Genomic DNA, 54,065 nt, shown 5'->3' with positions numbered 1-54,065 from the left:
GCGCTGGCCGACAGCCGCGTCCTCGCTCTGAAGGCAGGAGCGGCCCGATCACCGCCCATTCTTCATCCGTCAGTCCTATCCGTTCGCCCAAGGCTGCCTCCAAATGGAAGCCTTGAATCAAAATTCGATTCCTCAGTCAATCTTTGTCCACGAGCGCTAGATGGGCGAGAGCCGAGCCGTATTGGAATCCATCGCCTGAATGGATTCGAACCTGGAACCCGGTCAAAAAACGGGGCGAAAGACGGTTATGAGCGCTGCCGCCATGGGTCTCGTCATCGTCGTTAAGTGCCGAAAGAAGTTTGCGGGGTCTCACTCTTCGCCGTTGTTCACGCCACTGTCCGAAAAAGTCTGAACCAAGCGGTTGCAGTCAGCATTCTGACCAGCCAGCAGGCTTACCGGGTCAACGACCCCTACTCCTACACCGATAGCATTTGCCGCCGCCCATGCCCAGTCTTCCTGAGCTCGCGCAAGAAGCCTGGGAGCCTCCGTAGAAATGCATGCGCTTCCGGCCTGAACAATCTCATCTGATGGCACGCCTTGAAGGCGCTTTGCTACTTCGGCCTGCAGGGGGGTTACGACAAGCAGAGCAAACAGATAACTTATAAATTCGGACACTACATTCTCCCTATTTAGCGCCGCATATGGTTATCACTGCAGATCTGCACCAGAGTGACGCGATGAATTTGTTAGGGAACGGTGGTGGACTGTAGCCTCTGACCCACCTCAAGTGGGTGACACAGAGATATTGCCTTCTGAACCCGTCGCCGATTCAACTCACAATCTCTTATCAAGCCATAACCTGTCGCGGAAAGCGGCTCAGTGTTACGCCTGCTTACCCGGGGCATTCAGAAGCCGAGCGAGACGGCTTGAGCGCCGTTCAACTGACGACCCTTACCAGGCAATGCACAAATATCCGGCCACCCGAAAGCGAACGCCAGATTGCGTCTGCCTGACAGGCTTCTAAGGCAGCCATCTACCGTCTCCATATGCGCCTTTGACCGGTGCTGATAGTTGCCTGTCCGCCGCCGCGATCTCACAAGCGACGCTGCCGAAGGCGGGCCTTTCCAGCAACCTTCGATACCAGTCGGCCAATGCCGGATGATCATCGAGCGAGGCACCGCCCAGTCGCAGAGCGAACAATATTGCCATGAACACGGCGATATCGGCCGCGCTGAATGATCCGCAGAGGAAATCCCGGCCCTCAAGTTTTCCGGAGAGATCGGCGAAATGCCGATCCAGCGCCGTCTCCGCCGGACGCGCCTTACGCTCAAGAGCCGACCAGTATTCTGAATCACGCTGGCCGGGTGTAGTGCGGTGCATCAGCGGCTTGAGCGAGACAAGCAGAATCTCGTCTGCGAAAAGATCGTAGAGACGGCAATGCACCCGCTCTACGGGAGTGCCGGGAAGAAGCCGCACTTGCGGAAAGGCATCCTCGAGATATTCGATGATCACCGTCGAATCGTAGATCGCGATGTCGCCATCGAGCAAAACCGGAACCTGCCTCATGGGGTTGGTCGCAAGGACGTCCGGATGCTTGGGATTGTAGCCCTCCGTTTGGCTAAAGGGCACCATGACGCGCTCAAAGGTTAGGCCCTTTTCGTGGAGGGAGATCTCGACCTTGCGCGAGAAAAGGCTGAGCGGTCCGGAAAGCAGCTTCATCTGTCCCCTCCGTTTCTGGGCGTATTCGTCGCAAGAGACGAAAGGCCTTCACCATGGATCAGCGAGCGCGCTGTCGGCGTCAGCCGTGATATTTCATTCGGCCGCCACACGCGGCCATCCATTTCCGGAAGGATGCGGTCTGTCCAATCCCGCAATGCCGCAAGAGCATCGATATGAGCGTCATAGGCCACCTCATCGCGAAAGAGCGAAAACCAGACGAAGACGGTTTCTCCCTCCCTCACGGGCAGTCGTGGAAAGGTGTTTTCCGATCGCTCCGCGACGAAGGTTCCTAATACGAGCGCGCCGGCTTGGCTCAAAACCGGCGACACGTCCCGAATGAAGAAATCCGCAAACGCGCTGTCGGTCCGGGGAGCAAGGTGCGCAACCGTTGCGACGACGAGCCCGGGCCGCCTGCCTTTCGCATCGCGAGAAGGCCGCCGGGCATCTGTATCCCAAAACGCGTTCTCCAGCGAGAGCGGCCGGAGCAACAGCACATTGTCAGAGTTCACCATCGTCCCGTTGGCGGCATCGCGATGCTCGGCCCAGACCGGCCCTGAATAGAACGCCTGCAGCGCATTCTCGCGTGAAGCCATGTCGCTGAAGCCGCGCAGCCAGACAAAGCTGTCGGGTACGTCAAGATCGCGAAATTGTCCAATGAGATGCATGCCGGCGTCCTCCTGCGTCTCGACAAACTCCCGATCGAAAAGATCGATCAGATCCTCGCGCCTTCCGGCGCGCAGTCTGTATCGCCGCAGTTCCACCACTAAGATCGGAGCGAGGCATGCTGGTGCGGGCATACTCTCCTCGGCAGTGGTCTTTAATTCATTCATCGTGTAGCTTCCCACTGACAGGACAGGTGTCCTGTTTTGGTTATACAGGACACCTGTCCTGTTTTGTCAAGTTGCTCTCTTGCGACCAGCCAGCCAAAGACGATGGAGAGGCAGATGAAGACGGACACGGTTCGGTCCGGCGGGCGGCGGAACGACCCTAAAGGGACCAGGGACAGACTCATCGACACCGCCTATGCCGCCTTTGTCGGCAATGGCTACCACACGACCTCGATGCACGATCTCAAGCGGAAAGCCGCCGTTTCCGGCGGTGCGCTCGCCCATCATTTCCCGACCAAGAAGGACATTGGCATGTCGGTCTTGCGTGACAGGGTAGCCAGAGCGGTCGAGGAGACGTGGATCGCGCCATTGCAGGCGGCATCCGGCGCGCGCGAAGGAATTCTCTCCATCTTTGGGGAGATCGTTCACGACCTTGAAGGCCGTGGATTCGTAATGGGTTGCCCGCTGAACAATCTGTCCTATGACATGGCGCGGCAGGACCCGGATTTCCGCGTGGAGATTGAGTTGATCTTCCGGCGCTGGTGCGACGCAATCGCGAACAAGATCCGTGCCGGCCAGGAGCCGCTCGATAGGGTCGACCCCGATGCCTTCGCAACGCTCGTCGTTGCGGCCTATTCAGGCGCCATGACGATGGCCAGAGCCAGCCAGAGCGCCGCGCCGCTCAGAGCCTGTGCCGACCAACTCGATCACATCATGGAGGACTGGGGCGTCGCTTGACACCTTGGTATTGAAACAAGAAATTTCCCAGCGTCGGGGCGGCTGGTGGACGGGCAGATCGCCTATTGAACCGAGTTTTGCCAAGATGTTCGTCCGCATCATGGAGCAGTCACATCCGCGTGGACTTATCCGAATTTAGCGCCGTTCCTCATCGGACCGGCTCGACACCGTATAGGAGGCTGACCACACTCATTGTCACGGACCTGAGATCGTGAGGCGTGTCGGCGTCGAAGGAAACCTCCTTAAAAGATGTCCCCCAACCGCCGCCTTTAGCCGCCGCAACCATCTCAGCCTCAGGCAGCTAGATCGCCGCACCCTCTCCCATTTTCCGCACAATCCGTTCGACCGCGTCGGCCAACGCAACGGAGCCGCGGCGCTGTTCAGTGCCCTCTTCGTGCTCGACCCTGCCGCTGGCAATGCCATCATACATTCCGAGCAGCGCATCGATGACTTCCGGAGAGACCCCTTCCAGCGTGAGCACCGCAGCACGCGCCTCGGGCGGAACGAACACCGTCTCCACTGGGCGACCGAGCGCCCTGCCGAATGCGGCCGCGACATCGTTGGCGCTCCAGTCCTGCGGACCCCGCAGTTCAACGATCCGGTTGCCGCTGAAGTGGTCACTGAGCAGACGGGCGACGGTGCGCCCCACGTCGATCGTGCTGACCATCGGGATCTTCTGCGAGGGTTCGAGAAAGCTCGGAAGCACTCCGTCGGCCATCACAGTCGGTGCTACCTCGCTCCAGGTCTCGACGAAATAACCCGGCCGCAGGAAGATCGTTGACGGCGCTGCCCCCCCGAGATGCTTTTCCAGGCCATTGAGCGTTGCGATAACGCCTGTGCCCGTTTCGTGCTGGGCACCGACGGAAGACAGGGCAACCACCTTTGACAGCCCGACCTGTCGCACCGCTTCTGCAAGTGCGCTGCCGACCTCGTCAACTCGTCTATAGGGATCGCCGATTACGGGCGGAGGAGAGAGCAGGAAGGCGCCCGACGCGTCCCCTAATGCTGCGGCAAGGCTTGGCACGTCGTCAATACTGCCGATCGCCACGTCGGCCCCCAACTCAATCCACTTTTCGGCCTGCTCCGGTCGTCGCAGCACGACGCGAACAGGTTTGCGCAATTCAATCAAGGCGCGGGCGGTCTCGCCGCCGGTTCGCCCGTTTGCTCCAAGCACTACATACATGTCGATTTCTCCTTGGTTGACGCTCCGGATACTAAGGCGCGAGTTGCCATGCGTCGAATGCATGATGTACATTATGCCTATGCGTGAAGTGGATTTGAAAACCGCCGACCTCAACCTGCTGGTCGTGCTCGAAACATTGCTTGAGGAGCGAAGCGTAACCCGAGCTGCAGTGCGGCTTGGCATGAGCCAACCCGCTGCCAGCCGGGCGCTCGCGAGGCTGCGGAGACTTTTCTCCGACGCGCTTCTGGTAAACGGACCGGGTGGATATCTGCTCACAGCGCGCGCGGAGGAGATGCGTTCTTTGCTGCGCAGCACCTTGGCAGGCGTCAGCCAACTTCTCGCCGGCAGAGCATTCGATCCGATGCAGGCGACCGGGTCCGTGCGCCTGCTGATGCTGGATCTTGAAGCCGCAGTACTCGCTCCGCGCCTGATCGCCAGTCTTGCGGAGCAAGCGCCGGCGGTCGATCTCGAAGTGGTGCCGCCAGGGCTGCGGCCGCTGGAGATGCTTGAAACCGACGCGGTCGAGGCCCTCATCGGTGTCGTCGAGAACGCGCCTGCCGGAATCCGGAAACGCAAGCTCTACCAGGATGACTTCGTAACCCTGATGCGAGCCGACCATCCTGCCGCGGGCAGGATGCTTACGTTGGAACGGTTTCTAGAATTGGACCATGTCGTCGTCAGCATCACCGGGACCGGCCGAGCCTGGGTTGATGAGATCCTCGCTCGCTCGGGCAGGCGACGCCGGGTAAAGGTTCGGGTCCCAAGCTTCTTCGCGGCAGTCGAAATCGCCGCGCGCTCCGACCTGGTCATGACGCTGCCCTCCAGTCTGGCTCGAACGGCCGCTGACATGCGACGCTTCGTGATGGCGCCGCCGCCGCTCGACCTGGAGAGCGTGGTCATGAGCCTCGCCTGGCATGCACGCCATCAGGATGCCCCGAGACATGTCTGGCTGCGCAGAACGATCGTCGCGGCCATTGCCGATATTGACCTGTCGTGATCCCCACCGCCACCGCAGTCTTGACGAAGTAGTTGCCGCACGCAGGGCTGGATTGTAACGAGATTGACGCGGTGCTTCTCACCCCTATGCATCTGGCTCACATTGGCGGCGCCATCGATCCGCATGACAAGGCCGTGTATTCAAACGCAGAGTTGATTGTTTCGGAAGCTGATTTCGCTACTGGCACGACGATACAGTTTTTCGCATAACTGTGGGGCCGCCGCATGCCATTTCAAGCAACGGTGCCCGGACTCTAAGGGAGGTCAGTCGATTGAGATCACGATCTTGCCCCGAACCGTGCCGGCCTCCAGGTACGTGTGGGCTTTTGCCACGGCAGCGACCGGCTGAACGTCGAACACTTGGGGAACGATGCGTCCAGCCCGGAGGTCAGTGGCTATTTTGGAAAGAGTAGCTGACAGCCCTACCGGATCGGCCGTATAATAAGTGTAGATGTCCGATACGCGAATTCCAATGCTCTTGGTGAAATGGGTCATAAGAAGGTCGGCGGCACTGCCTGTCGGAGGACCAGCCAGGTGACCGAAGCTGATCACCTGGCCCATCGGTGACAGTAACATCAAGTCCTCCGCTATCGTCGAGCCCGCGACAGCGTTCAGACAGACTTCGACGCCACGACCTTTTGTGAGTTGCATCACTTGGTCGAACATCGAGCTTTCCTTATAGTCGAAGGCCGCAAAGGCACCGTTGGCCAAGACGAAATCATGCTTTGTTTTATCGGTCAGTGCGATGGCTCTGAAACCTGCGTTTCGCGCAAGTTGCAGGGCCGCGACACCTACCCCACCCGCCGCTGAGCGTACGAGCACCCAGCTTCCCGCCTTCAGTCGCCCGTAATCGAAAAGCATATGATGGGCTGTGACATACGCCACCGGCGTGGCTGCCGCTGCAAAGAATGTGATCTCCTCGCCTATCGGCGCGACATAGCGGGCATCGATGCAAACGAACTGTCCGTAGCCGCCCGCCGCGAAAGGTCCAAACCACATGACTCTCTGCCCAGCCTCGAATTGCGAAACCCCGGCGCCTACAGTTTCGACGACTCCGGCTCCTTCCACCCCGGGGACGAACGGCAATTGTGCAGCCTGTGCGAGCTCGCCTCGCCGGATCATCAGGTCGATGTTGTTGACGCCGGTGGCACAGTTACGAATGAGCAGTTGCCCCTCGGCGGCGACCGGGCGCGGCACTCGGCGCTCCTCAAACGCGTCGTCGCCATACCGCATGATCGCAGTGACCTTCATCATAGATACCATTTTGGACCTGCCGTTCTTGACGTTGCGTGGAAGGATTGTTGTCGCGCTATCGAGTGAATTCAGTCAAATTGATCGCCATGAAACACAAATTCACGACCAATGAACATTCCTCTCCCTCCCAGTGGAACACGTTCAATGAATACGAGCTGCGGCGAATAGATCTAAATCTGCTACTGGTCTTCTCTGCGGTCATGCGCGAAGGAGGTGTCAGGGGCGCGGCGCGACGCCTCTATCTTGGCCCCTCCGGAGTCAGCATGGCATTGACACGGCTTCGCGCGATTCTAGCGACCGATCTTTTCGTTCGCGCAAAGTCGGGGCTTGTGCCCACCCCGTTCGCGCAGCAGCTCTATGAGAGGATCCTCCCAGCTTTGACCGAGATCAACGCGGCGCTTCTGGCCAACGGCGAGTTCGAACCCGCAACCGCCTGTCGGACCATCCGCGTTGCAATGACCGACGATATCGAGATCAACCTCGGTCCGCGGTTGATCCGCCGGCTCCAGGACGACGCGCCCAATATGGACCTCGTCATACGCGCTGGAGACTACAGCACTGCTGCCACGATGCTTGACGAGGATCTGGTCGATCTCGTCATCTGCGCGCGACCGTCCCGGCAAGAAGCGCGTCATCGTGTACAAGCTCTCTATACAGAAAGTTTCGTCGTCCTTTCCGGCAGCGCTGCACCGCGATCAAAGAGTGCTATGACCCTAAGCGCGTACACGGCAACACCGCATGCGCTCGTTTCGGCAAACGGCCTTTCGAGCGGCCTGATAGACGAATCCCTTCGGGAATTGGGCGCATCGCGACGGGTTTCCGTCGTGGTGGAGCGGTTCTCAACTTTGCCCCACCTGCTGAAGTCAGCGAACCTGTTGGCCAATGTGCCAAGCGTCTCAGCCCGCGTGCTGTCGACGACCTTTGGCCTGACCAGCTACGTCCTGCCTTTTGCAAGCCCAAGGTTTGAAGTCGTCGCAATCTGGCACGCCAAGTCCGATGTTGATCCCACCCAATCGTGGGTTCGATCGATCATCATACAAGAAACGGCGGCGATGAGAGCTTAAAGTGCCCACACACACCGATAACGCGCCTCTTTGCGGCCAAATTCCAGTTACTCGACATCGAAAGAATGGTGTCGCTCTCCATTTAACGGGGGTCTTCTTTAATTAGGTACGGTCTGACAGACTGTGACAAAACACACCCCATCCAACGAAAAAGATAGCCCTCAGGCGACCCTGGCCGACCTCGCTCGCCAATCCCAATATGCTCTGGGCAGTCAATCCTGGAATCATGCGCCCAGCTTCACGGCGCGCGCCCGACCGGCGACGCCTATTGCTGGCCTGGTTTCGCAACGGAGGGGCCCCTGGAACGGTTGGCTGATCCGGCCCAACGTTCAAATGAGAACCGGACCTCCCGAGATGGGCCGGCGGACAATACTCCCCGTATATGCTGGTTTCATGGAAACCGCTTCATCAATCACAGGAGTATAGATCAAGGTGGAAAAGGCAGTCTTCTATCACGCCGGCTGCACGGTCTGCATCGATGCGGAAGAACGATTTGTCGATGCGCTCGACCGCAACCGCTATGCGATCGAATCCGTCCATTTCGGCGATGCCAGGGACAGGATTGCAGAAGCGCGCACGGCCGGCGTCAAAGCCGTCTATCACATTAATCATAGTGCAGACCTATCTGAGTTGGGCTGAGATCATGGTCACAACCGCAGCACGCGGCATGCTGAAAACGGCCGCAGTCATTCGCCACCTCTATTTTGAAGATCTCGGCACGTGGGAGGCCGTGCTCACGGCTTCCGGGTATCGTATCCACTATTGCGATATTGGCATGGACGAGCTGTGGACGACCCCGCCGCTCCCGATCTGATGATTGTCCTGGGAGGTCCGGTCGGGGTCTATGAGACGGACGCCTACCCCTTCCTTGAGGAAGAACGCCAACTCCTTGAAAAGCGCCTGGCGTCGGGACGTCCGACACTAGGCATCTGCCTCGGCGCTCAAATGATCGCCGAGGCACTCGGGGCAAAAGTCGCACCAATGGGATACAAGGAAATCGGCTTTTCCTCGCTCTCGCTGACAGAGGCCGGGCGGGTTGGGCCGCTTCGGCACCTGGAAGGCGTTCGCGTGCTTCATTGGCATGGGGACGCCTTCGATATGCCCGAGGGCGCGGCCAGCCTCGCCACGACGGCATTGTGCGCAACCCAAGGCTTCGCGATCGGGCGGAATGTTCTTGGTCTTCAGTTCCATCCGGAAGTGGATGCCTGCGCAGGGATCGAACGCTGGCTGATCGGCCATGCTGCCGAACTTGCCTCGGCTGGCATCGATCCTCGTGCCCTTCGCGCCGACGCGACAAAGCATGGACCGACGCTGCGCGAGGCTGCTCGGAAAACCTTCACCGAATGGCTTCAGGGGACATATTAGCCGCCTCCCCATTAAATTTTACCGCCGGCGCGAGGACATCGCCTGCTGGGCTGGCTGCCCTAACTTGTTTTGTACTGTCGCGCAGCTGCTTTACCGCCCAGCCTTGCCAGAACCGTCTCGCCGACGATCGCGGTCTGGCCCACAACGACGGAAAACGGCGTGTCGAGGGGTCGAATGAAAGATCGATCCGCTTGAAGACCTGCAAAAGCTGGGCCGATTATGACGGTCGCGCCACAAGGAACACGACCAGCGGACTCAGCTGGAGGGCTTCGCCCGCTCGAATATATCGATGGCGCGCGTCAGTTCGTGTTCGTCGAGGCCCGCGAAGCCGAGCCGGAATGCTTCCGCCGGTTTCATCGTCTCAAGATCGAAGTGAATGCCCGGCATGACCGAAAGACCGAGTTTCGCGGCACTGACGGCCCATGTCTCGGCGCTCAGTCCATCGTTCAGGCGCAGCCAGATTGCCAGCCCGCCGGCAGGCAGCGTGAATTGTGCGTCTTCGGACAGCCGCTCTCCAAGCAACCGTGCCATGAGGTCGCGGCGCGCATGATAGACGCGCCGCGCCTTGCGGGCATGGCGCTTGATCGTTCCATCCTCGATGAGATCGGCAAGTGCGTGTTCCAGCGGCAGATCGCCCTGTCGCTCCAGCGCCTCGCGCCTGTCCGCCATCTGAATCAGGATTTGCGGCGGTGCGACCGCATAGCCAAGGCGGATGCCCGGAGCCAAAAGCTTGGACAGTGATCCGATATAGATGATCGCAAGATCGCTCTGCGCCCGCGCAGCAAGCGGCAAGATCGGCCGGCCATCGAAACGATATTCGTTGTCATAGTCATCCTCGATAATGACCAGGCCAAACCGGCGGGCAACGTCGAGCAGCCGCAGCCGCCGCGCGACACCCATCGTCACGGTGGTCGGATATTGATGGTGAGGCGTGACATAGACGCCGCGCAAACGGCCATTGGTTCGGGCGATCTTCTCCAGCGCATCGACATCGATCCCTCCGCCATCGACCGGAACGCCAATGACATCAGCGCCTGCCGCGCGAAATGCGGACCACGCGAGAGGATAGCCGGGCCGCTCGACGGCAATGAGGGCGCCGGGATAGGCCACTGCCTAGGCCGCCAGAAAGAGCGCCATCTGACTGCCGCGCGTCACGAGGATTTCAGATGCAGCAGCCGTCAGGCCACGCGCGTCTCGTAAATAGGATGATAGCGCCTCGCGCAACTTGCTGCTCCCACGTGGATCGCCATAGGTGCCGCCCGTGGCGAAGGCGGCGCTGGTGAGCGCACGGCGAAACGCCTGGGCAAAGGCTGTGGTCGGCATCAGGCGCACGTCGGGGGAGCCGTCAGACAAGCGAAGAAGCACGCGCTCCGCCGTTCGGACAGACGTGGTTGTCTGGCCCGCCGGGCGCACGGGCTGCGGATGCTTGGCCATGTCGGGAAGGTCCGTGGCGACGAAGGTGCCCCGCGATGGCTCCGTCACCAGCCAGCCTTGCATGGCCAGCTCGTGATAGGCCGCGTCCACCGTATTGCGGTTGAGCTCCAGGTTTAGCGAGAGCGCCCGCGTCCCCGGCAGCGGATCGCCAGGTTTCAGGCGCCCGCGCTCGATCTCCTGGACTATCGTTCGCGCCAAAGCGAGAAACATGGGCTCACGCGCTTCCGGTCTGACCTCGATCGCGAGTGTGGTTCCCTTGCCCATCCGGCATGTCTTCTTTTTCTATTTTGATTCATTTTGATGGTCCAGATTACGGTCAAGGAATGGCAGGCGCAATTCGGCAATCGCGCGGCATACGCCCGATCAGGCCAATGGCTAAGCCTCTCCCTGGAGGCGTCGTGACCAATCCTCGACTACCCGCGTCTGCAGACGCCTTCGCGCATAGCCTCGCCAGCTTTCCGGCAGATGGTCGAGCTCAACCATGGCGGCAAGTTCGTCATGGTTCATCGTGTCGACATAAAGCACGCGCCAAAGCCGCTGGATCGTCCATTCCGGTGAAACTCGGTCCAGCGGATAGAGTTCATCGCCCGGCTCGATATATCCGGGTTCAAGCACTCTGTAGTACCATCCGGTCATGCCCGACTTCTGAACCCGCATTGCCATATCGGCGGTATCGAAGCGCGCATTGAGCTTCCAGCAGGGCTGGCGGCCCTGGCTGACCTGAAGTACGGCCTGGCCGAGCCTGAATGTATCGCCGATGGAGACGTCCTGTTCGGTCAGGCCGCGTGTCGACAGGTTCTCCCCGAAGGCCCCCGGCCTGGTGAGCACGCTGCAGCTTCCGAGAGTGGCGATCCAGTGCGCATAATGCTCATAGGCATAATGATGGACGGCTTTTTCGACGCCGCCATGATGCTTGCGGTCGCCTTGGGTATCACCGACAAACCCTTCCGGTCCAAGAAGGGATCGGCCCTGCACCGGATGCTTGTCGATGCCGCTTGGAACTGCACGGGAGCCAAGTGGCGCAATTGCCCCGATCAGGATTTCATCGACAATCGCCATTTCCAACCCTCTCGCACGCACCGCGGTGCTCACATTTTACATGTTGGAGGACCTGGAATTGACCAGACCAAACGGATTTGCAGTCCGCTGCGTCACCATTCCGCCACCCGGCCGCATGGGCATCGTACTTAGCAGTGCAGCCGGCTCCCGTTAGCAGCCGGTTTGATGAAACCTGGGGGGCCGGGTTTGGCGCTTTCCGGGCCATATCGCTTGTCGCATCTGGCATGGCCGCCCTAAAATGCAGGCAAATACCTGCTCTTGACATGCAGTTGTTTACCTGCATATTGTGATTTCACATTCGAGAGAGACCGATGCACGCTGACAAGGTTTTCAAGGCGCTGGCCGACCCGACACGACGGAAGCTGCTTGACCTTCTTTTTGAGAAGAACGGGCAGACGCTCGGCCAGCTTTGCGAAAATCTGGACATGGCCCGGCAATCCGCCACCCAGCACCTCGGCCTACTGGAGGAAGCCAATCTGGTAACCACGGTTAAGCGTGGTCGGGAAAAGCTTCATTTCATCAACCCCGTGCCGCTCCATGAGGTTTACGAACGGTGGGTGCGGAAATTCGAACAACAGCGGCTCAGCCTGCTGCACGATCTGAAGAATGAACTTGAAGGAAAGTAACAATGACCAAAGAGACAACGAGCTTTGTTTACGTGACCTATATTCTCTCCACCCCTGAAAAGGTGTTCGAGGCAATCACGAAACCGGACGTCGCGAGGCGTTACTGGGGGCACGAGAACGTCTCCGACTGGAATGTCGGATCGAAATGGGAACATATCCGTGCCAATGATGAGCGGACCGTCGAACTCGTCGGCAAGGTCGTCGAGGTCTCGCCGCCGACGCGTCTCGTCATCACCTGGGCGAACGCTTCGCAGGCCTCCGATCCGGCGAGCTACAGCCGGGTAACCTTCGAGATCGAGGAATATGACAACATGGTTCGGCTGACCGTCGCCCATGACGAACTCGAAGCCGGCAGCGGGATGGCGAACGGCGTCAAGCAAGGATGGCCGGCCGTTCTATCCAGCCTGAAATCCTTCATGGAAACCGGTCATGGGCTCGACGTCTTCGCCAAGCCAAAAGCGGCTCGATCCAGTGCGGCGTAGGGATATAGCCGACTGAATTGCGCTATACGGACGGACATGCGGTGAACCACCACAAGGGCCGGAGGCAGATATGCATGTCTCCACGCCTCCGACATCTTCAAGGGAGAAGCACATGGCTGACGATAAGAATTACACCACCTCATTCACGGTTGATCAGACCCCGGAGGCAGCCTTCGCGGCCATCAGCGATCCGCGCGCCTGGTGGAGCGGTGAGTTCGACGGCGACACCAGCAAGCTCGGCGACGTCTTCACCTATCGCTACAAGGACATCCATTATTCGAAGCAGCAGGTGACTGAGCTGGTCCCCGGCAAGCGTGTTGCCTGGCACGTGGTCGAAGGCACGCTCAACTTCGTCGAGGACAAGACGGAGTGGGCCGGTACGACTCTGGTGTTTGACATCATGCGAAAGGGCCACAAGACCAAGGTCGTGTTCACCCATGTCGGCCTCAAGCCCAGGGTCGAATGCTACAACATTTGTTCTGACGTCTGGAGCTCCTTGATCCAGGAAAGCCTCAGGCAGCTGATTGAAATCGGCAAGACCGATCTGCTCGAACTCGACGCGTCGTCTGCCTGAGGTGCCTCCACCCTCCTCTGCCCGCGATGTCGCTCCAGGCGAGCAGAAGACCGCGCAGATCACCAGCATCGCGCCGACGAACACAGCGCCGGCCGGCTGCTTGCGCTAGACAGCCAGCCGGGCACGAAGCTACAGATCAGCGCCGCGTATTCGACCGGGCCGCCATGCGGCACTCCCCTCCAAGCGACAAACTAAGCGGACCGAACTGGTGGGAAGCTGGCGATAGCGGGGTTGAAATCCAGACTGCACGTCATGCACGCGGTCTATCAGCGCGTCTCCAGGCGAATATGGGCGCTCATCGATCATCTGGGTCGATACGGTAGGCGTCGCGCAGACCGCGGAAGCAATCACGCAGCTCTTGCGTGAAAAGCACAGGCTGCTCGAAGGCTGCGAAGTGACCGCCCTTATCAAGCTCGTTCCAGTGAATGATGTTCGGGTAAAACTTGTCTGCCCAGCTGCGCGGCGTCCGGAAGATTTCCCCGGGGAAGATGCTGATTCCTACGGGAAAATCGACTACGCCCTGATTCATGCCGATCCTGGCGTTTTCGCGATAGAGTCGCGCCGATGAGACTGCGGTGTTGGTAAGCCAATAGAGCGTGATGTCGTCGAGCATCTCATCGCGTGTGAGGGCGCTCGCGGGGTCGCCGCTATTGTCGGTCCACGCCTGGAACTTCTCGTAAATCCAAGCGGCAAGGCCAGCGGGCGAATCCGCCAGAGCATAGCCAAGGGTCTGCGGCCGCGTTGATTGAATCTGGTAGTAGCCCCGGCCGTCCGTGACAAACATCTGCAGTGCGGCAATGGCTTCGCGTTCTGCCGCTGTGGCCTCTTCCATCTGCAGGTTCGTCGGGGTCGCAAGCGGCAGGTTGAGGTGGATGGCGGCGAGGCCCGGGGGCTTCTGCAACGCCAGCATGTTTGTAACGACGGCGCCCCAGTCTCCGCCCTGCGCCACCCAATGCGTGTATCCCAGCACGCGCATGAGCTCGGCCCATGCGCGCGCGATGCGGCCGGCGTCCCAGCCGGGAGCGGAAGGCTTGTCGGAAAAGCCGTAGCCGGGCAGAGACGGGATAACGACATGGAAGGCATCTTCCGCGCGACCGCCATGCGCGGTAGGGTCCGTGAGCGGCCCAATCACCTTCAGAAACTCGATGACCGAGCCCGGCCAGCCATGCGTAAGAATAATGGGCAACGCGCCTTCATGCCTCGATCTTACATGCAGGAAATGGAACCCAAGCCCGTCGATGTCAGTGCGAAATTGCGGAAAAGCGTTGATTTGGGCTTCAAAGCGGCGCCAGTCGTAAGCTGTGCGCCAATACTCGACGAGGCGTTGCAAGCGATCGAGCGGCACGCCCTGCGACCAGCCCTGCTCTGTTTCGGGCTCGGGCCACCGGACGGTATCGAGCCGGCGCCTGAGATCGTCAAGAGCAACTTGCGGAACAGAAACTTCAAACGGAGCGATGGCGGCGGCTGCCGCCGGGCTCCCGGCAAAACCAAAGCTGAAGGATGAGGCGACTGCGAGTACGGCGCCCGCCTGGATCACATCCCGCCGTGACACGCTATCGTTCATATGCCGATGTTGGTTTGGCGAAGAGCTCGTTATATGGCGCATAGTCGTCTCCTGGTTCAGGATCGGCAATTGGGAGGCGGCCCATTTCATTTCCGCGTCGCATCATCGGTGCTGGGCGTTGCAGGGACGCACGAATTGGCTCCGCCATCACAACCGGCTTGCCTGCGCTCCAGAGTTCCGGCACGGTGATCGCCCAACAACTTGCATGATGCAAGTTATTCATATATCCTTGCATCACGCAAGTAAAGTGCTATTTTGTCTCCATGCTTGGACGCCTCTATGAGAATCAGAATTGCTCGGCCGCCCGAACACTGGAGTTGGTGGGCGAACGCTGGAGCCTGCTGATCCTGCGCGATGCGATGTTCGGCAACTTCACGCGCTTCTCGCAATTCCAAAAGAGTCTGGGGATCGCGACCAATATTTTGGCAAAACGCCTGGATGATTTCGTAACAGCTGGCTTAATGGAGCGTCGGCAGCCCGGAGCCACCGGCGAGCAGGCCGATTACCTGCTCACTCAAAAGGGACAGGCATTGAAGCCGGTCATTATCGCACTGACCGCGTGGGGCGACAAATGGGTGCAGCCCGGTCCTGTTGTGTTCGAGAGCAACTTTGACGGCCAGCCTGTCGAGCTACAGCTTCGACGCGCCGGAGGCGACGAAGAGGTTGCCATCGCCGACGTCGTGGCCAGACAGCGCTAGACCGTCCTTCCACCGATTCAGACAGGGGCCTACTTTCCCTATTGCGTCTCTCCGCAATAGGAACCCATTCCTTTTCCCTTGACTCCCGCCAGTGATGAGAACATTTTAGGAACATTGAAGGCGTACTCATCATTTTAGGGCTGCATCAACACCTCTACGGTGAACGACGATGCACGCATGGTGACGGGAGAGAGAACATGAATGCACCTGCCTCATTGATCGACGACGAGATCGCCAAAGTGCTGGCCTATCATGGCGGTGATGCACAGGCTGCAATCAAGGCGTTACTGGAGGACCGCGAATTTCTCCTCCGCGAGGTCGAGATCGCCAGCCTGGCTGTCAGCTATGGCTACACACGCGGCTGGAAGCCAGGGCGTCCGCGATGAGCAGGTCACGTGGAGAATGGCCAAAGCCCCTGATCGATTTCAAATACCCGTTTCAGGTTGTCCTCCATTTGACGGATTGGCACCGGAAGAATCTTGTCCTGTTGGTTGAAGACCGTTGCAGGCTGGGCGGCTACCGTTTGGACGGGAGTGCTTACCATGATGGAGCCCACTTCTCTATTGTGAGGCTTCCCACAGAAGAAAGCCGCGCGGAATTCATGCGCCTGTATGGCGGCGTTCCCTACGATCCCAGCGACAGGAAGAGCAGGCCCTGGGAGACATATTTTGCCTTGACGGCACAAGGAGATGAGGTCGGGCGGAACTCTGACGCGTAGCCGGGGTTACTATGACCCGTATCCACTAAGAAGGCAGTCAGGGTGACGACATCGATTTCGACATATCTATTGATGAAGCTGGAGCTTCGGCCATCTCGACGCGGAGGATGATTTTTGGCCTGCGCGCGCGGCTGCACTATGTGAAGAACCTGCCCGGCTCCCATGCCGGCGCGCTGGACGATCTGCGTGGATGGCGAATGCAATCAACGAGGCGGAACCTGCCAACTGATTTTCTTGAACTGGACTGCGGTGCCCAGGAACGGGCAGTCAGTTTCGCCTCGAATGAACTCAATCAGGCCCCGCACATCCTGGAGAAGGACGTCATGGTCGTCTGGGGCCTCAACGCCGTCTTCACGTCGAACTTCGGTGATGCGCTGTCCTTCAAGCCCCACGTCGAGCAGTCGTTTGGTGGCAGTTGCTACCTCATTCCGGAAATCTACCTGTTCACCAACCCGAATGGCGAGGGATTCATCCTCGCCAGGACAGCAATGGCGAATTTGCTTAAGGAACGGAATCGTGGGTGATGAAAGCATACCGATCCATTTGCCGCACCTAACATTGCCGGGCATTGGTGCATGCCTCCGGGTTGCAAGAAATGGGGTAGCTTTGGCTTTACGGGACGCTACGGCGTCGATTGGTTTTGCGGCAAGCTCGACGGCGAGCAAAACGGTTGAGAATCAGCCCGCAATCGCCAAACGTCATGGCAGTTCGCGTGGTGTATATCCCAGTTCACGGCGCATCCAGCGCGCCATATGCGATTGATGCGAGAAGCCGGACGCGAGCGCCACCTCGCTGGCGCTCAACGTACCCTGCAGCAGCATGATCCGGGCCTTTTCGACGCGCCGCCTTACCACATATCGATGGACAGTCGTGCCCGTGGCTTGCTTGAACCAGTGACGCAAATGAGAACTGCTTGCACCGGCCTCATGGGCCAGCGCACCAATCGTCAAAGGCTGATCGAGATGAGCCTCGATAAATTCGAACAGTCGTCGCAACTGGGCCGCTGAAAGCCCATTTCTGTGACTGGTTCTACCTCGCGACATGTCCACCAATTGTAGAGCAAGCGCGAAACCAACCGTATCAGCATAAAGAGAGCCGCCGGGACCACCCTCCCGTTGCGCGCTCTCGAGCGCCCGCGCGAGATGGACTATGCTCTCGTTTCTTAGAATGTGACGAGCCTCCAGACCCGCCCGACCGCCGCCTCGACCTGCCTCACGCGCCACTCGCTCTAGCACATGGGGTGTTAGTCGGATCTCCAACGCTTCGCACGCCGCCGCGGCTTCGTAGCCGCCCTCCTCGCCCGCGGGGACAAGATCGATATCGCCGATCTGCCGCAGATGCTTCGTGCCTGTCGCCCTGCATCTGGTCCATGTCGCGGCACTGGCATGCACCACAATGCGATGATCGGGGATCGGGAGCATCAGGATCGGCCCCGCCTCGTCGCGGCGGCGCGAAACGCCGGCGCTTGCCGGCTGATGACCGGACCTGAGGTCATACATAATCGATCGCTCCAAACTTAAAGCAGAACATGTCCAAAAGTCGGCGTTTCCTGCGCGACTTTCAAGCTCCGCCGATCAATCTTGGCCAAAGATCAGAATAGGAAGGGTTCGAAATGTCGTTGTTTGTAGTGGTCGGGGCAGGCCCAGTTGGACGCGAGACAGCAAAACTTCTCGCAAGCCAAGGACACGAGGTGAAACTCGTGAGTAGGCGCGCGCGCGCATACCCGGTCGACTCGGGAATCCGCAGCGTTGCCCTCGATGCAACCGACGGACGGGGCCTTGCGCAGGTCAGCGCCGGCGCGGTTGCGATCTTCATGTGCGCCATGGCGCCCTATCACAGGTGGCCGGCGGACTTTCCGCCGATTATGTCGGGCGTCATCGACGCGGCAGAAAGCGTCGGTGCCCGCCTTGTGGTCCTTGGCAATATCTACGGATACGGGGCCGGGGCAAGGTCTCCTCTGACCCCCCACTTCCCTTTGGCTCCGACAAGCGTCAAAGGCCGAGTACGGACCGCGATGTGGCAGCATACGCTCGGTTCGACCGTTCCTGCCATCGAGGTGCGGGCGAGCGACTATCTCGGGGATGGCGCGGCCTCATTGTTTACTCTCATGGCTCTTCCACCTTTGCTTGTGGGAGAACCGTCAAAGATGCTCGGTGACCTCGATGCACTGCACGCCTGGTCCTTCACCAAGGATGTCGCTCGAACGCTTGTTGCGGCCTCCCGATATTCTGGCGATTGGGGCCGCGCCTTTCATGTGCCGTCTCAACATATGTCGATCCGCGATCTTGCTTTCCGCTTCGCCGAACTCGCAGCCGTCGAGCTTCCGAAGCTGCGTACGCTCACAGCCAAAGAACTGGAGGTGCTAGGCCGCGAGAATGAAATCATGCGGGAGGTAATAGAAATGGCCTATCTGTTCCAGCAAGAGTGCATTCTCGATGCCTCGGAAACCGAGCGACTGCTTGGCGTTTCCGCAAGCGACCTTGATACGATGATCAAGGACACGCTGCGCAACAAATCGGCGACGCCAACGAGGTGAACTATCGGCAATATGCACAACAATGAACCGTCAACGCATCATCGTGATCATGCGGCTGCGTGGAACAGCAGGCTCTTAAAGGATACCCGCATTGTGTCGTTCTCTAAAACAGGGGATCTGGAGCCAGCGTACTACACAAACCCGCAAGTGGCAGCCTGCAGCTATTGATAGGCGTTTCTGTGAGCACAGCCTCCGGGTGCGTGTTGCGTCACTCAGGCCAACGCGTGACTTGGTTCAACACGCCACGAGGATCGGTGGTGCCCGTTTGCCGTCGGAGCGAGTGTCCCCATGCTAAATCCGTGGAACGCGTTTGTGAACGCGATCCCATCATCCCCGGATCGGGATGCCTTCCCGATTGGACAAGGAGAGATCCACATTGACCGAAACCCGGCACATCGGATATAAATAGAGGGCCGGATCATTTTTGATGAAGCCGGGGTCGTCCCGATTAAACACCGAAATCCTTGAGCGCCGTAATCCGTGACGCATCGGACAAGATTGCCTATAAATAAGATTGAAGGGATCGGACGCTGCGGATGGCTTCTGACGAACATAAGCGCGAGCCGGTCGAGCAATTGCTGGACGCTCCCGATCTTGCGGGCGCTCTCGAAAGTGAACAGTTCAAGAACTTCCTCGATCAAGTTCCCATCGCTATTGCCGTGTCGAATCTGCGCAGTGTTGAAAAAATAATCTACGCCAACCCCGAATTCGAAAAACTATCCGGGCTTAGCGCCGCTCGTCTTGAGCAGGAAAACTGGAAGGGGCTCTCCGGGGTGGCTGCGAAGGCGTCACCCGATCGGCGGATAGATGAAGCAATTGTCACGGAAACCGACTTCGTAGGTACCTTCCGGCTCGAACGCAAGGGCTTGGGTTCAGCCATCGTCGATGTCTATTCCAATATCGTTACAGACGACCATGACACGCTCTGCTTCCGGCTTGTCGCCATGGTTGATGTATCTGCCCATGGCGATGTGGACAAACTGTCCTTTGAGGAGCGTATTCGGGAGAAGGATACGCTCCTTCGCGAGCTTCAGCACCGGGTCAAGAATAATCTGCAGATGGTTACTGCGCTTATCCGAATGGAAGCACGGAACGTGATCGAGCCTGACGAAAGGCGTTTCGAGCGGCTGGCCGGGCGCGTTGACGCACTGGCGGTCCTGTACACAGCGTTGTCTGCCGAAGATCACGATGATCAGATCGATTTGGGCGTCTATCTGAGCCAGATAGCCTCCGCCGTTATGACATCTCACGCAATACAGGGCATTCGCCTCGACCTTAAGGTCGATGCCTATCCGGTTTCGATCAATGTCGCCATGCCGACAGGGCTGGTTGTGAACGAGCTTCTCACAAATGCGCTGAAGCATGCTTTCACAGGCCGTGACGGAGGGACGATTACGTTGCGAAGCACAGTTGACGGAGATGGCTGCCGCGTCGTGGTCGCCGACGACGGGATCGGCCTTCCCGAGGGGGTCACCTGGCCCGCGCCCGGCAGACTTGGAGCCCTTATCGCTCGGTCGCTTTCCGAAAATGCCAAGGCCCAATTTGATGTCACCTCAGCTGCCGGTCAGGGAACAAAGGTGACCATCATCTTCAAGCGCTCGGCCGCGATCGCCGGCTGATCTATTGTTTGCGGATTCCATACCACCAGCAAAGACATCAAGCGCGGGGCCTATCTGATCCCGGCAACGCGCTGACAATTGCGGCTAGAAGCTGACGTGGGATCACCGAGGCTTGCAGCTTCCTGCCCACGGGATGAGGTTGAATGAACATCTCCGTCGCGGACAAGAACTTGCTATTGGACTTCGACGCATGCCCGTCGCGCCCTACACTCGCCGACCGTCAGGGCGGCCGGATCGGCTATGTCGAGGGCAACGCAAAAGATCGTCCGGGCCTGTGTGCGGCGCTGGTGCGGCCCTATGGTTGCGCGTGGGCCACCGATTTCCCCCCGATGATGAAAAGCTGGTGCAAACTACGAGACAATGGTTTTGAGATGCCGGAAACGGACAGAAGTCGCGGCATCCTTTTCCAGCGCATACAGCAGAATGCTGACCCGACTGAATTTGTCGACGAGTGGCTATAGCGCGGCCAACTGATCGCAACCAGATTTTCGAAGGTCGAAAGCTTCGCGTCCTGCGGGTTGCTCTCGCCGCGCCAGAAGGGGTATCAAGACGGGCGGGGTGCCAATCGCGGCCGGATGAACCTTCAAGCGGGGGAATTCCGGTCGAACAGCGGTTCGCGACCCGACTGCTATGAAGCTCAACCGCGCGCGTCGCCCTGTTTCCAGTGCGATGACGATTGCTAACAGCGTCTGACCGCCTCTACGATAAGTACAGGCGGCTGGGGCCGCACGATAATCAATGTTTCCTTCAACTTGGGATATGAACCTATGATGAAATCGCCGCGCAGACCTTTAAACCCGATGGACGCGGCCGAAGCCCTGTTCAAACCCGTGAAAAAAGCGGCCGCCCCCGCAGTCGAGCGGCCAGTAATCCCGAAGGGCAAGGAAATAGTGTCGATCCGGCTCGATAACGACGTCCTGGCATTTTTCCAGGAAGACGGCCCGGGTTGGCAGGAACGCATTAACGACGCATTGAGAGCAGCCATGAAGACTGGCCATTAGCGGTCGGGCGACTTGGGGTAGTTTGATGATGTCTGGAAGAGATAAGGACTAATGGCCCATTTTCTGCCGAACTACGTCGATTCCGAAAGGGCTTAGATGTGTCGGTGACCGGCAACAACCGTGTTAGGCTTTCCCTTCAGCAACCTCGAATGCGGCCATCGGCGACGCGTATCGCCATCGACCGATCGGCGGCGTGAAAGGGGGCTGTGAGTGGCCGGCGGGTTCTCGCAATCAAAAGACGGTCGCGGTCATTCAATCCAGTGGCACTGAGGACTTCTGACCAGCCCCAAGCTGCCGTTCCGCTGCGGCGATCCATGATCGATATTGAGCTTGTCAGGATATTGACCGAGATCGATCCACAACCCTCAAAGTTTGGGATCCGGCGACCTGCCGAAGCGCGAACTATCCGCGGGCAAAATCCGGGATCTGGAACCGACGGCGGTAGGCGCCGGGGGTCATGCCTGTAGTACGTTTGAACAAGCGGCGGAAGAATGCGGCGTCCTCGTAGCCGACGCGCCAGCTGATCTCGTCGACGGGCGAACCGGTGCGCTCGAGCCGACGCTTGGCGTCCTCGATCCGCAGGCGCTGCACATAGGAGAGCGGCGCATGGCCCGTCGCGTCGGCGAAGCGGCGCTTGAAGGTGCGCTCGGCAAGTTTCGAGCGCTTGATCATCTCCTCGACCGGATTGGCAATCGAGAAGTTGGTCGCCAGCCATTCCTGCGCATTTGTAATCTCGGCATCGCCGTGGTCGTTTCTTCCCTCGAAGATCATGTAGGGCGCCAGCCCATCCTGATGCCATTGCAGCGCGAACATGCGCGCGACTTCCTGCGCGACCGTGGCGCCAACATGGTGGGCGATCAGGTAGAGGACCATGTCGTGCCAGGTGTTCGACGCGCCCGAACTGACCAGATCCTCACGCAGGCCGGAGATCACCAGCACGCGCTCGGGGTGGACCGAGACGGCCGGATAGCAGGCGGCGAACTGTTTCGCATAGCCGAAATGGACGGTCGCGTCTTTGCCGTCGAAGAGGCCCGTCTCCGCCAGCAGAAAAACGCCTGAGCAGGCCGAGCACAGCCGCGCACCGCCATCGTGCATGCGCTTGACCCAGTCTACCAGGCGCGGGTAGCGACCGGTCTCCCATCCGCCGGGTCTCAGCAGGACTGACGGGACGATGAGAATCTCGCATGCGGCGATGTCCTCAATGGAACGCTGCACATCGATGGGCACGCCACTGGCGAGCAGCAACGGTCCTGCCTGTTCGCCGACAATCTCCACCGTGAAGGGGTGTTCGGCGCCTGGACTGGCGATCCCCATCATCGAGACCCCGTTCATTACGTCGTAGATCCCGGCCAGCGTCGAGAGGACCGCATCGGGCAGCGCAACGAGGCAGACCCGCAGGGGCATCGATGCGCTCGGGTTCAGCTGTCTGGACATCGCGACCTCCCCGCCGGCGACGAAAAACGGCCGACATGGCACGAATGGACCGATTGCGGGCGATAGCGGCTCTGTCTCGCAACCTGCCGAAGTTCTACACCACACCCGCTTCAAAGTACAACGCAAACAGGTGAAGGACCAATAGGATGCTGGACATACCAAAGATCGATCAGGCGAGGCTCGAAGCCTTCGCCGCACGCGCCATCGGCGATCTGACGGCCGGTTATACCGGCGTGATGGTGAGCCTGGGCAGCAAGCTCGGCCTCTACAAGGCAATGGCCGGCGCCGGACCGCTGAGCGCCAAGGAAATCGCCACACGGGCTGACTGCTCCGAGCGCTACGTCGCCGAATGGCTGAATGCCCAGGCGGCCGGCGGCTATATCGCCTATCACGGCGTAAGCAACACCTACGAACTGCTTCCCGAGCAGGCAATGGTGCTGGCCGACGAGGACAGCCCCGTCTACGTCCCGCACGCCTGGAACGTGCCAGCGTCTATGTGGTTTGACGAAGCGAAGTCGCTCGAGGCCTTCCGAACCGGGAAAGGCGTTGCCTGGGGCGAGCATGACGGGCGGCTCTCCTGCGGCTCGGCGGCGTTCTACCGCAACGGCTACCGCGCGGCCCTCGTGCCGCAATGGCTGCCGGCGCTCGATGGCGTGGTGGACCAGCTCGAGGCGGGCATCGCGGTTGCCGATGTCGGCTGCGGCTACGGCCACTCGACGCTGCTGATGGCCCAGGCGTTTCCCAACTCGCGCTTTCACGGCTTCGACACGCATCCTGGTTCGCTCGACGAGGCGCGGCGCAATGCCGAGGCCGCGCGCGTGGCAGACCGGATCGACTACGCACTTGCCCGCGCCGACGACTATACGGACGGGCAGTACGGACTGATCTGCTTCTTCGACATCCTTCACGATCTGGGCGATCCGGTCGCGGCCGCCCGCCATGCGGCCAGGACTCTCGCACCCGGCGGCACGGTGCTCCTGGTCGAGCCGTTCGCGCATGACCACGTCAAGGACAACCTCTCGCCGGTAGCGCAGCTCTACTACTCGGCGTCGACCGTGATCTGCACGGCGCACGCCATTTCGGAGGGCGGCCAGATGGTGCTGGGAGCACAGGCAGGACAGGCGCGTCTGGCCGAAGTGTTTCGCAAGGCAGGTTTCACGCATTTCCGCCGCGCTGCTGCACGAACTCTCCGATGCACAGCTCAAGGACATCGGCCTGATACGATCCGACATCGGACACGTCGCGCGCGGCCAGATGACCACCCCCGTTCGCTGACCACTCCGGCGGACCCCACCATTCGAGACGTTGCCCGGCGCAAGACCCGGGCGGCTTCCGCCTTCGCGCGTGAAGGGCGCGCGATGACGCCAGTTTTCCCTTCGACCACCTGAGAAACACAAGGAGAACGACAATGAGAAAGAACGTCGCAATCGCAGCGCTGGCCGCCGCGACCCTGATGAGCACCGTATCGTTTGCCGCCACGCAGGAGCAACGCTCCCGTGCGGAGATCTTCCAGGATATCGAAGTAACGTTTGGCGTCGTGCCGGGCCACTTCAAGTCCTATCCACCATCGGCGGTCGCTGGCGCCTGGGCCATGACCAAAGGTCTGGTGATCGATCCCGCCAACAAGCTCGAGCCGAAGGTGAAGTCGCTCATCGGTCTTGCCGTGGCGGCGCAGATCCCGTGCGAATACTGCATCTGGCTCGAAACCAAGTTCGCCAAGGTTGCAGGTGCAACCGACGAGGAGGTCGCCGAAGCGGTCGCGCAGGCCGCTTATGTGCGGCATTGGAGCACTTACCTGAACGGGATGCAGGTGGATTTCGATACCTTCAAAACCGAGTTCGGTGGCGACTGAGCGAACGCAACGCCCAGCCGGGCGACGCCCTCCGCCGGATCGCACTTAGCGAGTACGCACAATGGAAATCCTCATCAACGCGGCGAACATCCTCTACGTGACCGCCTATTTCACGATGGACATGTTGCGCCTAAGATTTCTCACCACGGCGGCGGCATGCTGCCTTGCCGTCTACTTCTACAGCCAACCGGTTCCGATGCTGAACGCGGTGGCGTGGAACGTGTTCTTCATCCTCCTGAATCTGAGCCAGATCGTCAGGCTGGTACTGGCGAGAAACGGAGACGCTACACCTGAACCGTGACGCAGGCTCGGACGCGAATCCTTGCTGTATCTTATCATCTTGTCCGGCTCACCCCAGAAAATTGAACAGAACCACCGCACGTTTCGACAGCGCCCCGTTGGCGCGAGTGCGTCCTCCAGTGTTGGCACAGACGGGTCTGTTCCGGTCAGTCGCCAGCCTGAGAACCTTCATCCCGATTTCCTGTGATCCTGTTGCCGTCGGCGACGTTCCCGAGGCCCGTATCAAGCGAGACGCCCTTGGCGGAGGGTCGGGGAAACGGTAGGCGTTGTTCAGCGCCTACCGTTTCCCAACTTGTCGGAATGGCCCGCCTCCAAGCGAGGCCATTGAGAGATGGGCCGGCCATAGCGACGAAACGGATGGTTGGCATTGCCCCAGTGCTGTGGCCATCCGGCGGGCGAGTCTTCCCAATCCTCCTGCCGCCCATAGACGGTCAGGTCGAGTAGGCGGTAACTGTTGTCCATCGCCTCGACGCCGCGACGGGTCGTCCAGTAGGTCTCGAAGACGTCCGACCCCTGCCGGAGGTAGGCGATAAGATACATTATGCGTGGCCCACGCCCGGCGAGGAGCGTCTCGAGCGATGCCTCTGGTACTGAATACCATGGCATTTCCCAGCCCATGAAGTCGCGATAGCGGACGCTCTCGTCATATGAGCCCTGGCAGAAGGTGGCGTAAGTAGCGTCGCGCGAATGGATATGGGAAAGCTCGCGAACCTGAGCAGTGAAGAAGGTGCAGCCCTCGCATTGCTCCGGCGCGGGCCGACCGTCGTACCACATGTAGTAATAGGCAATGAGCATCCGGCGGGGGCCGAAGGCATCCAATAGTGTCGTCGCGCCACGTTCGCCAACAAGCGGTGTGGTACCATCCACCTCGACCATGGGGAGCCGCCGACGGAAGGCTGCAATGGCGTCACCTTCTCTTGTGTGGGACTTCTCGCGAACGCGCAATGCGTCCAATGCTGCTTGGAATCTGGCGCGATCGACGACTTCAGGGGCTGCATAATCTCCTTTGTTATAGGGCATGATCCTCTCCTTCTAATTTTGGATGGAAGTGAAAGGGTGCGGAAGTGGATCCGCCGCACCTATGCTCATTCGGCGGGGGCCAATGCCGAAGCAGACGTCTGCGAAATCACATCGGGAGCCCGTTGCGTTGCAATCAGGATTGCCGCAAGAATAGCACAAGTAGCGGTCACATAGAGTGGAGCGCTTGTCCCAAAGATGTCGACAGCGATACCACCGGCGATGGCCCCCAGAGTGACGCCGAACTGGATAACGGCCAGAAAAAGCCCACCCACACCCTCAAGCTGATCAGGCGCAGCGCGACCCATCCACGTCTGGGTCATCACCGGCCCGGCACCTATGGCCATACCCCACGCAGCGGCGAAGGCGAGAACCGCAACATAGCTGTTGCTCAGGGTCAACAGCCCTATCGTGGCGATCCCCAGGACCAAGAATGTGGCACCGAAGCCCTCGCGCAGCACGCGATCGGCGAACACGCCGGCGATTGCGCTTCCTAACAAGCTGGCGAGACCGAGCATTAACAGAACAGGAGCGATGGCGGTTGCATCGAGCCGCCCGTTGGTTTCCAGATAGGGGCGCATAAAGGTGAAGCCACATACTTCTCCTCCGAAGAACAGCAGTCCAACCGCCAATCCGACCCGCACCTGTTGCCGTCTTAGCAAGCCCACCAGGCTCGAAAGGCTTGTTGCACTTGACGCCGGCACGCTCGGCAGACAGATGGCCTGCAAAAGCAGCGCTAGCAAGCCGGACCCGGCAGCGGCTATGAATGCCGCTCGCCAGCCTAAAGCTTCCCCGATCAGGGTGCTAAGCGCTGGAGCGACGACGAGCCCCGCAGAGAGCCCCATGAACACGATCGACATGCCCTTGCCCATGTCCTCCATAGTGACGAGCCGGACGACGGTGGCCCCGGCCAGCGCGAAGAACCCGCCAATGGCGATGCCCAGGAGCATGCGGGCGGCCAGCAGTACGAAATAGTCGGATGTGAAGGCGACTGCGATGTTGGACACGATCACAAGGACGCAGAGGACGAGATTTATCAGCTTGCGGTCCAGGCGGCCGATGATCAGGGCCACTGTCGGCGCTGCGATGCCGGCAAAAAGAGCGGTGAGGGTCACCGCCTGACCGGCGGCGCCTTCCGTAACACCAAAATCCGCGGCCATTGGAGTGAGTACTGCCATGGGTGGCAATTCGCTGCTGATCAGAGCAAAGCTCCCGAAGGTAAGGGAGACGACGGACAGCCAAGTCGATCTCGACCAGGTACTGTTCTGGGATCCGGATTCAGACATGTTATCCTCCTATGATGAGCAATAATGGTCGTGAAATAGATTAGGCCCCAAAAAACGAACGGTGAGAGTTACAACTGTGACGGGATTTTGATGAGCGGCAAAATACTTCCCGGCCCCAAAAGACCGAAATGATCATGGCGGGTTCAGCAGGAAGGCGCGTTTTCCGGCGCGAAATATACCCTGCAGTGCATCGCCGTCGCGGATATCGGCTACTGCAATCCGGGCACCCGCCTCCCTTAGATCAGCGCCGTGATCCGGGACGCGCGGACGATCATAACATCCTGGCCAGCGTCCAGCAGCGCGCGGGCGGTTGCGGAACCAACTTGCCCGTTCCTCCAAGAATAATGTGCATGCAATGTCGGCAGGAAAACCCGGCGCGCCCTAACCGTATGAGGCCGCCTCGGATGGGCAGCGCAGCGCGATGGTGAACCGCTGTGGGTTCAATGACATTTGTAGTGGACATGATGCGGTCGCTCCGCTCACCAGCATCTGAAGCGCAAAAATTCATTCCGGCAGTCAAGATTACCCGCCAAGCCGAAATTTTTAAGGAGGCTGAAAAGGATAGATGATTTGGCGTCAGTTAACAATTCATGGGTCAAATCATAGACGGCGATATAAGCTCTGCTATACTGATCCCGCAGTGAAATTAAGTCATTTGAATGGGTAATAATTATGAGTAAAACAGATTTTCATTGGAATCCAATGCTGATCAAACTTACGAAGCAGACGCAAATCTAACCTTGGTCGGGTCAGGCAAGTCGTTCGATAAGAAAGCAGGCAAGACATTCATCATGAACGCACCTTCGCGGACGCTCGGGCTGCAAATAACCCCTTCGGGTGATAATGAGACCGCTTGGAGCAACGGAACTTCACCCGCGGGATTCGATATCGCTCAGGGAACCTTTGTTTATGATGCGCGGGCCAGCTCGACAGAATTATTCCTCACGCTCCTACCTGATTCTGAATTAAACTTTCACGTGCGGAACGATGCCCGAGCACTGATTATGGGAGGGATGGGATCAGGCAAAGGGCTCGAGGTCAACTCAGCCGGCTATTTGAATATGATCGTCGAAGATGAAGGAATGGTCGCTTTCACAGCTTGCGAATTTTTCGGCCTATCGACTACCCCAAGTAGCTCAACACGAATCATTTTGTCGGATAAGGCCAGCATGTTGGTCAACTCTTCTGTCACCCTTGATGTAAGGAACGCGAACGTTGAGGTGACTTCTTCGAAAAATCTTGCCTTACAATGGTATGTGGGCATTCCAGGTGACCAGGGCGAAATGAGTCTCAATGCGACACAGATAAGCCTTTCCGAGCAGTCATCCGGTATTTTGGCCGGGCCGGTTCTGAAGTTGAGTGATACACAGATTACAATAGGCGACTCGGCGAACTGCACGCTTGGATTCGGTCCCATCGCGATTACGGGAAACTCGCAATTCATCCTCGCCTCGGGCTCCGCCAAAATGCAGTTTTCCGGCCAGGGAAGCAAGGTACCGTTCGATTTTATCGACAATAGCTATCCAAAAGGAATTTTTGAGATCGTAGCGCAAGGCGGAATTAACGGCGGCGAGTTCATGATTGACGATCCAACCGCGTTAGAAGGTGCGAATGCCATGGTGGCCAAGGGGCTTATTGCCATTGACGGGGTTATACAGATGGACATGAGCCGGCTAACTATAACCAATGATGGGCAATTCAACCACATCAGGCAAACGGCCTAAATGTCAGCCCCGCCCTCGGGCATCCGCGCCCGAGGAACAAGGCATGGCATCCACCAATAGGTGGAGGTTCTTCCTGTGCATCAATAGATTTCAATATGAAAAAGAGAAGAGGGCGTTGGACTAACGTCGCAAGCTCGGTTGGCCAAGAGCTACCGAGAAAACCGGCCGTAACGATCGATGAACATGGAATGGTGCGCCGCTGCACCCAGAGGCCGTGACCAGTCGATCCGTTAGGGCAAATGCGCCTTCTTGGTCAGCGCAGATTTGAGACGTGCGGTCTCCATCCCTACCGTTATGAAAGCTCGTGCATGGCGCGCCAGCGCAACATTATCGGTCCACAAATCGCGCCAGATGCCTGTCTTCAGTGAAAGGTCGCGATCGACTATGGCAGAGGAGAACGATTCGAAGGTGACGTAATCTTGCCAACCGATCTCCACCAACGCGTCGAAGATTGCGGCGAAATCGATGTTACCGGTTCCGAGATAGCCGCGGTGGCTTTCGCCGAGATGAATATATCCGATTTTATCGGAAGCATGGCGGATTGCCATGCCTATATCGGCTTCCTCGATATTCATATGGAATGTGTCGAGGTGCAGGAAGACGTTCGAGACACCGACATCGGCGATATAGGCCATCCCCTGCGCCGCCGTGTTCAGCATGTTGCTTTCAAAGCGGTTGACGATCTCAAGATTGAGCGTCACTCCCGCCGATTTCGCTGTCTCGGCCACCTTGGCAAACGCCGAAACGCTGGTGTCCCACGCGTGTCTCGACGGCAGCGTCTCCTGCTTGCCGTGAGCAGAACTCAGAATTCCGGCAAGCTTGGTCCCACCGAGGTCCCGGGTCAACGCGACCGCGTTCCTGAGGATCTCCACGCCATGGGCAACGACTGCCGGATCCCTGCTGGAAATATCACCTTCCAGCGGAAGGCCCATGCTGATCGCCACGTCGAGGTTCAGGGTCTTAAGCCGCGCAGCCAGCCAATCTACGTCCACCTGAGCCGGGTCGAGATAGGAAAACTCGATCAGATCGAAACCCAGATCATGCGTATTGGCCAGCGCCTTTTCGATCTCGTCCTTCGACGAGCCGGCACTCCAGACATAGGAATGAACACCAATTTTGGACATTGCAGTTACCAATTCACAGATTGCGGGAATGCCGGCCCCGCGGCCAGGACCTGACCAGGGCCGGCATCGGGGAGATCAGCGGGCGGCTGTCCAGCCCTTGTAGTCCTTGAGGTTGTCGGCCGTAATGAGCTGCGGGTCGAGCAGCACGACCGGCTGGGCCGGCTTCTCGCCGTTCAGCACCTCGACGCCGAGCTGCAGAGCCTGGCCCGCCATGGTATAGGGATCCTGCGAGGCCGACGCCTTGATCAGCGAGTTGCCTCCGGCCAGGGACTTCTCGATGTCAGGCGCGCCATCGACCGCGGTGATGATGAACTCGCTGCGGTTCAGCTGCTTTGCCGCCAGATCGGCACCGATGGCAGTCGGATCGTTGATCGCAAAGACTCCGTCGATCTTCGAGAAGCGGGTGAGCAGACCCTGCATGACCGCGAGACCGCCTTCGCGCGAGCCCTGGCCGTTCTGGTCGTCGGACAGAATCTTGATGTCCGGCGACTTGGCAAACACGTCCTTGCAGCCCTTGACGCGATCGAGGATCGAGGACGACGCAGGGCCGTTGATAATCACCACGTCACCCTTGCCGCCGAGCTTGTCGACCAGGTATTTGCAGGCCTCTTCGCCGGCCTTGACATTGTTGGTCATGACCGTCACGTCGGCGCCAGGCGCCGAAACGTCGAAGGCCGCAACGACCACGCCTGCGGCGGTCGCCTTCTTCACGGCGGGGGCGAGCGCCTTGGCGTCGACCGCGTTGAGCATGATGATGTCGACGCCTGCGGCGATGAAGCTGTCGATCTGCGAGACCTGCTTATTCAGGTCGTAGTCGGCCGAAACGGACGTGACCTGGACGTTCGGATTGATCTTCTTGGCGGCGTCCTCGATGCCCTTGATGGTGGCGACGAAGAACGGGTTGCCGAGCAGTCCGACCGAAATGCCGATCTTGTTGAGATCCTTGGCCGCGGCAGGCATGGCGAGCACGGCGGCGAGTGCCGTTCCTACCAGAAACTTAGTAACGATACGCATGTCTTCCTCCTTGTGAGGCGCTCCCCGCGCCTTGTTGCCGGAAATCCCGGATCTTCTTCAAACTCAGGTGCGGCTCAGTCCCTTGAGCCGGTAGCGGTCGAGACCGACAGCGACGATGATGACAAGGCCCTTGATGATGTACTGCCAGATGTCCGAGACGCCGACGAGGATCAGTCCGTTCGAGAGCACGGCGATGATCAGCGCCCCGATCAGCGTTCCCCAGATCGAGCCGACGCCGCCGACGAAGCTGGTGCCGCCGAGAATGACGGCCGCGATGGCATCGAGTTCATAGGCCTGGCCGAGCTGCAGGCCGTTGGCGGCATAGAGACGGGCGGCCGACATGGCGCCGCCGAGGCCCGAAAGCAGTCCGGACATGGCATAGACGAACAGTAGCACCAGCGGCACCTTGATGCCGGTCAGCCGCGCCGCCTCTAGATTGCCGCCGACCGCATAGATCCAGGTGCCAAGGACGGTGCGCTTGAGGATGAACCATGACACGAGGATGGTCACGAGGGCGATGATCGCCAGCCATGGAATACCGAAAAGAGTGCCGTTGCCGATAAAATCGAACGGCAGGTCGGGGTTGAAGACTGTGGTATCGCCGCCGAGCAGGCGGGCAATGCCGCGAATGGCGGTCAGCGACCCCAGGGTGACGATGAACGGCGGCAGTTTCAGGTAGGCGATGATGACGCCGTTGGCCATGCCGCACAGCAGCCCGACACCAATCGCCGCCGGAACGCCGAGCATGCCAATTTCGGGATAGAGCGAAACGATGACGCCGACCATGGCGGAGGCCGCGAGGATGGACCCTACCGACAGGTCGATGCCCCCCGTGAGGATGACGAAGGTCATGCCGGCTGCCAGAACCGTGTTGATCGATGCTTGCTGCATGACGATGGACAGGTTGTTGACGGACAAGAACCGACCGCTGAGGAAATGAAAGCCGAGCGCCAGGATCACCAGCACAGGCAGCATTCCGAGCGCCGTCAGCGTCGAACGCAGTTTTACCTTGTCCATGGCTTTGTTTTCAGTCTGGATCGCTGTCATGGTCCCGCCCTCATGCCTCTTGTGCGCTGCATCCGACGGCGCCGGTAGACAGCGTCATGATCGCCTCCTGGGCGATCGGTGTGCCGGGCGCAGCCTTTACCTCGCCGGCGATCCGTCCCTCCCGCATCACCAGCGCCCGGTCGGCGATGCCGATGATCTCCGGCAGGTCGCTGGAAATGACGATGATGGCGATACCTTCGCGCGCCAGTTCGTCGATGATCCGGTAGATTTCCGATTTCGCGCCTACATCGACGCCGCGCGTCGGTTCATCGAGGATGATGACCCTTGGCCGCGTTTCGAGAAGCCGGGCAATCAGCGCCTTCTGCTGATTGCCTCCCGACAGGGCTCCGACATTGATGCCGGTGCTCCTGGTGCGGATAGACAGGTCCAGGACCGCCTTGTCGGCGCGCCTGCGGGCCTTGCCGAAATCCAGAATGCCGCCGGACCGGGCGTCGGAACCGATGACGGCGACATTGATGTTCTCGCTAATCGACATGTCGAGGAACAGGCCGAGCGCCTTGCGGTCCTCGGTCAGATAGACGATGCCGGCATCCATGGCCTGGCGCGGGCTGGTGATCGAAAGCTCGCGGCCGTCCAGCACCACGCTGCCCGTCGTCTTGGCGTCGGCGCCGAAGATCAGCCGTGCGAGTTCGGTCCGCCCGGACCCGACCAGGCCTGCAATCCCGAGCACCTCGCCGGCATGAACGTCGAAGGAGCAGTCATGCACCCGCTGGCCATCACCGATGCCGCGAACCGAAAGAACCGTCCTTTGCGCACCGGCAGGCGCGTGATGCTCTTTTTTGTAGAAGGATGAGAGATCGCGTCCGACCATCATGGAGACGAGTTTCGGCGCCGAGACCTCGGAACGCTCCAGCGTGCCGACATAGCCGCTGTCGCGCAACACGCTCACGCGGTCGGCGAGCTGGTAGACCTCTTCCATCCGATGGCTGATATAGATGATTGCAATGCCCTGGCCCTTGAGGCTGGCGATCACCTCGAACAGGCGATCGGTCTCGCGGGTGGTCAGCGAGGTGGTGGGCTCGTCCATGACGATGATGCGGGCTTTGGTGGTGAGCGCGCGGGCGATCTCCACCATCTGCCGCTCGCCGAGCGACAGGTTCGAGACCATCTGGTCGGCGTCGAAATTCAGACCGAGGCGCTTGAGAATCGGTTCGGCCTGCTTGCGGGTGGCGGAGCGATCGAGGACGCCGAAGCGCGACGGCTCATTGCCTAGGAACATATTCTGCCCGACGGTCAGATTCGGTGCAAGCGAAAGCTCCTGATAGATGACGGCTATGCCGTTCGCCTTGGCCTTGATCGGATCGCCGGTGACGACAGACTTTCCGTCAATCAGCACTTCGCCGCCTGGGTCGGCCGTGTAAGCGCCGGACAGCACCTTCATCAGCGTCGATTTTCCGGCGCCGTTTTCACCCATCAGCGCATGCACTTCACCGGTACGCACGGTGAGCGACACGTTGGAGAGGGCGCGTATCGTCCCGAAAGACTTGGAAATGTTGCGCATCTCGAGGACCGGCGTACCGGTTGCGCGCGCCGCCTGCTCGGCCATCATGCCCCTGCCTCCCGATAGAAACGGCGAGACGGGTCGGCGCGCCGGCTTTGCGACAGGGCCGCCCAAGTGTCGCGATAGGCCTCAAGACCACCGATGATCACCGGCTCGGCTACCCGGCATTCGCTGGAAAACCGCTTCGACCCCATCTGTTCGAAGGCGAGCGCGGCTGCGCCGAAGGCGCTGCCCTCCGCATTAGCGCTGGTCAGTACTGTCTGGCCGGGCGAAAGCGCTGCCAACAATTCGGCGTAAAGGCCGGTCTTCACGAGCCCTCCGTCGATGACGATATCGTTTTCAGAGCGGATCAGGTCGAGTGACAGCCTGGTCATCAGCGTGACGTAGAGAAGGGCGGCCGCCGCCCGCTCCACGGCCGTCGGCACGGGCCCGACGAAGGTTCCGTCCGCGCCGGACATCGGGCCGCCGGCGGCAAAGGATGGCAGCGCAAAGATGCCCTTGGCGATGACCGAGACGATCGCTTCCATTGGCACAGGCTTCGTCCAGCCCCCGCTTGCGACCTCATATTCACGCCCGCCCATGAAGCGGATCGTGGCTGCCGGCTGATGATCGACCGTCACGTTGGCGAGCATGTCGCGCTCCCGGTCGAGAACCTCGAGCGGGCAGTCGGGATTGAAGATGATCACCCATGTGCCGGTCGACACCAGCGTGAAATCCGAAAGACCGACGGAGCGATAGTAATAAAGAGCCGAATTGCTGTCATGGACGCCGTTGTGAACGGCAATCTGGGTGCCGCGGCTCGTCCGCCAGGTGCCGACAACCGCACCGGCGCGCGCCATGTCCGGCAACCTGCTTCGCCATCCTCTTCGATCAACGAGGCTGCTGTAATCGTCGCGCAACGGCGCCCATAGGTGCGAGTGGCAGCCGAGATAGGAGACTTCCGAGACGGCCTTGCCCGACAGGCGCCAGGACCAGAACTGCGGATAGGCGAGAATGGTATCCGCCTCGCTGACCAGCACAGGATCGCGGTCTTCGAGCCACAAGATATGCCGGCCGTAATTGAAGCCGAGCGGCAGGTTGGGCGAAAAGGTCTCTGAGAAATCGGGCATGAGAGCGTCGATCCGCGCCGCGACGTCGGTCGGCGGCTCCTGTTCGTAGTCGAGAATGGGCGCGGCCAGCTCGCCGTCACGAAGCAGTGCGAACGTGCAGCCATGGCAAGAAAACATCACGCCGGTCACCCCGTGATGCTCCACGGCGTCTTCGAGCTGCGCCTGCATCCAGGCGAGAAGCTGCCGGTCATCCAGAACACGCAAGCCCCCCTCCTCCCGCCAGACCGGGCGGGTGCGCCTTTCCGCAAGAATACTGCCATTGGCGGCGAAGACGAAGAGCTTGGAGTTCGTCTTGCCGAGATCGAACACGGCGATGGTTGGCAAAACGGTGGCGGTCAATTTGCGCCTCCATTGCCGGATGTGCCCGCATGGGCGATCAGGATGGTGACGCCGGCATCCTCCAACATCTTCGCATCGGCATCGGTCAGACCGTCGTCGATGACGATCGTGCTGATGCGCGACAACGCCATAACGAGGTTGCGGGGCTGGATGGAAAGTTTGCGGCTGTCGGCCAGAAGCACAATCTCATCGGCGCAAGTCGCCAGCTCGTTGATCGCCTTGGTCAGGAGCGGGTGCGATTCAAGCAGGCCTTCGCTGCCAATGCCCTGCGTGCCGACGAAGAAGCGCGAGGCGAAAAAATGGGGCGGGCCCGCTGTCGGGTCATGGATGATGCGTGGCTCACGATACAGCTCGCCGCCGGCGATCGTCAGATGGCATGTGCCGTGCTCGCCGAGATAAGCGGCCAGCGGCATCGAATTGGTGTAGATTCGCACATTGCGGCGCGCCAGCGCCAAGCCCAGCTGATAGCAGGTCGATCCGGCATGCACGATGATGGAGTCACCATCGCGGACGAGGCCTGCCGCTTTCTCGGCGATAGCTCGCTTGGCCTCGACCGCAATATCGCGGTTCTCATCATAGGAACGGGCAGCGATGCGGTTGCTGCTGGCGCCATCGCTGGCGGAAATGCCGCCATAGACCTTCCGCGCCTTGCCGATCTCGTCGAGCTTGTCGATATCGCGCCGGATCGTCGCCGCTGACACACCAAGGCGCTCCTGCAGGTCACGCACCGATGCAAACGGCCGCTCCTTCAGCAGATCCGTGATGATCCGGTGGCGATCCGCGTCACTCAAGCATGGGCTCCCTTCAATGATCCTCATTCATTGATGATCGAATACAATCATATTATTTTGCCTATGACAACCCGAATGACGTAAAAACATCATTGTTGACGCAGTGCAATCATATCACTACCCTCGACGCGTGACTTCCATCATGCGCCGCAACATTTAACGTCATCGGATACGCGCCTGCACGGAAGATTATAGGAGGGAAAACATGCCAAGCGAAATCTCTCGACCAGAGGTCTTTGCGCGCTTTCTGGACCTTTCGCGTAAAATCGGGGGCGATATCCTCAAAACCCAGGGCGCGGGCGGAAACACCTCTTTGAAGCAGGACGGCGTGATGTGGGTGAAGGCATCGGGCATGTGGCTTTCAGAGGCCAGAGCCCGGGACATCATGGTGCCGGTCGAGGTCGCCCCGCTGGTTGCAGCCTTGCGCCAGGGCGACCCCCGCGCTGAGACAGCCACCGATTTCGTAATCGCCGATCTCAATACAAGCGGCCTGCGTCCATCGATCGAGACCAGCTTTCACGCCGCGTTGAGAGCTCCGGTGGTCGCGCATTATCATTGCGTCAACACCATCGCCCACGCTGTGCTCGAGGATCGCGATACGCGGCTCAACGAGCGGATGGCGACATTGCCGGATCTAACCTTCGCCACCATTCCCTATCGCCGACCCGGCGTGCCGCTGGCGCGTGAGATCGAGAGGATGGCGGATCGGCAGCCGGACGTGCTGGTGCTCTACAATCACGGTGTCATCGTCTGCGGCATGACCACCGAAGAGGTCGCCGACCGCATCGAACGCGTGACGGCTGTCTTGGCGATTCAACCGCGGCAATCGTCCTTACCCGACACCGATTTCCTGGTGGATCTTTCCAAAGACAGCGGTTTCAGGCCGGCAAGCGATCCGGTCAGCCACCGGACAGCGCTCGATCCGGCTTCCCTGAAGGTCGCCACCGGCGGCTCGCTCTACCCGGACCATGTGATTTTCCTCGGCACGAAAATCGGGATCGTGCCCGATGGCCAGAGCATCGCGGATGTCCTGGGAGACTACGCGCAGCGCAACGAACCCCTGCCAAAGATGCTGATCGTTCCCGGCAAGGGCGTGCTGCTTTCAGAAACCCTGACGCCGGGCGGCGCGGTGATGGCACGATGCCTCGCTGACGTTGTGACGCGCGTGCCCGCCGATGCCCGCATCGCCTACATTACCGAGGCGGGCGAATATGAGCTTATCCACTGGGAAGCGGAGCAATACCGGCAGGCGCTGGACCGCAAGTCGGCGGAGCGTTGATCCCATGATGCAATCTGAGCGGGCGATAGCGGTCGGCATCGATCTCGGCACGTCCGGCGCCCGCGCCGCGGCGCTGTCGCAGACGGGCGAGGTGGTCGGTTTTGCGGCAGTGCACTTCACCGACCCGGCGGAAATGAAAAGTCCGGCCGCATGGCGGAACCGGGTCGAGGAATGCCTGACAGCACTGAGCCAGTGCACATCGCTGGCTAACGTCGAGGGACTGGCCGTGGACGGCACATCCGGCACGGTCCTTTCCGTGGATGGCCAGGGACGGCCGCTTGGCGGCGTGTTGATGTACAACGATCCCTGCCCCGACGCCGCGATCGTCGAACGGATCGCAGCCGTCGCGCCTGCCGAAAGTCCTGCCCGTGGCGCCAATTCCGGCTTGGCGCGCGCCATCCATCTATTGAAACGCTCGCCCGACGCGAAGCTCCTGCATCAGGCGGACTGGATCGCCATGCAGCTTGGCGTGACCGAGGCGGTCTCCGACGAGAACAACGCCCTGAAGACCGGATATGACCTGACCTCCGAGCGCTGGCCGGAGTGGATTCGCGAAGCCGGAATGCCGATCGAGCGATTGCCTGCCGTGCACCGAGCCGGGGAGCCGATCGGAGTGGTCGGCACCACGGGCCGAGCCTTTGGCTTGCCGGAAAGCTGCCGCATCCATGCCGGCACTACGGATGGCTGCGCCTCCTTTCTTGCCACCGGCGCTGGGTCCGTCGGGGACGCGGTGACGGCGCTCGGCTCAACGCTGGTGCTGAAACTGGCTTGCGAACATCCGATCAACGCCAGCGAATACGGGATCTACGCCCACCGCGTGCTCGGCTTCTGGCTGGTCGGCGGCTCCTCCAACACGGGTGGCGCGGTGATCCGCACGCTCATAGGCGACCACAGGCTGGAAGACCTGACGGCGCGAATGCGCCCCGACTGCCCCACCAATCTCGATTATTATCCGTTGCTGAAACCTGGTGAACGGTTTCCCATCAACGACCCCGCCTATCCGCCGCGACTGTTCCCCAGGCCCGACGACGACGCCGTGTTCTTTCAGGCGATCCTCGAAGGCATGACGGCCATCGAAATGCTCGGTTACAAACGACTGCACGCACTTGGCGCACCCAAACTGAAAACCGTGAGGACGGTTGGCGGCGGCGCCCGCAATCCGGTCTGGTCGTTGATGCGACAGTCCGCACTCGGTGTCGATTGTCCATCGGCACGATCGATGGAGGCAGCCGTCGGCGCCGCCTCGCTGGTCCTGGCGCGGAGAGCGGCATGATCGATATACCGACCACCACACTTCTCGACCTGATCGCCCGTTACGACGTGTTTTTCATCGACCAATTCGGCGTTCTGCGCGATGACGAGGGCGCGTATCGCGGTGCAATCGAGGCCTTGCGCCGCCTGAAGGCGATGGGTAAGGCGGTCGTCATACTCTCCAACTCGGGACGCAGCGGCGATTACAACGCCAAAAGGCTTTCCCGGATCGGCTTTGTCCGCGACAGTTTCGACCATTTCGTCACATCCGGAGATGCCGCCTATGCGGTGCTTTCGCGCCAGGGTCCGCCCGTGCCTCCAGGCTCGAACTGCCTGACGATCTCCAGTGGTGACGATCGCAATCTCGCAGAGCGGCTGGGAATGCGAACCGTGGAAGACGCGGCCAAGGCCGATCTGGTCGTCATCTCCGGCGGCGAGGCCGAAACCGTTCCAATGGAGTTCTATGCTGAGATGCTACGGCCGGCAGCGGAGCGCAGGATCCCGGCGATCTGCACAAACCCGGACATCCACAAGCTCGCAGGCGGCACGATCGCGGCGGGCGCCGGCAGCATTGCACAGCTTTACGAACGGCTCGGCGGCCCTGTGCGCTGGTTCGGCAAACCCTTCGGCGATATCTACGAACAGGCCCTGCAGCTCAGCGGCAATCCGGCGCGCGTCAACGTGGTTTGCATCGGCGACAGCATCGATCACGACGTCCTGGGGGCAAGCCGTTCAGGCCTGGATTCGGTCCTTGTCCGAACCGGCATCCTGGCGCAGTTTTCCGCAGAAGAGCTTGGGGGAATGCTGACAAAGGATCGACGCCCGACATTCATGATGGCTGCCTTCCGATAGTCGGACACACGGCCGCGCGTTCTGAGCGCGGCAGACGAAAGGGGCTTGTCGCAAACTGATCTGGTGCCCGCTATTGCCGCGCAAGCAGATCATTCCGATCGTTGACGGTCCCGGCTCCAAAAAGCCAAAGCCCCTGATCGGCGCGGAAGACGCGAATTGGTTCTACTGGCGTGATCCCCTCGCCATGCTACGCAAGCTGCAAGTTCGCCATTACCGAGCGGACCACGTCGCACTGGTTTCGTGGCGGCCCGTCATCGATCGCCGGCTCGGTCGTGAGGTGAGCGGCATTATGCCAGGTGGATCGGTGTTGGCAGTTCGGCAGACAGCGAGGAAACGAGCGGTGTCGTGCCAGAAAGAGTCAGGTGTTTCAGCTTCCGGGGATTGCGCGTAACATAGATGGCGACAATCCTCTCATTCCTCACCAGCAAGGCCGTAGTCTGCACAATACTGCCGCCTTCAATCGTGATGAAACCCGGCAGGCCGTCGATGATCACGTAGCGTACCAATCGGGAGGGTGATCGAGCGAAATACCGAGCAAGAGCGCCAAAGAGGTTTGTCGCCGCGTCAAATCCGACTGCTGGGGTTTTGGATGCCGGAACCTGGCCGCCGCCATCGGCGTAGACCACGATGTCCCTGGCCAAAAGACTCCGCAGTCCACTCATATCACCGCTCCTTGAAGCCGTGAAGAAGGCGGCCGCCAATCTAAGCCCCTGCTCCTGGCTTGCAACAAATCTCGGGCCGGATTTGTGAATTTTGGTCCGAGCCCGGCTGGCAAGCTTGCGGCAGGTTGCGGCCTTCCGTCCGATTGCGTTCGAGACTTCATCGAAGCTCATGCCGAATACGTCATGCAGCAGAAATGCAGCCCGTTCCAGCGGCGACAGCCTTTCCAAGGCGATCATGAGTGGCAGGGTGATGTCGTCGATGGGTTCCCCATCCTCCGGATCGAAGATTGGTTCGGGCAACCATGGGCCAATATAGGTTTCACGCTGGCGCCGGGCGGACTTCAGTTCATTCAGGCAAAGTCGCGTGACAATGGTTCGAAGAAAGGCTTCCGGCTCACGCACCGACCCACGATCGGAGGCGAGCCAGCGCAGCCACGCATCCTGCACCACATCTTCTGCGTCCGCGACCGATCCCAGCATCCGGTACGCAATTCGGGTCAGTTGGCGGCGAAGGTCGGGACAAATGGGATGAGCATACGGTTGAGTCATGGCTGGATACCACACGATGAGGCTCTTGCGTCCATGGCATCGCGGCCGCGAACGAGCTGAAGCGTCGTCTTCGCCACGCGCCGCCCGAGATAACGCGCCGTTGCGAGATCGGACTTGGGCGGAGCCAGATCTGGACCCTCGTCAGTGTTCGACTGAGCACCAGCACCAAGCCAAAAACCAAGCCTGTTCAGGTCGTCATCCGATCCTGAAGAAGAGCAGTTCGCCGGCGGCAAATCAAGGCCGACCCAATGCATTCCGTGCTGTGCGGCGAAGAGCACCAACTGAATGAGCGTGGAGAGCTTGTCGCCTGATTGCGTCCCTGAATTGGTGAAACCGGCGGCGATCTTGTCTTTCCACAGATAGCCTCGTGCCATGACCGCGTTGGAGCTCGCTTCCTGGAACGCTTTAAATGAAGCGGAGGCTGCGCCTACATAGGTCGGCGCGCCGAAAATGATCGCATGCGCCGTATTGAGATCATCCCAACGCTGTTGCGCCTCCGCTTCCGTCAGAAGCAATGCCTTGACGCCACCAATTTCTTCGACGCCGGTTTTGATCGCCTCGGCTTGGCGTCCCGTGTGCCCGTACCCGCTGTGATAGACGATTGCGACACGTGTCGGTGGGGAAATCGCCGGCGGTGGCTCCAGGGCAAGCGCATTGATAACATCCCGATCGGCCATCTTCATCTCCTTTGCGAGTTGTCGTTCAAGAAGATGACAAGACAGGCAGACGGAATGTGACACTTGCGGGCGGTTTTTTCCCGGCAGCACCGCTGCATTGCTCTTCGCGAAGTTAAATTGCGCGATTTCGCTCTCATGGCACCGCAGGAAGATAGCGACCTCCGCCACCCGACGCGAATTCAATGTGATACTCGTTGAGCGCAATCGGATGGGAAGTGGCGCAACCGTGGCGTCTTTCCGCAACATCCGCGCCTATGTCGGTTAAGGTCACATTGACCTCTTCGGAATTTTCGCAATTCTGCTGTTAATCCGAAATCGGAATCCGATAGATCGTCCCATCCCCCCATGCGGCGGTGAGCAGGGAGGCCCCATCAGGTGCTACCGCCAGCCCGACCGGGCTTCGCAAGCCGTCTGCGACGACACGGGACTTCCCATCCGACAGGATTTCGCGAACGGTCGTTCCGCCATAATCGACCACAAAGACTCGTCCACCCCTTGTCATTGCGACACCCGGACCCGGCGTTTGGAAAGCGTCACCGGCCTCGATGCGGGAACCATCGGGCCGAAGGATCGTCACCCCGCCGCCAATGTTGGAGACGACATAGCCGCCGTCCGGCGTCTGGACCACCCCTACCGGCGTCCGCAAACCGTCTATGACAGGTTTCAGCCGGCCATTCCCGGTCACGGCGAGAATCTGGTTGGTGCGCCGATTGGCGATCAGGAGCCGGCCAGAACTGTCGAAGCCTATCCCGGCTGGCGTTGCAAGGCCGGTCACATGCAGGCTGCGTTCTCCCCCCGGGGTGAAACGATAGACCTCATCACGGGAATAGGAAGCGACGTAGATCGTGCCATCGGGGCCGATCGTCAGCCCCGAAGGGCCGGAAAGCCCATCGGCGAAAGTCGTGCGGTTGCCGGCAGGGTCGATTCGGGAAACACGCCCTGCTCCCCATTCGGCCACGAAGAGATTCCCCGCGGCGTCGAAGGCCATGCCGACCGGCGAACTGAAGCCCTCCCATAGCTTTTCGGGCGCGGCCGGGTTCGCATAAGCCGCAGTCGTCGTCGCAAGCGAGGGCAAAGCGATCATTGCGAGGGCGAGGCTGCTACCAGCGACAAAAGAGCGAATGAGCTTCATCATGCCGCTTGCCCCTCATGTGTGGGGAAGCGGCGGGTGAACACTTCCTTGGCTGCGAACAGACCATTCAACGCGGCCGGGAAACCCGCATAGACGGCCATCTGCATGATGATCTCAACGATTTCACCCCGGCTCAGCCCGACATTCAGGCCAGCCTCAATATGTACCTTCAATTGCGGACTGGCGTTGCCCAGTGCCGTCAATGCGCCGATGGTCGCGATCTCACGGGCACGCAGATCAAGACCAGGTCGGCTATATATGTCGCCAAATGGAAATTCGTACAGGTAGCGTGCGAAATCGGGAGCAATGTCGGCCAGTGCGGCAACGACATTGTTGCCGGCCTCGCCGTCAATTTCCGCGAGAACGCGCTGCCCGCGTTCCAGCCGGCTTTCGCCGCCGTTCCGGGAGTGCTGTGTCATGTTCCTTTGTCCTCTGTTCCTTACCGGCGTATCCGGCAATCTTGGTGTCGAGGGCGAGAAGGCAGGCTTGCAGCTCAGTCACATGGGCACGGACACGCTCGCGATGCTCTTCCAAAAGCGCGCGACGCTCAGCCTCCGTGTCGACGCCGCGCTCCCGCAGGGCTGCATAACGCAGCATGTCCCGGATCGGCATTCCGGTCGTTTTCAGGCGACCAAGAAACTGAATCCAGATCAGGATTGATGCGTCGTAGTCACGTTGGCTCGATCCGTCCCGGTCTGCGTAGGGAAGCAGCCCGATCCGCTCATAGTAACGGATGGTGTGGGCCGACAGTCCGGAACGCTTCGCCAGTTCGCCGATCTTCATGAGCACCCTTCTTTCGCCACGACGCATCAGAGGCTAGGACTTAGAGTACACTCTAAGTCAAGGGGTAAATCAAAATTCGTAAAACTACCTGAAAATGGTTCAGCGACGCTGGTCTGCAGTGCGTCGATTATCCCTGTCAACCGACTATAAAAGGGCGTTGCGCACTCTTGCCGCAACGCCCTGACCATTAGAAGCGGAGCTTGAAGTCTGCACGAGCCTTGTTTTCGGTCACGTCCTCCGAAAACTCACCGTGATAGGAAAGCCCCAAATCCACATTCTGGCTGATCTTCATGCCCATTCCGAGCGAAACCTTGGCAGCGTCGCGGCCGATCGGTGCACCCGAAACCGAGAAGCTGCCGCCCCTGGCGAGGAACATCCGGCTTTCCGGCGTCATGTCGCCGAAAGCATGTTGCCAGCCGGCCATGGCGTTCCAGGTCATGGCGGTGCCATTCACATCAAAGTCGCCTTCGGCCCGCAGACCGGCCGTGGTGAAGGTCACGTCGGCATCGCTGTCGGTTGCCGAAAGAGCCGCCGCACCGCCCGCTTCGCTGAAGCCGTCCGTCGAGAGAATGGCATATGACAGGTTTGCGAAAGGAGACAGTTTGACCTGTTTGGGGAGTTCGAACGCGTAGCTCGCTTCTGCGAAGAGCTGAGCCAGACCCGCATCATACTCGGCCGTCAGCTGGTCCGAGAAGCTGCCAAGGCGCAGCGAGCGCTTCGTTTCGATCTGGTTGAAACTGTAAGCAGCACCCGCCTTCAGCGACAGCTGGTCCATGTCCGTCCCGCCATAGACGCCGATATGGTAGCTATCGACATCCGCCGAGCCACTGGTGCGATCGCTGCTGAGGGAGGAGCGTCCCCATCCGGTCATCACACCGAGGCGCACGTCGTCTGAGACGAAGCCATCTCCGCCAAGAAAGACGCCACCACCGGACAGATCATAGGAGGCGGCATTGCCATCGCTGCCGAAGCGGCTGCGCATGCCGTAACCGGACGTCCAGGCGCCCGTATCACCGGAGCTCAGACGGTCGAGGACCGTATCACTGATGATGCGGGAATTCGCGAGCAGGGCCGACTGGGTGCTGGCATGTTCCTCACCGGAAATCTCATCGAAGGCGTTGCGCGCATTCTCAGCATTCATGAAGAGAACCGCGTTGTAGAGAGGCAGGCTGCTGGAGCCGGCCGACTGGTCGAGCACATCGAGAGCCGAGGCGGCAGCTCGCTGGTTTGCGGTATGTGCTGCGGTGGTAAAGGCACGCCCGTCCCAGCTCGACAGACGCAAGGTTACATCGTTCGCCGTGTAGAAAAGCTTCGAGTCGATGAAGGCCGAGTCGATCAGCAAATCGCCGAACTGCCCGGTCATGTTGTCCGCTGTCAGGAATGTGTAGGACTGGCCCGCCGCGTAGCTGACGGCCGGGTCGAGGGCGATTACATTCAGGCTGGCATCGTCGATCGCAGCCGCACCGCTGACGATCGTCCGGTCGGATGTACCGTTATGGGCGATTTCCAGATCATAGGCAGAGCCAGACGAGAGTGTCAGGTCACCATTGATGTTGAGCGTTCCGATGGAATTGCCAGGAGACAGACGGCTGCCGCTTTTCAGCATCACATTTGCGACCGTCCCATTGCCGCCGAGGATTGCGCCGTTTTCCATGTCCAGTGCGCCGCCCCAGGAGCCATTGACCGCGAAGCGGCCGCCGCTGATGAGGGTCGTGCCGGTGAACTGCGAACCATCACCCGTATAGACAAGACCGCCCGTTCCACGCTTTTCAAACATGCCGGTACCGGAGATGGTGTTGGCAAGCGTGCTGTCCACAAGCGTGTTCACCATCAGTTGGCCCGCAGCATCGATCTGGATTGCGCCAGTACCGAAAGCATTGCCATTGGTGCCGACCAGCATGCCTGCGTTCACGCGGGTGCCGCCGGAATAGGTGTTGAGGCCGGTCAGCATCAACGTGCCGGTGCCTTCCTTCGTCAGCTTGCCGGATCCGCTGATGTCGTTGCGCCAGGCGTCGAAAGCGTTAAAGCCGTCGAGGCTCTTGTCCATATTGACCGTGACATCCTCCCGGAAAGCACCGTAGCCATCGACCGCCGCAAAAAGGTTCAGACGGCCATATCCCTCCGGATCGTCCATGACCGGGTAGCCAGAGGGCAGCGCGGTCGTGGCCAGAATGGCGCGGCGCTGATCCGCGCTCAAATAAGGCATGCGGGTTTCCAGCAAAACCTCCGCGCCCTTCGGCACATAGGCGGGCTGGTCCGTCGGGCCAACAGGCGCAAAGCCATAGGTCATCCGCGTAGCAACATAGGCTGCATTGGCTTCGCGGCTTGCGAAACGGTCTGTCGACAGATCGGCTGCGTGTGCCGCAACATAAAGGTCGGATGCCGTTGTCGAATTCGTTTCCTTTTTCAGCCAGGCCTGGGTCTGCTCGTAGGCCTGCGTCTTGAGATCCTGCCAGTTGAAGCCACCATCGCCATTTTGTCGGTTGAGATTGTAGACCACGGCTGCGGTGCCCAGCATGCGGCCACCGATGACATCGAGCGGTGAATGCATGCCGGCAAGAATTCGGCTGTCACCCATCGCGACGGCGCGCGTGACAAGCTCCTGGTAGCGCTGCGGCACGAGATAGGCCATGGCCAGTGCGTTGCGCCAGGCCTCTGCCGTGTGGCCACTGGGAAAGCCACCATCGGTGACAGGCGTGCTGCTCTTGGCCGGTTCAAGCGCCGGAAGGACCTGTACGTCGCTCGACCAGCGCCACGGGCGCGCATATTTGAAGTAACGCTTGGAGGGTTCCGTGGAGGCATCCCAGCCAACGCGACCGAGAAGATCAACAGCCAGTCCAAGATCGGGATTGCTGCTGCTGCCGATGCCCGTATTGTTGCCCATGTCGTCATATTTGACGGTCGTGGCATCGGGCGCGACATCCAGGATGGTTGTGAACTGCTTGGTTCCCTTGACCCAGGCATCCTGAAGCGGACCGAGACCATCCAGCATGCTTATCGCCTTGCCGCGCCGGTCGTCGAGATAGGCATCGACGGCCTGCTGGGCGGTGCGATTGCGCGTGGCGTTGATGACATACTGGATATTGTATTCGTGTACCGCCCAATTGAGAATGGTGCCGTCCGTCGCGCTACCCGGTACGCCATCCCAGTCCGTCGTCGGGACGGCAGGAAAACCATCGCGTGCGGGCGCCGAAGTGCCGGCATCCACGAAGGGCGTACGGGGCTGCCAGATGTCCAGAAATCCGCTCAGCAGTCTGACGGCTGCATTGGTTTCCTTAGTGGCATAGCGTGCATCACCGCGCTGGTTCGTTGCACCGGTGTCCATGAAAGCCGGAACATTCTTATTGAGAAAGGCTTCTTGCGCCGGAGCCATGGTCGGGCAGGCACTGAAGACCAGACAAAGCGCCGTTGAAACCCGAAGTTTCGCAACTATAGACAAAGCAGATCCCCCTAAACTCATGTGACATTTGAGTGAGGGGTCTCATCTAGTCGTTTCACTTGTATCTTATATGACAAGCCGTGTGGACGGATTGGTCAACACGAAGCCTGCGGCGATTGCACCGCCGAGGGGGGGGTGGAGGCGAGCGGCCCCCGTCCACCCAGATGATCGCTGAGTAGATCACTCGCGCAATGGCATCGGGCGCAAGGGCCCTGGGCCGCCGCCAGAACCTGCCGAGGCACGACGGCAGCCGCGGTGATCGCCGAGGCCATTCTGGAGGAAAAGCCAAGTGCGGTTATCCCTTGCTTCAGCGTGACACCCGGTAAGCGATCCTCACATGAAGGCGTTCGGGAGGAACATGACCTGGCCGGGACAGAAGGTGATCAACAGCAATGCGGCCGCCAGCGCTATCAGGAACGACCAGCATTCCTTGACATAATCCTCCATGCGCACCTTGGCGATTGCAATCGTGATGAACATCATCGTGCCGACAGGCGGCGTGAATCCGGCAATCGTCAGGTTGACCGACCTGACGATGCCGAGCTGGGTTGCCACCGGAAGCAGCAGGGGCGTTGTCAAATGGTGGCCGACCCGCCCTCGAAGTACATGCCAAGGAATAGAAACAACACATTGATCATCAACAGCAGGAGCAGGTGGCACTAGCCCCTCAAGCACTGGAGAGCTGTCAGACCGTCGGAAAGCTCGTCTTGACTCCGTAGGGTGGAAGCGCGGACATGCACCAGCCATCCGCAACCTCCGCTTCTGACGCAAATTGGCCATCCAGCGTTTTGGCGTTAGACTTCTGCTCTCCGCCAATGGCAGCCGCTCAGGCGAGTTCGGGGCGGGAAGCCGGAAGTCTGCTATAGGGGATTTTTTGGATAGCCGCCGTTCGGCAACGATCTTATTCCGGACGGTAGGTCAGCTTCTGCGTTCACTCGAAAGCTGACGGGACGCGATTAAGCTGTTGGGCCAGAAAGTCGATGAAGACGCGGATTTTTGGCGCAAGATGCTGACGTGACGGATAAACCGCATAGAGTGTGATTTCCGCCGTTGTCCAGTCATCCAGGGCCGATTGCAGCCGTCCGTCTTGCAGGTCATTCGCAACATATGGACGCGGAATCAGGCTGACGCCGCAACCGCCGCGCAACGCGTCACGGACGGCCAGGCTCGATGTAACCGAGTAGCGCGCCTGGACCGCGATCCGTTCGGTGCGCCCGTCCTTTTTGAACTCCCAGGCATCGACATTTCCGCCAAATAGAAAACGAATGTGGTCCAGCGCTTTCAGATCGGATGGCGTTTCCGGCTTTCCATGCCGCTGGAAATAGGCCGGAGCGGCGCACAGCACATGCGGCATGACCGCCAGCTTTCTTGCAACCAGGCTTGAATCCTCAAGATTGCTGCTGCCGCGTATCGCAAGGTCGAACCCTTCGCGGACAATATCGACGCGGCGGTCGTCGAGATGCAGGTCGAGCTTCAGTTCCGGGTACAGCGAAAGGAATTCCGGAATCGCTTGGGAAAACCGCACGAGAGCAACCGTCATGGGTGCGCTCACGCGCAGCGTGCCGGACAGCGACGTTCTGACAAGCGAGAGCGCCGTTTCCGCCTCGGTCAGTGCATCAAGGCCGCGGGTGACGTGATCGAGATAGGTCTTGCCTTCCTCGGTCAGAGCCATACGCCGCGTTGTCCGGTTGATCAGGCGCACTCCCAGATGCGCTTCAAGCTCGGCTACATTCTTGCTGATGGCGGGTGGAGAAAGGCCCAGCGCACGGGCTGCTTCCGCGAAGCTGCCGAGTTCCGCCACATGCCGAAAGACCTGCAACGCCGTGAAGCGGTCCATTTCATTATTCCCTTACAGATAAGAGTATCTTTCTCTATTAACCTATTCTATCCAACAAGTGAATTCTCTACCTCTGCTGCAACAGTGTCAGGGAATTTTTAAACAATGCTTCATCCATTCATCCGCCTGATCGAGCAGCGCGTTTCCGCCAATCAGTTCGATGCGTCTCACAGGCTCACCGACCCAGAGATCGGAGAGCTCGTTCGCCTTGCGACGCGCGCCCCGACCGCCTACAATCTGCAGAACTGGCGCTTCATTGCAGTCCGGACCCCCGAAGCGAAGGCGAGACTGCGCCAACAGGCCTATGGGCAGGCCAAGGTTTCCGAGGCCGCCGTCACATTCATCATCTGCGGGCAGTGGCCCGACCACATCGCCCTTGCCGACCGCCTTCGCCCATTCGTCGAAGCCGGGTACATGCCGCAAAACATGGCTTCGGATTGGCAGGAGAATGTGAGGGTGCAATATGCCAAACCCCATGCGGCGCGCGATGAGGCGATACGTTCGGCCACTCTTGGCGCGGCGACGCTCATGTATGCCGCCGAAGCAATGAATCTCGCATCCGGCCTTTTGGGCGGCTTCGATGCCGACGCCGTGACCCGAGAATTCGGCCTCGCTCAAAATGAGATGCCCGTCATGCTTCTTGCGGTCGGTCATGCCGCACAGGACAACTGGCCGCAGAAGCCGCGCCGGCCGCTTTCGGAGGTTCTGGAGATTTCATGAAAACCAGAGTTTCCGACCTTGCCACGACTGCGATTGCGCCCGTCATCTGGGGCAGCACCTATCTCGTGACGACCGAATTTCTGCCGGGCTTCCCTCCGATTACCGTCGCCCTGCTGCGGGCTTTGCCCGCAGGTCTGATACTGATGATGATCGTGCGGGAATTGCCGGCCGGAATCTGGTGGCTGCGCGCATTCGTGCTCGGCGCTCTCAATATCTCGATTTTTCTCGGCATGCTGTTTGTCGCGGCCTACCGGCTGCCCGGCGGGGTTGCCGGCACCGTGCTCTCGGCGCAGCCGCTTATTGTCGTCTTTCTGGGCTCCTTTCTGCTTTCCAGCCCGGTGCGGCCATCAAATATCATCGGCGCCCTTGTCGGGATGGGCGGTGTCGCACTGCTCGTTTTGACGCCCAGCGCCGCGCTCGATGCCATCGGGGTTGCTGCCGGCCTCGCTGGCGCTACATCCATGGCGCTCGGAAGTATTTTAGCGCGCAAATGGCGGCCTCCGGTATCGCCGCTCACCTTCACCGCGTGGCAACTCACCGCCGGCGGCTTGCTTTTGCTCCCCGTTGCCCTACTTGCCAAACATTCTATTCCTGTTCCGACGGCCTCCAACCTTCTGGGGCTGGTATGGCTCGGCCTGATCGGAGCGGCTTTTACTTATGCCCTGTGGTTTCGAGGCATCGGGCGATTGCCTCCCCCGGTCATATCATCTCTCTTGTTCCTCAGTCCGCTCACAGCGGTGCTGCTCGGATGGAGCTTTCTCGGGCAGACGCTGACCCTGCTTCAGATAGTCGGCATTGCACTGGTTATCGGCAGTATCTGGCTCAGCCAGCGCACAAACAGTTGAATCTGCGGCTCGCGCACGAACCCGACGTCAACACCGAGATGGCGGACGGTGTTCTCGATCTTGGTGCGGCTAAGTAGGATCTGTACAGCGCAGGTTATCCGCGCCTCTAACAGCAATGCCGTCCGGTCCTTCTTCGCAGTGTTCGCGCCAAATAACATCTTGTCACTGCCGTCACTGGCGCGTTTATTTCGTCTCCGAATAGCGCTCCGCCCACCAGCCGGACCAACGCGCTTCGAGTGCCGCAAAGGCCCCGTCATCGAGCCCGAAGGTCGTGATCAGCACTGATCCACCGCCGTGCGGTCGTTTCTCTCCTGGGCCTTTGTCGGTGACGACCAGCAATCCATCGCCCCACTGGCGAACACCGAGACCAAGCTGGAAATGGGTGCGATGCCATATCGTGCCGGTTACGGCCACGCCGGGCGGCAGTTCTGCGGCAAACTCCGAGCCATCCGGTTTGTTCCGTAGTATCCTCAGCCCTAGCGCGGAACTTACTTTGGGAACGCCGGGAGCAGCCGCTCCCGAAAGATAGATGGTCCGGCGCTTGTTTCCCGGATGCCGGTCGAGCAACAGACGCAATTGCTGCACAAACGTGACCCAACCCTCGTTGATGTCATGATAGGTGTCTTTCCAATCAATCGGCAGTCCTCCGTGGCGCACCACCCGCAACACCGTCGCGCCTCCATGCTCGATCAGTTCAAAACTGTCAGAAACGCCCTCCCATGGTTCGAATTGGATGGTATGTGCCGCCTCATCGACTGTGGCGTGGCTATGGAAAATATAGTCGATTTCATCAGCGAGCCCGGGGGCATCCCAGCCAAACCAATTCGCGAGTTGCATTGGCTCGCGCAGCGCGCGCCAGACTGTTGCAACCGGTGCCGAAATAGTCACCTCCACCAGCACCTGCTTGGATTGCGTCTCCTTGGTCATTTCTGAACCTCCTGGTTTGACGAATTCGGCGCCCGTCCCTCAACTGCCGGATGCGCGCCAGCCGCATATTCATATTGAATGCCGGGCGCCATAGCCATGGGATAGCCGAGCCACAGCTCAGCCTTACTGCATGGCGAAGCGCGGTCATTGCCAGCGCCCTTCTCAGACGGCCATTCTTCAACCTTGGCCAGCTTGATCGGTGTGCTGTCGAGGCAATGCCCGCCAGGACGCGAAAATTCTACAAGCAACATTATTTTGAGGGCGTCCCTCAAAAGATCATCGCGAAGGAAGCGGGGGTTTCGTGCGCCCTTGTTTGCGGATTGCTTCGGGAAGCGCATTCGCGTTGCCTTGCAGCAATATCGTTGGATGGCGATCCGACGACTGAAACGCGCTGCGTTCCGCGAATGCCGGCTCTGGTTCTTGATCATCGCATAATCTCCTTGCCGTAGATAAAGCGATAGATCGTCTCGGTGCAACACTCACGGCGCTCACGCCATTGGCGAGCAGGCGGCCGGCGATCTGTTCCGGGGACCAAAGCGCCTCCAACTGCTCGATGACCAGTTCGCTCAAATTGCGGGTGGCGCATAAGCTTCCTCAAACGCCGCCGCCGCTCCTTGCGGATGTCGTCAGCAACCGTTGGGAAGTAGCCGCTATATTCGGGAAGCTCGCGATCGTGGAATGTATTGCGCCTGATCTCGCGATAGATCGTAGAGCGGTGACGACCGAGCGCGCCATTTCGTTGATCGATACTTTGCGTTCGACATAGAGGCGGCGGCGATCAGCCAGATTCAGCTGCGAATAGCTTCGTGACATCCCAAAATTTCCAAAAGGGAACCTATTGAAATTATTGGCATGTCGCACTTCGAATTAGAATGTAACCTTGTTATAATTTTGAATCGCATAATAATCATTGAAACTAAGTAGTTGATGTTATTGATAAGTAGCGATTGAATTCTCTTCAATCAAGGTCTATCAAGTCCCGGCGACTTCGCTCGACACTAAGCGGCGGCAATTTTCCCACCCGAGCTTGAGATTTTCGCCATTTGAACGAACATGGATCGTTGGATTCGCTGCAGCCCCGATGCACCTCCAAAAAAGAAGCGCTGGTAGAAAAAAATAGGGGTGCTAGCGTCCCTTTTTATTCTCCACAGCCCCGATAATCTTAGGCACACGAAACGTAGAGTTTCATGGATCGGGCGCAGGCCTTGACCGGACACTTGTTGCCGAGACCCCGATTTAGACTTGGAATAATTCGGTCAAATCAAGGAGAAATGGCGTGCGTGAATTGACTGTAGAGGAAATGTTCGGCGGTGAAGGCGGCGGGTCCGCTGCAAGCGGCGGCTCTGGCGGCGGAAGGGCTGGTGGTCGTGGCGACGGTTTCGGTGGCGGCATGAGTGGTGGCAGCAGCACGGCGGGCGGAAAGACGGATCGCCTCAGTCCACGGATTCTTGCAGAGCGGTATGGCGTTAATCAGGAACAATTAGTGAAGGCCATTGAGGATGCATACCATAAGGCGAATCCGGGCCAGCGGAAATCTATAAGTTCAATTGTAGCTGAAACGTGGAATTGGACGGATGCTGCGCTCAATTTCATAAAGGGAATACTGGACGTGGACTTTCATGGCCAGCCCAATACGATGCCCGCAGGAAAATCACGAAAATGGGGTGGCGGCGGCGGCGATAGATAGTCGGCTCTGCCTGGTGGTGTCAGAACAGGCAGCTCCAACACCGCGAACCACATCTGTCAGGTGCGAAGCTTGTTTGGCGGCCGCGATCGCAGCAGCCTGTTCCGGTTGATATCCTGACCGGAACAGGCTGCTGCATCTCGTGAGGCGCTTTACCTGAACCGGGTGCCGTTGCCATGTGGAAACATCCCTGGAGGACCTTTTATGTCTATTTCAATACGATCTTCTGGAGCGCCGTTCTGGCGTGTTTTTATCCTGAGCTTCGCGCTTCTTGGGGTGGTCATGCCCAAAGAGGCGGGCGCAATTGAAACGCAAACCGCTCAACAGGAAAGCCGATATAAGGACTTGAAAGTGCTCGCTGATCGGGGAGATTCCGACGCACAGCTTAAACTTGCCATTATGTTATTGAGTGGCGAAGTCAAGCAAAACAATAATGCTGAGCAAAACTATATCGAGGCTGCATCCTGGCTGCGGAAAGCGGCTGAACAGGGAAATCAGGGCGCTGCCGCCACACTTGGTGGAATGTATATTAAGGAAGTGAATCCGCAAAAGGATAATGATCAGAACGTAGCGCTCATCCGCAAATCGGCGGAAGCGGGAAACCACATCACCCAGTTTGCATTGGGATCGATGTATGATTTGGGAAATGGCGTTCCCAAAGACCCCGAAGAGGCTGTCATCTGGATGAAAAAGTCCGCGGATCAGGCTTTCCCACCTGCGGAGAGCTTCATGGGCTTAAGTTATGCTCAGGGCACCGGTGTTAAACGGGATATACAGCAGGCCCTTTTATGGACGCGAAAAGCTGCGTTACACGGGGAAGCCACAGCTCAGGCTGAGCTTGGAAAACGATACATGGTTGGAGACGGCGTGGAGAAGGACGACAAGAAATCTGTTTATTGGCTGCAGAAAGCCGCCGATCAGGGGGATGCAGACGCCATGGCCGGGCTCGGCGTGATGTACAGTGTTGGCGCGGGTGTACCGCTGGATAAACAGCGCGCAGTTGAATGGTTCCGCAAAGCAGCCAGCCGGGGCAACGAATGGAGTAAGCAGTACATCAATAAACCTCCTTCAGTGGAAGACTGGCAAATGAAACGCGGTTAGGCAGACGGTTTCATCGAAGAAGGCGGGAATTGTTGGGGTCACTCGCGGGAGGATTCCGCCCCCTCCCGCAAACGACCCCATGTTCAACGAGAATGGCCCCTATCCGTTGCCATTCATGGCAGGCGTGGCGAAGCACCTGGCTTGCCAGGAGATGCACTCCACATCGCCGAGGCCTGACGATTGTCGCCTGGCCTGCCCAGGAGAAAAAAGTGTTTCGTCTCAAGAATATCCTCGATCAAGCAATCCTGCAAAAAATCAGAGCCCATCTTCTCGAAACCTCTGAGTGGCAAGACGGCAGGAGCACGGCCGGATGGAAAGCAAGGGAAGTAAAAAATAACGAACAGCTTCCCACGGAAGCACAAGGGCTCAGT

Annotated in this window: 54 protein-coding genes, 1 tRNA gene and 4 pseudogenes; 29 read left to right on the top strand and 30 right to left on the bottom strand. The window is 59.6% G+C overall.

Translation table 11 applies throughout. The features are described from left to right. Positions 1-309: 309 nt before the first annotated feature. From DUT91_RS21885 to DUT91_RS21875, 3 genes are all read right to left on the bottom strand, one after another. A complete protein-coding gene (locus tag DUT91_RS21885) occupies positions 310-615 on the bottom strand; it encodes a hypothetical protein (RefSeq protein WP_114442595.1) in 306 nt (101 codons plus the stop codon). 345 nt (positions 616-960) lie between these two features. After that, entirely contained in the window at positions 961-1,659 is a 699-nt protein-coding gene (locus DUT91_RS21880) for a glutathione S-transferase family protein (RefSeq protein ID WP_114442594.1), read from the bottom strand. Then, a complete protein-coding gene (locus tag DUT91_RS21875; protein ID WP_114442602.1) occupies positions 1,656-2,456 on the bottom strand; it encodes an NIPSNAP family protein in 801 nt (266 codons plus the stop codon). The genes DUT91_RS21880 and DUT91_RS21875 overlap by 4 nt, the downstream gene beginning before the upstream one ends. A gap of 147 nt (positions 2,457-2,603) precedes the next feature. Here DUT91_RS21875 and DUT91_RS21870 point away from each other — a divergent pair, with 147 nt between their 5' ends. Further along, positions 2,604-3,224 (top strand): TetR/AcrR family transcriptional regulator, encoded by a 621-nt coding sequence (locus DUT91_RS21870; RefSeq protein WP_114442593.1) that lies wholly within the window; start codon positions 2,604-2,606, stop codon positions 3,222-3,224. A gap of 301 nt (positions 3,225-3,525) precedes the next feature. Here DUT91_RS21870 and DUT91_RS21865 read toward each other — a convergent pair whose 3' ends face one another. Then, complete coding sequence (locus DUT91_RS21865) at positions 3,526-4,407, bottom strand: NmrA family NAD(P)-binding protein (RefSeq protein WP_114442592.1); 882 nt, start codon at positions 4,405-4,407, stop codon at positions 3,526-3,528. Between the two features lie 79 nt (positions 4,408-4,486). On the opposite strand from DUT91_RS21865, the gene DUT91_RS21860 reads away from it, so the two are divergent. Continuing rightward, on the top strand, positions 4,487-5,404 hold the full coding sequence (locus DUT91_RS21860; protein ID WP_114442601.1) for a LysR family transcriptional regulator: 918 nt from the start codon (positions 4,487-4,489) through the stop codon (positions 5,402-5,404). 263 nt (positions 5,405-5,667) lie between these two features. Here DUT91_RS21860 and DUT91_RS21855 read toward each other — a convergent pair whose 3' ends face one another. Then, on the bottom strand, positions 5,668-6,657 hold the full coding sequence (locus DUT91_RS21855) for a quinone oxidoreductase family protein (protein ID WP_245419888.1): 990 nt from the start codon (positions 6,655-6,657) through the stop codon (positions 5,668-5,670). A gap of 47 nt (positions 6,658-6,704) precedes the next feature. On the opposite strand from DUT91_RS21855, the gene DUT91_RS21850 reads away from it, so the two are divergent. The 4 genes from DUT91_RS21850 (at position 6,705) to DUT91_RS21840 (ending at position 9,086) form a co-directional block, all read left to right on the top strand. Then, positions 6,705-7,721: a LysR family transcriptional regulator gene (locus tag DUT91_RS21850; protein WP_245419886.1), complete on the top strand. Its 1,017-nt coding sequence runs from the start codon at positions 6,705-6,707 to the stop codon at positions 7,719-7,721. Positions 7,722-8,153: 432 nt separating this feature from the next. Then, a complete protein-coding gene (locus DUT91_RS21845; protein WP_114442591.1) occupies positions 8,154-8,360 on the top strand; it encodes a thioredoxin in 207 nt (68 codons plus the stop codon). 4 nt (positions 8,361-8,364) lie between these two features. Continuing rightward, entirely contained in the window at positions 8,365-8,535 is a 171-nt protein-coding gene (locus DUT91_RS26850) for a hypothetical protein (protein ID WP_245419884.1), read from the top strand. Continuing rightward, a complete protein-coding gene (locus DUT91_RS21840) occupies positions 8,508-9,086 on the top strand; it encodes a glutamine amidotransferase (protein WP_245419882.1) in 579 nt (192 codons plus the stop codon). Before DUT91_RS26850 ends, DUT91_RS21840 begins: the two co-directional genes overlap by 28 nt. Positions 9,087-9,341: 255 nt before the next feature. Here DUT91_RS21840 and DUT91_RS26845 read toward each other — a convergent pair whose 3' ends face one another. The 4 genes from DUT91_RS26845 to DUT91_RS21825 all read right to left on the bottom strand — a co-directional run bounded on the left by DUT91_RS26845 (position 9,342) and on the right by DUT91_RS21825 (position 11,688). Then, complete coding sequence (locus DUT91_RS26845) at positions 9,342-10,196, bottom strand: aminotransferase-like domain-containing protein (protein ID WP_245419880.1); 855 nt, start codon at positions 10,194-10,196, stop codon at positions 9,342-9,344. A 3-nt stretch (positions 10,197-10,199) separates the two neighbouring features. Then, positions 10,200-10,784, bottom strand: a complete 585-nt coding sequence (locus tag DUT91_RS26840; protein WP_245419878.1) for a GntR family transcriptional regulator — start codon at positions 10,782-10,784, stop codon at positions 10,200-10,202. Positions 10,785-10,895: 111 nt separating this feature from the next. Next, positions 10,896-11,579: an MOSC domain-containing protein gene (locus DUT91_RS21830; protein WP_425373834.1), complete on the bottom strand. Its 684-nt coding sequence runs from the start codon at positions 11,577-11,579 to the stop codon at positions 10,896-10,898. 44 nt (positions 11,580-11,623) lie between these two features. Beyond that, positions 11,624-11,688, bottom strand: a tRNA-Cys gene (locus DUT91_RS21825). A 202-nt stretch (positions 11,689-11,890) separates the two neighbouring features. Here DUT91_RS21825 and DUT91_RS21820 point away from each other — a divergent pair. From DUT91_RS21820 to DUT91_RS21810, 3 genes are all read left to right on the top strand, one after another. After that, positions 11,891-12,205, top strand: a complete 315-nt coding sequence (locus tag DUT91_RS21820; RefSeq protein ID WP_114442589.1) for an ArsR/SmtB family transcription factor — start codon at positions 11,891-11,893, stop codon at positions 12,203-12,205. A 2-nt stretch (positions 12,206-12,207) separates the two neighbouring features. Continuing rightward, the gene (locus DUT91_RS21815) at positions 12,208-12,687 is read left to right on the top strand and encodes an SRPBCC family protein (RefSeq protein ID WP_114442588.1); all 480 of its coding nucleotides are present in this window, start codon (positions 12,208-12,210) and stop codon (positions 12,685-12,687) included. A gap of 112 nt (positions 12,688-12,799) precedes the next feature. After that, positions 12,800-13,261, top strand: a complete 462-nt coding sequence (locus tag DUT91_RS21810) for an SRPBCC family protein (protein ID WP_114442587.1) — start codon at positions 12,800-12,802, stop codon at positions 13,259-13,261. Between the two features lie 295 nt (positions 13,262-13,556). On the opposite strand, the gene DUT91_RS21805 is transcribed toward DUT91_RS21810, so the two are convergent. Beyond that, positions 13,557-14,915 (bottom strand): epoxide hydrolase family protein, encoded by a 1,359-nt coding sequence (locus tag DUT91_RS21805; RefSeq protein WP_245419876.1) that lies wholly within the window; start codon positions 14,913-14,915, stop codon positions 13,557-13,559. 230 nt (positions 14,916-15,145) lie between these two features. Here DUT91_RS21805 and DUT91_RS21800 point away from each other — a divergent pair, with 230 nt between their 5' ends. From DUT91_RS21800 to DUT91_RS21785, 3 genes are all read left to right on the top strand, one after another. Continuing rightward, a complete protein-coding gene (locus DUT91_RS21800) occupies positions 15,146-15,523 on the top strand; it encodes a winged helix-turn-helix transcriptional regulator (protein ID WP_200835048.1) in 378 nt (125 codons plus the stop codon). Between the two features lie 197 nt (positions 15,524-15,720). After that, entirely contained in the window at positions 15,721-15,909 is a 189-nt protein-coding gene (locus DUT91_RS21795) for a CUE domain-containing protein (protein WP_114442585.1), read from the top strand. A 439-nt stretch (positions 15,910-16,348) separates the two neighbouring features. Beyond that, entirely contained in the window at positions 16,349-16,765 is a 417-nt protein-coding gene (locus tag DUT91_RS21785) for a hypothetical protein (protein ID WP_114442583.1), read from the top strand. A 174-nt stretch (positions 16,766-16,939) separates the two neighbouring features. On the opposite strand, the gene DUT91_RS21780 is transcribed toward DUT91_RS21785, so the two are convergent. Next, on the bottom strand, positions 16,940-17,740 hold the full coding sequence (locus DUT91_RS21780; RefSeq protein ID WP_114442582.1) for a helix-turn-helix transcriptional regulator: 801 nt from the start codon (positions 17,738-17,740) through the stop codon (positions 16,940-16,942). Positions 17,741-17,853: 113 nt separating this feature from the next. Here DUT91_RS21780 and DUT91_RS21775 point away from each other — a divergent pair, with 113 nt between their 5' ends. The 4 genes from DUT91_RS21775 (at position 17,854) to DUT91_RS21760 (ending at position 21,397) form a co-directional block, all read left to right on the top strand. Then, positions 17,854-18,777 (top strand): NAD(P)H-binding protein, encoded by a 924-nt coding sequence (locus DUT91_RS21775; protein ID WP_114442581.1) that lies wholly within the window; start codon positions 17,854-17,856, stop codon positions 18,775-18,777. Positions 18,778-19,313: 536 nt separating this feature from the next. Beyond that, positions 19,314-20,396: a sensor histidine kinase gene (locus tag DUT91_RS21770; protein ID WP_114442580.1), complete on the top strand. Its 1,083-nt coding sequence runs from the start codon at positions 19,314-19,316 to the stop codon at positions 20,394-20,396. Between the two features lie 143 nt (positions 20,397-20,539). Then, positions 20,540-20,857: a hypothetical protein gene (locus DUT91_RS21765; RefSeq protein WP_114442579.1), complete on the top strand. Its 318-nt coding sequence runs from the start codon at positions 20,540-20,542 to the stop codon at positions 20,855-20,857. 306 nt (positions 20,858-21,163) lie between these two features. Then, positions 21,164-21,397 (top strand): BrnA antitoxin family protein, encoded by a 234-nt coding sequence (locus tag DUT91_RS21760; RefSeq protein ID WP_114442578.1) that lies wholly within the window; start codon positions 21,164-21,166, stop codon positions 21,395-21,397. A 402-nt stretch (positions 21,398-21,799) separates the two neighbouring features. Here DUT91_RS21760 and DUT91_RS21755 read toward each other — a convergent pair whose 3' ends face one another. Continuing rightward, the gene (locus tag DUT91_RS21755) at positions 21,800-22,831 is read right to left on the bottom strand and encodes a GlxA family transcriptional regulator (protein WP_114442577.1); all 1,032 of its coding nucleotides are present in this window, start codon (positions 22,829-22,831) and stop codon (positions 21,800-21,802) included. A gap of 146 nt (positions 22,832-22,977) precedes the next feature. On the opposite strand from DUT91_RS21755, the gene DUT91_RS21750 reads away from it, so the two are divergent. From DUT91_RS21750 to DUT91_RS21740, 3 genes are all read left to right on the top strand, one after another. After that, positions 22,978-24,219, top strand: a complete 1,242-nt coding sequence (locus DUT91_RS21750) for a class I SAM-dependent methyltransferase (protein ID WP_114442576.1) — start codon at positions 22,978-22,980, stop codon at positions 24,217-24,219. Positions 24,220-24,239: 20 nt separating this feature from the next. Further along, positions 24,240-24,683 (top strand): carboxymuconolactone decarboxylase family protein, encoded by a 444-nt coding sequence (locus DUT91_RS21745; RefSeq protein ID WP_114442575.1) that lies wholly within the window; start codon positions 24,240-24,242, stop codon positions 24,681-24,683. 61 nt (positions 24,684-24,744) lie between these two features. Then, positions 24,745-24,984 (top strand): hypothetical protein, encoded by a 240-nt coding sequence (locus DUT91_RS21740; protein WP_114442574.1) that lies wholly within the window; start codon positions 24,745-24,747, stop codon positions 24,982-24,984. 269 nt (positions 24,985-25,253) lie between these two features. Here the strand turns inward: DUT91_RS21740 and DUT91_RS21735 are convergent, their stop codons facing one another. Both DUT91_RS21735 and DUT91_RS21730 read right to left on the bottom strand, forming a co-directional pair. Further along, positions 25,254-26,003, bottom strand: coding sequence for a DUF899 family protein (locus tag DUT91_RS21735; RefSeq protein ID WP_114442573.1), 750 nt, complete (start codon positions 26,001-26,003; stop codon positions 25,254-25,256). A 65-nt stretch (positions 26,004-26,068) separates the two neighbouring features. Beyond that, positions 26,069-27,286, bottom strand: coding sequence for an MFS transporter (locus DUT91_RS21730; RefSeq protein ID WP_114442572.1), 1,218 nt, complete (start codon positions 27,284-27,286; stop codon positions 26,069-26,071). 692 nt (positions 27,287-27,978) lie between these two features. Between DUT91_RS21730 and DUT91_RS21725 the strand changes: the two genes are divergently transcribed. Beyond that, the gene (locus tag DUT91_RS21725; protein ID WP_114442571.1) at positions 27,979-29,010 is read left to right on the top strand and encodes a hypothetical protein; all 1,032 of its coding nucleotides are present in this window, start codon (positions 27,979-27,981) and stop codon (positions 29,008-29,010) included. Between the two features lie 230 nt (positions 29,011-29,240). Here the strand turns inward: DUT91_RS21725 and DUT91_RS21720 are convergent, their stop codons facing one another. From DUT91_RS21720 to DUT91_RS21695, 6 genes are all read right to left on the bottom strand, one after another. Continuing rightward, positions 29,241-30,134: a sugar phosphate isomerase/epimerase family protein gene (locus DUT91_RS21720; protein ID WP_114442570.1), complete on the bottom strand. Its 894-nt coding sequence runs from the start codon at positions 30,132-30,134 to the stop codon at positions 29,241-29,243. A 75-nt stretch (positions 30,135-30,209) separates the two neighbouring features. Further along, complete coding sequence (locus DUT91_RS21715) at positions 30,210-31,148, bottom strand: ABC transporter substrate-binding protein (protein WP_114442569.1); 939 nt, start codon at positions 31,146-31,148, stop codon at positions 30,210-30,212. Between the two features lie 63 nt (positions 31,149-31,211). Continuing rightward, a complete protein-coding gene (locus DUT91_RS21710; RefSeq protein WP_114442568.1) occupies positions 31,212-32,195 on the bottom strand; it encodes an ABC transporter permease subunit in 984 nt (327 codons plus the stop codon). 10 nt (positions 32,196-32,205) lie between these two features. Further along, a complete protein-coding gene (locus DUT91_RS21705) occupies positions 32,206-33,765 on the bottom strand; it encodes a sugar ABC transporter ATP-binding protein (protein ID WP_114442567.1) in 1,560 nt (519 codons plus the stop codon). Further along, a complete protein-coding gene (locus DUT91_RS21700) occupies positions 33,762-35,165 on the bottom strand; it encodes an FGGY-family carbohydrate kinase (protein WP_245419874.1) in 1,404 nt (467 codons plus the stop codon). The genes DUT91_RS21705 and DUT91_RS21700 overlap by 4 nt, the downstream gene beginning before the upstream one ends. Further along, the gene (locus DUT91_RS21695; protein WP_114442566.1) at positions 35,162-35,956 is read right to left on the bottom strand and encodes a DeoR/GlpR family DNA-binding transcription regulator; all 795 of its coding nucleotides are present in this window, start codon (positions 35,954-35,956) and stop codon (positions 35,162-35,164) included. The genes DUT91_RS21700 and DUT91_RS21695 overlap by 4 nt, the downstream gene beginning before the upstream one ends. 205 nt (positions 35,957-36,161) lie before the next feature. Here DUT91_RS21695 and DUT91_RS21690 point away from each other — a divergent pair, with 205 nt between their 5' ends. The 4 genes and pseudogenes from DUT91_RS21690 to DUT91_RS21675 form a co-directional block, all read left to right on the top strand. Further along, positions 36,162-37,235, top strand: a complete 1,074-nt coding sequence (locus DUT91_RS21690) for a class II aldolase/adducin family protein (protein ID WP_114442565.1) — start codon at positions 36,162-36,164, stop codon at positions 37,233-37,235. 4 nt (positions 37,236-37,239) lie between these two features. Continuing rightward, positions 37,240-38,508 (top strand): FGGY-family carbohydrate kinase, encoded by a 1,269-nt coding sequence (locus DUT91_RS21685; RefSeq protein ID WP_342634471.1) that lies wholly within the window; start codon positions 37,240-37,242, stop codon positions 38,506-38,508. Then, positions 38,505-39,338 carry a TIGR01459 family HAD-type hydrolase gene (locus tag DUT91_RS21680; protein WP_114442564.1) on the top strand — a complete coding sequence of 278 codons (834 nt, stop codon included), beginning with the start codon at positions 38,505-38,507 and terminating at the stop codon, positions 39,336-39,338. Before DUT91_RS21685 ends, DUT91_RS21680 begins: the two co-directional genes overlap by 4 nt. A gap of 232 nt (positions 39,339-39,570) precedes the next feature. After that, positions 39,571-39,679 (top strand): annotated as a pseudogene (locus DUT91_RS21675) (DUF3363 domain-containing protein); the annotation flags it as partial. An 18-nt stretch (positions 39,680-39,697) separates the two neighbouring features. Here the strand turns inward: DUT91_RS21675 and DUT91_RS21670 are convergent. The 8 genes and pseudogenes from DUT91_RS21670 to DUT91_RS21635 all read right to left on the bottom strand — a co-directional run. Continuing rightward, positions 39,698-40,549, bottom strand: a pseudogene (locus tag DUT91_RS21670) (sigma-70 family RNA polymerase sigma factor); the annotation flags it as partial. Then, positions 40,546-41,226, bottom strand: a complete 681-nt coding sequence (locus tag DUT91_RS21665; RefSeq protein ID WP_114442596.1) for a flavodoxin family protein — start codon at positions 41,224-41,226, stop codon at positions 40,546-40,548. The gene DUT91_RS21665 and the pseudogene DUT91_RS21670, both read right to left, overlap by 4 nt. Positions 41,227-41,530: 304 nt before the next feature. After that, positions 41,531-42,361 (bottom strand): NHL repeat-containing protein, encoded by an 831-nt coding sequence (locus tag DUT91_RS21660; protein WP_114442563.1) that lies wholly within the window; start codon positions 42,359-42,361, stop codon positions 41,531-41,533. Next, positions 42,358-42,777, bottom strand: coding sequence for a carboxymuconolactone decarboxylase family protein (locus DUT91_RS21655; RefSeq protein ID WP_114442562.1), 420 nt, complete (start codon positions 42,775-42,777; stop codon positions 42,358-42,360). The genes DUT91_RS21660 and DUT91_RS21655 overlap by 4 nt, the downstream gene beginning before the upstream one ends. Beyond that, positions 42,707-43,141: a MerR family transcriptional regulator gene (locus DUT91_RS21650; protein WP_114442561.1), complete on the bottom strand. Its 435-nt coding sequence runs from the start codon at positions 43,139-43,141 to the stop codon at positions 42,707-42,709. The genes DUT91_RS21655 and DUT91_RS21650 overlap by 71 nt, the downstream gene beginning before the upstream one ends. 187 nt (positions 43,142-43,328) lie before the next feature. After that, entirely contained in the window at positions 43,329-46,601 is a 3,273-nt protein-coding gene (locus DUT91_RS27305; protein ID WP_342634470.1) for an autotransporter domain-containing protein, read from the bottom strand. A 312-nt stretch (positions 46,602-46,913) separates the two neighbouring features. Further along, complete coding sequence (locus tag DUT91_RS25870) at positions 46,914-47,159, bottom strand: TRAP transporter large permease subunit (RefSeq protein WP_160113687.1); 246 nt, start codon at positions 47,157-47,159, stop codon at positions 46,914-46,916. Positions 47,160-47,511: 352 nt separating this feature from the next. Beyond that, on the bottom strand, positions 47,512-48,417 hold the full coding sequence (locus DUT91_RS21635) for a LysR family transcriptional regulator (RefSeq protein ID WP_114442558.1): 906 nt from the start codon (positions 48,415-48,417) through the stop codon (positions 47,512-47,514). Between the two features lie 105 nt (positions 48,418-48,522). Here DUT91_RS21635 and DUT91_RS21630 point away from each other — a divergent pair, with 105 nt between their 5' ends. Beyond that, positions 48,523-49,137, top strand: a complete 615-nt coding sequence (locus tag DUT91_RS21630; RefSeq protein WP_114442557.1) for a nitroreductase family protein — start codon at positions 48,523-48,525, stop codon at positions 49,135-49,137. After that, a complete protein-coding gene (locus DUT91_RS21625) occupies positions 49,134-49,982 on the top strand; it encodes an EamA family transporter (protein ID WP_114442556.1) in 849 nt (282 codons plus the stop codon). The genes DUT91_RS21630 and DUT91_RS21625 overlap by 4 nt, the downstream gene beginning before the upstream one ends. 183 nt (positions 49,983-50,165) lie before the next feature. On the opposite strand, the gene DUT91_RS21620 is transcribed toward DUT91_RS21625, so the two are convergent. Then, complete coding sequence (locus DUT91_RS21620; protein ID WP_114442555.1) at positions 50,166-50,909, bottom strand: SRPBCC family protein; 744 nt, start codon at positions 50,907-50,909, stop codon at positions 50,166-50,168. Positions 50,910-50,968: 59 nt separating this feature from the next. Between DUT91_RS21620 and DUT91_RS26825 the strand changes: the two are divergent. Further along, positions 50,969-51,100, top strand: a pseudogene (locus DUT91_RS26825) (lysine N(6)-hydroxylase/L-ornithine N(5)-oxygenase family protein); the annotation flags it as partial. A gap of 245 nt (positions 51,101-51,345) precedes the next feature. Here the strand turns inward: DUT91_RS26825 and DUT91_RS21605 are convergent. Next, positions 51,346-51,722, bottom strand: a pseudogene (locus DUT91_RS21605) (transposase); the annotation flags it as partial. Between the two features lie 463 nt (positions 51,723-52,185). Between DUT91_RS21605 and DUT91_RS21600 the strand changes: the two are divergent. Next, positions 52,186-52,596 carry a hypothetical protein gene (locus tag DUT91_RS21600; protein WP_147272235.1) on the top strand — a complete coding sequence of 137 codons (411 nt, stop codon included), beginning with the start codon at positions 52,186-52,188 and terminating at the stop codon, positions 52,594-52,596. A 201-nt stretch (positions 52,597-52,797) separates the two neighbouring features. Then, positions 52,798-53,694, top strand: a complete 897-nt coding sequence (locus tag DUT91_RS21595) for a tetratricopeptide repeat protein (RefSeq protein WP_114442553.1) — start codon at positions 52,798-52,800, stop codon at positions 53,692-53,694. Positions 53,695-54,065: the final 371 nt, after the last annotated feature.

Origin of the sequence: Paramesorhizobium salinisoli, assembly GCF_003335045.1 — a bacterium.
Lineage (GTDB): Bacteria > Pseudomonadota > Alphaproteobacteria > Rhizobiales > Rhizobiaceae > Paramesorhizobium > Paramesorhizobium salinisoli.
The sequence above is the reverse complement of the archived record's forward strand: the minus strand, read 5'-3'. Positions and strand labels throughout refer to the sequence as shown.

Bases quoted from the DNA above. Each gene is read 5' to 3' on its own strand.
- DUT91_RS21880 (WP_114442594.1), bottom strand. From the start codon at position 1,659: ATGAAGCTGCTTTCCGGACCGCTCAGCCTTTTCTCGCGCAAGGTCGAG.
- DUT91_RS21875 (WP_114442602.1), bottom strand. From the start codon at position 2,456: ATGCCCGCACCAGCATGCCTCGCTCCGATCTTAGTGGTGGAACTGCGG.
- DUT91_RS21870 (WP_114442593.1), top strand. From the start codon at position 2,604: ATGAAGACGGACACGGTTCGGTCCGGCGGGCGGCGGAACGACCCTAAA.
- DUT91_RS21865 (WP_114442592.1), bottom strand. From the start codon at position 4,407: ATGTATGTAGTGCTTGGAGCAAACGGGCGAACCGGCGGCGAGACCGCC.
- DUT91_RS21860 (WP_114442601.1), top strand. From the start codon at position 4,487: ATGCGTGAAGTGGATTTGAAAACCGCCGACCTCAACCTGCTGGTCGTG.
- DUT91_RS21855 (WP_245419888.1), bottom strand. From the start codon at position 6,657: ATGATGAAGGTCACTGCGATCATGCGGTATGGCGACGACGCGTTTGAG.
- DUT91_RS26850 (WP_245419884.1), top strand. From the start codon at position 8,365: ATGGTCACAACCGCAGCACGCGGCATGCTGAAAACGGCCGCAGTCATT.
- DUT91_RS26840 (WP_245419878.1), bottom strand. From the start codon at position 10,784: ATGGGCAAGGGAACCACACTCGCGATCGAGGTCAGACCGGAAGCGCGT.
- DUT91_RS21830 (WP_425373834.1), bottom strand. From the start codon at position 11,579: ATGGCGATTGTCGATGAAATCCTGATCGGGGCAATTGCGCCACTTGGC.
- DUT91_RS21820 (WP_114442589.1), top strand. From the start codon at position 11,891: ATGCACGCTGACAAGGTTTTCAAGGCGCTGGCCGACCCGACACGACGG.
- DUT91_RS21815 (WP_114442588.1), top strand. From the start codon at position 12,208: ATGACCAAAGAGACAACGAGCTTTGTTTACGTGACCTATATTCTCTCC.
- DUT91_RS21810 (WP_114442587.1), top strand. From the start codon at position 12,800: ATGGCTGACGATAAGAATTACACCACCTCATTCACGGTTGATCAGACC.
- DUT91_RS21805 (WP_245419876.1), bottom strand. From the start codon at position 14,915: ATGAAATGGGCCGCCTCCCAATTGCCGATCCTGAACCAGGAGACGACT.
- DUT91_RS21795 (WP_114442585.1), top strand. From the start codon at position 15,721: ATGAATGCACCTGCCTCATTGATCGACGACGAGATCGCCAAAGTGCTG.
- DUT91_RS21785 (WP_114442583.1), top strand. From the start codon at position 16,349: ATGATTTTTGGCCTGCGCGCGCGGCTGCACTATGTGAAGAACCTGCCC.
- DUT91_RS21780 (WP_114442582.1), bottom strand. From the start codon at position 17,740: ATGTATGACCTCAGGTCCGGTCATCAGCCGGCAAGCGCCGGCGTTTCG.
- DUT91_RS21775 (WP_114442581.1), top strand. From the start codon at position 17,854: ATGTCGTTGTTTGTAGTGGTCGGGGCAGGCCCAGTTGGACGCGAGACA.
- DUT91_RS21770 (WP_114442580.1), top strand. From the start codon at position 19,314: ATGGCTTCTGACGAACATAAGCGCGAGCCGGTCGAGCAATTGCTGGAC.
- DUT91_RS21765 (WP_114442579.1), top strand. From the start codon at position 20,540: ATGAACATCTCCGTCGCGGACAAGAACTTGCTATTGGACTTCGACGCA.
- DUT91_RS21760 (WP_114442578.1), top strand. From the start codon at position 21,164: ATGATGAAATCGCCGCGCAGACCTTTAAACCCGATGGACGCGGCCGAA.
- DUT91_RS21755 (WP_114442577.1), bottom strand. From the start codon at position 22,831: ATGTCCAGACAGCTGAACCCGAGCGCATCGATGCCCCTGCGGGTCTGC.
- DUT91_RS21750 (WP_114442576.1), top strand. From the start codon at position 22,978: ATGCTGGACATACCAAAGATCGATCAGGCGAGGCTCGAAGCCTTCGCC.
- DUT91_RS21745 (WP_114442575.1), top strand. From the start codon at position 24,240: ATGAGAAAGAACGTCGCAATCGCAGCGCTGGCCGCCGCGACCCTGATG.
- DUT91_RS21740 (WP_114442574.1), top strand. From the start codon at position 24,745: ATGGAAATCCTCATCAACGCGGCGAACATCCTCTACGTGACCGCCTAT.
- DUT91_RS21735 (WP_114442573.1), bottom strand. From the start codon at position 26,003: ATGCCCTATAACAAAGGAGATTATGCAGCCCCTGAAGTCGTCGATCGC.
- DUT91_RS21730 (WP_114442572.1), bottom strand. From the start codon at position 27,286: ATGTCTGAATCCGGATCCCAGAACAGTACCTGGTCGAGATCGACTTGG.
- DUT91_RS21720 (WP_114442570.1), bottom strand. From the start codon at position 30,134: ATGTCCAAAATTGGTGTTCATTCCTATGTCTGGAGTGCCGGCTCGTCG.
- DUT91_RS21715 (WP_114442569.1), bottom strand. From the start codon at position 31,148: ATGCGTATCGTTACTAAGTTTCTGGTAGGAACGGCACTCGCCGCCGTG.
- DUT91_RS21710 (WP_114442568.1), bottom strand. From the start codon at position 32,195: ATGACAGCGATCCAGACTGAAAACAAAGCCATGGACAAGGTAAAACTG.
- DUT91_RS21705 (WP_114442567.1), bottom strand. From the start codon at position 33,765: ATGATGGCCGAGCAGGCGGCGCGCGCAACCGGTACGCCGGTCCTCGAG.
- DUT91_RS21690 (WP_114442565.1), top strand. From the start codon at position 36,162: ATGCCAAGCGAAATCTCTCGACCAGAGGTCTTTGCGCGCTTTCTGGAC.
- DUT91_RS21685 (WP_342634471.1), top strand. From the start codon at position 37,240: ATGATGCAATCTGAGCGGGCGATAGCGGTCGGCATCGATCTCGGCACG.
- DUT91_RS21680 (WP_114442564.1), top strand. From the start codon at position 38,505: ATGATCGATATACCGACCACCACACTTCTCGACCTGATCGCCCGTTAC.
- DUT91_RS21665 (WP_114442596.1), bottom strand. From the start codon at position 41,226: ATGGCCGATCGGGATGTTATCAATGCGCTTGCCCTGGAGCCACCGCCG.
- DUT91_RS21660 (WP_114442563.1), bottom strand. From the start codon at position 42,361: ATGATGAAGCTCATTCGCTCTTTTGTCGCTGGTAGCAGCCTCGCCCTC.
- DUT91_RS21655 (WP_114442562.1), bottom strand. From the start codon at position 42,777: ATGACACAGCACTCCCGGAACGGCGGCGAAAGCCGGCTGGAACGCGGG.
- DUT91_RS21650 (WP_114442561.1), bottom strand. From the start codon at position 43,141: ATGAAGATCGGCGAACTGGCGAAGCGTTCCGGACTGTCGGCCCACACC.
- DUT91_RS27305 (WP_342634470.1), bottom strand. From the start codon at position 46,601: ATGAGTTTAGGGGGATCTGCTTTGTCTATAGTTGCGAAACTTCGGGTT.
- DUT91_RS21635 (WP_114442558.1), bottom strand. From the start codon at position 48,417: ATGGACCGCTTCACGGCGTTGCAGGTCTTTCGGCATGTGGCGGAACTC.
- DUT91_RS21630 (WP_114442557.1), top strand. From the start codon at position 48,523: ATGCTTCATCCATTCATCCGCCTGATCGAGCAGCGCGTTTCCGCCAAT.
- DUT91_RS21625 (WP_114442556.1), top strand. From the start codon at position 49,134: ATGAAAACCAGAGTTTCCGACCTTGCCACGACTGCGATTGCGCCCGTC.
- DUT91_RS21620 (WP_114442555.1), bottom strand. From the start codon at position 50,909: ATGACCAAGGAGACGCAATCCAAGCAGGTGCTGGTGGAGGTGACTATT.
- DUT91_RS21595 (WP_114442553.1), top strand. From the start codon at position 52,798: ATGTCTATTTCAATACGATCTTCTGGAGCGCCGTTCTGGCGTGTTTTT.